The organism is Nonomuraea sp. NPDC050733 (assembly GCF_040654215.1).
GTDB lineage: Bacteria > Actinomycetota > Actinomycetes > Streptosporangiales > Streptosporangiaceae > Nonomuraea.
Genome location: NZ_JBFAHO010000007.1, coordinates 55,622 through 113,292, shown reverse-complemented (window position 1 = coordinate 113,292; position 57,671 = coordinate 55,622). Strand labels below are relative to the sequence as shown.

Annotated in this window: 47 protein-coding genes (2 of these 47 running past the window's edge); 28 read left to right on the top strand and 19 right to left on the bottom strand. The window is 72.1% G+C overall.

Translation table 11 applies throughout. The features are described 5' to 3' along the window. Together AB0H64_RS15695 and AB0H64_RS15690 are read right to left on the bottom strand one after the other, a co-directional pair. Positions 1–885, bottom strand: partial view of a Vms1/Ankzf1 family peptidyl-tRNA hydrolase gene (locus tag AB0H64_RS15695; protein ID WP_357624291.1) — the 5' portion only. Its footprint begins 129 nt before the window's first position; 885 of the gene's 1,014 nt are visible here — the first part of the coding sequence; it begins with the start codon at positions 883–885; its stop codon lies beyond the left edge, outside the window. 3 nt (positions 886–888) lie between these two features. Beyond that, positions 889–1,296 (bottom strand): DUF2795 domain-containing protein, encoded by a 408-nt coding sequence (locus AB0H64_RS15690; RefSeq protein ID WP_357624288.1) that lies wholly within the window; start codon positions 1,294–1,296, stop codon positions 889–891. An 87-nt stretch (positions 1,297–1,383) separates the two neighbouring features. On the opposite strand from AB0H64_RS15690, the gene AB0H64_RS15685 reads away from it, so the two are divergent. The 12 genes from AB0H64_RS15685 to AB0H64_RS15630 all read left to right on the top strand — a co-directional run bounded on the left by AB0H64_RS15685 (position 1,384) and on the right by AB0H64_RS15630 (position 19,792). Then, the gene (locus AB0H64_RS15685; protein WP_357624286.1) at positions 1,384–2,463 is read left to right on the top strand and encodes a GNAT family N-acetyltransferase; all 1,080 of its coding nucleotides are present in this window, start codon (positions 1,384–1,386) and stop codon (positions 2,461–2,463) included. Positions 2,464–2,525: 62 nt separating this feature from the next. Beyond that, a complete protein-coding gene (locus AB0H64_RS15680) occupies positions 2,526–3,821 on the top strand; it encodes an SAM-dependent methyltransferase (RefSeq protein WP_357624285.1) in 1,296 nt (431 codons plus the stop codon). A gap of 66 nt (positions 3,822–3,887) precedes the next feature. Then, complete coding sequence (locus AB0H64_RS15675) at positions 3,888–4,736, top strand: sirohydrochlorin chelatase (RefSeq protein WP_357624283.1); 849 nt, start codon at positions 3,888–3,890, stop codon at positions 4,734–4,736. Between the two features lie 35 nt (positions 4,737–4,771). Further along, positions 4,772–5,842: a nicotinate-nucleotide--dimethylbenzimidazole phosphoribosyltransferase gene (cobT, locus tag AB0H64_RS15670; protein WP_357624280.1), complete on the top strand. Its 1,071-nt coding sequence runs from the start codon at positions 4,772–4,774 to the stop codon at positions 5,840–5,842. A 104-nt stretch (positions 5,843–5,946) separates the two neighbouring features. Continuing rightward, the gene (gene cobA / locus AB0H64_RS15665) at positions 5,947–7,179 is read left to right on the top strand and encodes a uroporphyrinogen-III C-methyltransferase (protein WP_357624278.1); all 1,233 of its coding nucleotides are present in this window, start codon (positions 5,947–5,949) and stop codon (positions 7,177–7,179) included. Next, positions 7,176–9,401: a dynamin family protein gene (locus AB0H64_RS15660; protein WP_357624275.1), complete on the top strand. Its 2,226-nt coding sequence runs from the start codon at positions 7,176–7,178 to the stop codon at positions 9,399–9,401. Before cobA ends, AB0H64_RS15660 begins: the two co-directional genes overlap by 4 nt. Next, on the top strand, positions 9,398–11,020 hold the full coding sequence (locus AB0H64_RS15655) for a GTP-binding protein (protein ID WP_357624272.1): 1,623 nt from the start codon (positions 9,398–9,400) through the stop codon (positions 11,018–11,020). Before AB0H64_RS15660 ends, AB0H64_RS15655 begins: the two co-directional genes overlap by 4 nt. 331 nt (positions 11,021–11,351) lie before the next feature. Beyond that, the gene (locus AB0H64_RS15650; protein WP_357624270.1) at positions 11,352–12,320 is read left to right on the top strand and encodes a single-stranded DNA-binding protein; all 969 of its coding nucleotides are present in this window, start codon (positions 11,352–11,354) and stop codon (positions 12,318–12,320) included. Positions 12,321–13,361: 1,041 nt separating this feature from the next. After that, a complete protein-coding gene (locus AB0H64_RS15645; RefSeq protein ID WP_357624267.1) occupies positions 13,362–15,629 on the top strand; it encodes a diguanylate cyclase in 2,268 nt (755 codons plus the stop codon). Positions 15,630–15,923: 294 nt separating this feature from the next. After that, the gene (gene ettA / locus AB0H64_RS15640) at positions 15,924–17,588 is read left to right on the top strand and encodes an energy-dependent translational throttle protein EttA (protein ID WP_357624265.1); all 1,665 of its coding nucleotides are present in this window, start codon (positions 15,924–15,926) and stop codon (positions 17,586–17,588) included. A 472-nt stretch (positions 17,589–18,060) separates the two neighbouring features. Then, the gene (locus tag AB0H64_RS15635) at positions 18,061–18,585 is read left to right on the top strand and encodes a thioesterase family protein (RefSeq protein WP_357624262.1); all 525 of its coding nucleotides are present in this window, start codon (positions 18,061–18,063) and stop codon (positions 18,583–18,585) included. A gap of 40 nt (positions 18,586–18,625) precedes the next feature. Beyond that, the gene (locus AB0H64_RS15630; protein ID WP_357624259.1) at positions 18,626–19,792 is read left to right on the top strand and encodes an MFS transporter; all 1,167 of its coding nucleotides are present in this window, start codon (positions 18,626–18,628) and stop codon (positions 19,790–19,792) included. Between the two features lie 145 nt (positions 19,793–19,937). Here the strand turns inward: AB0H64_RS15630 and AB0H64_RS15625 are convergent, their stop codons facing one another. Further along, positions 19,938–21,125, bottom strand: coding sequence for an MFS transporter (locus AB0H64_RS15625; protein WP_357624257.1), 1,188 nt, complete (start codon positions 21,123–21,125; stop codon positions 19,938–19,940). A gap of 86 nt (positions 21,126–21,211) precedes the next feature. Here AB0H64_RS15625 and AB0H64_RS15620 point away from each other — a divergent pair, with 86 nt between their 5' ends. Continuing rightward, entirely contained in the window at positions 21,212–21,691 is a 480-nt protein-coding gene (locus AB0H64_RS15620; protein WP_357624254.1) for an Rrf2 family transcriptional regulator, read from the top strand. Positions 21,692–21,769: 78 nt separating this feature from the next. Here the strand turns inward: AB0H64_RS15620 and AB0H64_RS15615 are convergent, their stop codons facing one another. The 4 genes from AB0H64_RS15615 to AB0H64_RS15600 all read right to left on the bottom strand — a co-directional run bounded on the left by AB0H64_RS15615 (position 21,770) and on the right by AB0H64_RS15600 (position 25,384). Then, entirely contained in the window at positions 21,770–23,293 is a 1,524-nt protein-coding gene (locus AB0H64_RS15615; RefSeq protein ID WP_357624252.1) for a glycoside hydrolase family 13 protein, read from the bottom strand. 16 nt (positions 23,294–23,309) lie between these two features. Further along, positions 23,310–23,690, bottom strand: coding sequence for a globin (locus tag AB0H64_RS15610; RefSeq protein ID WP_357624250.1), 381 nt, complete (start codon positions 23,688–23,690; stop codon positions 23,310–23,312). A 9-nt stretch (positions 23,691–23,699) separates the two neighbouring features. After that, complete coding sequence (locus AB0H64_RS15605; protein WP_357624247.1) at positions 23,700–24,629, bottom strand: mechanosensitive ion channel family protein; 930 nt, start codon at positions 24,627–24,629, stop codon at positions 23,700–23,702. 470 nt (positions 24,630–25,099) lie between these two features. Next, on the bottom strand, positions 25,100–25,384 hold the full coding sequence (locus AB0H64_RS15600; protein ID WP_310712224.1) for a hypothetical protein: 285 nt from the start codon (positions 25,382–25,384) through the stop codon (positions 25,100–25,102). Between the two features lie 273 nt (positions 25,385–25,657). On the opposite strand from AB0H64_RS15600, the gene AB0H64_RS15595 reads away from it, so the two are divergent. The 6 genes from AB0H64_RS15595 to AB0H64_RS15570 all read left to right on the top strand — a co-directional run bounded on the left by AB0H64_RS15595 (position 25,658) and on the right by AB0H64_RS15570 (position 32,876). Further along, positions 25,658–27,217, top strand: a complete 1,560-nt coding sequence (locus AB0H64_RS15595) for an XRE family transcriptional regulator (protein ID WP_357624244.1) — start codon at positions 25,658–25,660, stop codon at positions 27,215–27,217. After that, the gene (locus AB0H64_RS15590; protein ID WP_310712227.1) at positions 27,214–27,702 is read left to right on the top strand and encodes a GNAT family N-acetyltransferase; all 489 of its coding nucleotides are present in this window, start codon (positions 27,214–27,216) and stop codon (positions 27,700–27,702) included. The genes AB0H64_RS15595 and AB0H64_RS15590 overlap by 4 nt, the downstream gene beginning before the upstream one ends. 191 nt (positions 27,703–27,893) lie before the next feature. Further along, positions 27,894–29,210, top strand: coding sequence for an EamA family transporter (locus AB0H64_RS15585; protein WP_357624242.1), 1,317 nt, complete (start codon positions 27,894–27,896; stop codon positions 29,208–29,210). A gap of 276 nt (positions 29,211–29,486) precedes the next feature. After that, entirely contained in the window at positions 29,487–31,115 is a 1,629-nt protein-coding gene (locus AB0H64_RS15580) for a tetratricopeptide repeat protein (protein ID WP_357624240.1), read from the top strand. Positions 31,116–31,210: 95 nt separating this feature from the next. Beyond that, the gene (locus AB0H64_RS15575; protein ID WP_357624237.1) at positions 31,211–31,984 is read left to right on the top strand and encodes a hypothetical protein; all 774 of its coding nucleotides are present in this window, start codon (positions 31,211–31,213) and stop codon (positions 31,982–31,984) included. Between the two features lie 151 nt (positions 31,985–32,135). Continuing rightward, positions 32,136–32,876 (top strand): MBL fold metallo-hydrolase, encoded by a 741-nt coding sequence (locus AB0H64_RS15570; protein ID WP_357624235.1) that lies wholly within the window; start codon positions 32,136–32,138, stop codon positions 32,874–32,876. Positions 32,877–32,943: 67 nt separating this feature from the next. On the opposite strand, the gene AB0H64_RS15565 is transcribed toward AB0H64_RS15570, so the two are convergent. The 3 genes from AB0H64_RS15565 to AB0H64_RS15555 form a co-directional block, all read right to left on the bottom strand. Further along, positions 32,944–33,576 (bottom strand): DUF47 family protein, encoded by a 633-nt coding sequence (locus AB0H64_RS15565; protein WP_357624232.1) that lies wholly within the window; start codon positions 33,574–33,576, stop codon positions 32,944–32,946. A gap of 69 nt (positions 33,577–33,645) precedes the next feature. Beyond that, positions 33,646–34,578: an inorganic phosphate transporter gene (locus AB0H64_RS15560; RefSeq protein ID WP_357624231.1), complete on the bottom strand. Its 933-nt coding sequence runs from the start codon at positions 34,576–34,578 to the stop codon at positions 33,646–33,648. Between the two features lie 183 nt (positions 34,579–34,761). Continuing rightward, on the bottom strand, positions 34,762–35,760 hold the full coding sequence (locus AB0H64_RS15555) for a winged helix-turn-helix domain-containing protein (protein WP_357624229.1): 999 nt from the start codon (positions 35,758–35,760) through the stop codon (positions 34,762–34,764). A 59-nt stretch (positions 35,761–35,819) separates the two neighbouring features. On the opposite strand from AB0H64_RS15555, the gene AB0H64_RS15550 reads away from it, so the two are divergent. The 3 genes from AB0H64_RS15550 to AB0H64_RS15540 all read left to right on the top strand — a co-directional run bounded on the left by AB0H64_RS15550 (position 35,820) and on the right by AB0H64_RS15540 (position 39,582). Next, positions 35,820–37,028: an MFS transporter gene (locus tag AB0H64_RS15550; protein WP_357624227.1), complete on the top strand. Its 1,209-nt coding sequence runs from the start codon at positions 35,820–35,822 to the stop codon at positions 37,026–37,028. Positions 37,029–37,370: 342 nt separating this feature from the next. Continuing rightward, positions 37,371–38,222 (top strand): formyltetrahydrofolate deformylase, encoded by an 852-nt coding sequence (gene purU / locus AB0H64_RS15545; RefSeq protein ID WP_357624225.1) that lies wholly within the window; start codon positions 37,371–37,373, stop codon positions 38,220–38,222. A gap of 139 nt (positions 38,223–38,361) precedes the next feature. Then, positions 38,362–39,582, top strand: coding sequence for an MFS transporter (locus AB0H64_RS15540; protein ID WP_357624222.1), 1,221 nt, complete (start codon positions 38,362–38,364; stop codon positions 39,580–39,582). Positions 39,583–39,890: 308 nt separating this feature from the next. On the opposite strand, the gene AB0H64_RS15535 is transcribed toward AB0H64_RS15540, so the two are convergent. Next, positions 39,891–41,273, bottom strand: coding sequence for an alpha/beta fold hydrolase (locus AB0H64_RS15535; RefSeq protein WP_357624220.1), 1,383 nt, complete (start codon positions 41,271–41,273; stop codon positions 39,891–39,893). A 280-nt stretch (positions 41,274–41,553) separates the two neighbouring features. Then, the gene (locus AB0H64_RS15530; RefSeq protein ID WP_357624217.1) at positions 41,554–43,608 is read right to left on the bottom strand and encodes a prolyl oligopeptidase family serine peptidase; all 2,055 of its coding nucleotides are present in this window, start codon (positions 43,606–43,608) and stop codon (positions 41,554–41,556) included. A gap of 281 nt (positions 43,609–43,889) precedes the next feature. On the opposite strand from AB0H64_RS15530, the gene AB0H64_RS15525 reads away from it, so the two are divergent. The 3 genes from AB0H64_RS15525 to AB0H64_RS15515 all read left to right on the top strand — a co-directional run bounded on the left by AB0H64_RS15525 (position 43,890) and on the right by AB0H64_RS15515 (position 45,544). After that, on the top strand, positions 43,890–44,396 hold the full coding sequence (locus AB0H64_RS15525) for an HNH endonuclease (protein ID WP_310712302.1): 507 nt from the start codon (positions 43,890–43,892) through the stop codon (positions 44,394–44,396). 100 nt (positions 44,397–44,496) lie between these two features. Further along, entirely contained in the window at positions 44,497–45,303 is an 807-nt protein-coding gene (locus tag AB0H64_RS15520) for a GNAT family N-acetyltransferase (protein ID WP_357624214.1), read from the top strand. Positions 45,304–45,325: 22 nt separating this feature from the next. After that, positions 45,326–45,544, top strand: a complete 219-nt coding sequence (locus tag AB0H64_RS15515; RefSeq protein ID WP_357624212.1) for a zinc ribbon domain-containing protein — start codon at positions 45,326–45,328, stop codon at positions 45,542–45,544. A 32-nt stretch (positions 45,545–45,576) separates the two neighbouring features. Here the strand turns inward: AB0H64_RS15515 and AB0H64_RS15510 are convergent, their stop codons facing one another. The 4 genes from AB0H64_RS15510 to ilvD form a co-directional block, all read right to left on the bottom strand. Further along, positions 45,577–47,166, bottom strand: coding sequence for a hydantoinase B/oxoprolinase family protein (locus AB0H64_RS15510; RefSeq protein ID WP_357624209.1), 1,590 nt, complete (start codon positions 47,164–47,166; stop codon positions 45,577–45,579). Further along, positions 47,163–49,187, bottom strand: a complete 2,025-nt coding sequence (locus AB0H64_RS15505) for a hydantoinase/oxoprolinase family protein (RefSeq protein ID WP_357624206.1) — start codon at positions 49,185–49,187, stop codon at positions 47,163–47,165. Before AB0H64_RS15505 ends, AB0H64_RS15510 begins: the two co-directional genes overlap by 4 nt. Positions 49,188–49,284: 97 nt before the next feature. Then, a complete protein-coding gene (locus tag AB0H64_RS15500) occupies positions 49,285–49,779 on the bottom strand; it encodes a WYL domain-containing protein (protein WP_357624204.1) in 495 nt (164 codons plus the stop codon). Positions 49,780–49,903: 124 nt separating this feature from the next. Beyond that, entirely contained in the window at positions 49,904–51,742 is a 1,839-nt protein-coding gene (gene ilvD, locus AB0H64_RS15495) for a dihydroxy-acid dehydratase (protein WP_357624201.1), read from the bottom strand. Positions 51,743–51,934: 192 nt separating this feature from the next. Here ilvD and AB0H64_RS15490 point away from each other — a divergent pair, with 192 nt between their 5' ends. The 3 genes from AB0H64_RS15490 to AB0H64_RS15480 are packed head-to-tail and all read left to right on the top strand — an operon-like array spanning position 51,935 to position 55,127. Then, positions 51,935–52,498, top strand: a complete 564-nt coding sequence (locus AB0H64_RS15490) for an ATP-binding cassette domain-containing protein (protein WP_357624199.1) — start codon at positions 51,935–51,937, stop codon at positions 52,496–52,498. 8 nt (positions 52,499–52,506) lie between these two features. Continuing rightward, on the top strand, positions 52,507–54,564 hold the full coding sequence (locus AB0H64_RS15485; protein WP_357624197.1) for a YhgE/Pip domain-containing protein: 2,058 nt from the start codon (positions 52,507–52,509) through the stop codon (positions 54,562–54,564). Continuing rightward, positions 54,561–55,127 carry a TetR/AcrR family transcriptional regulator gene (locus tag AB0H64_RS15480; protein WP_357624195.1) on the top strand — a complete coding sequence of 189 codons (567 nt, stop codon included), beginning with the start codon at positions 54,561–54,563 and terminating at the stop codon, positions 55,125–55,127. Before AB0H64_RS15485 ends, AB0H64_RS15480 begins: the two co-directional genes overlap by 4 nt. Positions 55,128–55,151: 24 nt before the next feature. Here the strand turns inward: AB0H64_RS15480 and AB0H64_RS15475 are convergent, their stop codons facing one another. From AB0H64_RS15475 to AB0H64_RS15465, 3 genes are all read right to left on the bottom strand, one after another. Beyond that, positions 55,152–56,009 carry a nuclease-related domain-containing protein gene (locus AB0H64_RS15475; RefSeq protein ID WP_357624193.1) on the bottom strand — a complete coding sequence of 286 codons (858 nt, stop codon included), beginning with the start codon at positions 56,007–56,009 and terminating at the stop codon, positions 55,152–55,154. A 174-nt stretch (positions 56,010–56,183) separates the two neighbouring features. Then, positions 56,184–57,149 (bottom strand): hypothetical protein, encoded by a 966-nt coding sequence (locus AB0H64_RS15470; protein WP_357624190.1) that lies wholly within the window; start codon positions 57,147–57,149, stop codon positions 56,184–56,186. Between the two features lie 125 nt (positions 57,150–57,274). Continuing rightward, a protein-coding gene (locus AB0H64_RS15465) for a serine/threonine-protein kinase (protein ID WP_357624187.1) crosses the window boundary here: on the bottom strand, positions 57,275–57,671 show its final stretch. 893 nt of this gene lie beyond the right edge of the window; 397 of the gene's 1,290 nt are visible here — the last part of the coding sequence; its start codon lies off the right edge, out of view; it ends in the stop codon at positions 57,275–57,277.

Below are 57,671 nucleotides of genomic sequence, written 5' to 3'. Positions count from 1 at the left end.
CCGAAGCTCCCCCTCGTCGGTGGAGACCTGCGTGCCGCCCTCGCCGACCCACACCTCGCGAGGCAGCTCACCGGGCGACAGCAGGGCGTGCACACGCCCCTCGCGCAGCGCCTGGAAGACCTGGGCCAGCCCCGTCGGGCCGGACGCCTCGCGATGCCGGTCGAGCAGCTCGGCGCGCCTGCCCTCCAGCCACGCGTCGAGCGCCTCCTCCACGTCCCGCTCGAACGCCCCGTGGCCGGAGCGGCTGCCGTGCTCCACCATCACGATCCGGTCCGACGCCTTCGTACCGAGGTGGTCGGTGAGCATGGCCCGCGACTTCGGGTCGCCGGCCACCAGGACGAGCTCGGCGCCGATCCGCCGCACCTGCTCGTCCACCTCCCGCGCCACCGCCGCGGCGTTCCTCTCCCAGGTCTCCTCCACCGCGTTCTCGTAGCGCCGCTGCGCCCAGCCGCCCTGGGCGGTCTTCTGCAACGGCCAGTCCTCCGCCTCCACGGTGGACGTACGCGGCGACCCGCCCCCGAAGACCGTCACCTCGGCGCCCGCGTGGTCCACGATGACCCGCAGGTGCGGCACGTTCTCGCCCCTTGCCAGGAGCAGCGGCGTGACGTGCGGCAGCGGCGACCAGAGCGCCAGCTCGCTCGGCGGCGGCTCGGCCAGCGGCTCGGCGAGGACGACGTCGCCGTGGGTGGCGAACAGCGCCTGTCCCGGCCCCGGCCGTAGGGCCTCGCTCTCCACGACCTTCAGCGTGTCGGGGTCCGCCCCGTCGAGCCGGTCCCGGACGGCGTGCCAGCGGGACTCACGGTCCCCCTCGGTGAACGCCCCCGTGTAGACCGACGCGTACGGCCCGCGGCGCTCGTACAGCGGCCGGATGAAGTCGAGCCGCACGGGTCACCACCTCCGCCTCTCCATTCCGAGTCCCAGGGCCTCGGCCACCTGGGCGACGTTCTCGAAGCTCCGGTCCGGCAGCCCCCGCACCAGGCCGACGATGTGGTCCGGCGCGTGCCCGTCCTGCGCCTGCCGCACCAGCTCGTCCTTGGAGGACGGGAAATGGCTGTCGTTGAGCCACCTGGCCAGGTCGCTGCGGGCCTCGACACCCTCCTGGGTGATGCCCTCAGGGGTGCCGGGCTCGTGGCCGGGCGGGTACTTGCCGTGACTCTCCTCGCCGGTGGCGGGCATGGGCTCGGGCTCCTTCCACTCCTCCGCGTGGGTCGGGCCGCCGCCGCGTACCAGCCCCTCGCTCTCGTGCTTCTGCTGCTCGTCGACGCGCGGGGTGTGCTTGGCGCTTCCTCGATCCATGGTTCTCACTCCTCTCCTGGGCGCCCCTACCCCGGCTTTCATGGGCAAACATCGCAAAGAACATCACGGCTGTGTACGCTGCCGGTCGTGTTCGATGCCGACGTGAAGGTCGTCACCCCCCGGCTCACGCTCCGCCCCTTCGGTCCGGCCGACGCCGCGCGGATCAGGTCGATCGTGGAGTCCGGCGCCCGGTTCCTGCCGCCGGGAGCGCCCGCGCACGTCGCCGGCGTCCCCCAGTGGCTGGAGACCGGCGTGCACGAGCTGCGGGAGTCCGGCCAGGGCATGCACCTGGCGATGACCGACGCCGAGGGCCGCATCGTCGGCGCCATCAGCCTGTTCAAGACGTCATGGGGCGCCGGCACGACCGAGGTCGGTTACGGCGTCCACCCGCTCCACCGCGGCCGCGGCTTCGCCACCGAGGCCGTGCGCGGGCTGACCGAGTGGGTGTTCGCCACCACCGACCTGCGCCGCGTCGACCTGACGGCCGACCTCGACAACCTCGCCTCGCTCCGCGTCGCCCAGAAGTCGGGCTTCACCTGGGAGGGCGTGCTGCGCGCGGCCAGCCTGGAGGACGACGGGCCGCACGACCTCGTCGTCTTCGGCCTGCTCCGCCAGGACGACCGCGCCCCCGCCGAGACCCTGCCCGCCACCGAGCTGCGCACCGAACGCCTGCTGCTGCGCCCCCTGTCGGAGCAGGACGTGCCCGGGCTGACCGCCACCGGCGCCGACGCCCTCACCCAGGCCAGGACCGGCGTGCCGCGCGGGTACACCGAGGCCGACGCCCGGGCCTTCGTCGCCGTCCTGGAGCAGAGGCGGATCAGGGGCGAGGGCGTCGCCTGGGCCGCCGTCGAGCTTGACGACGGCCGGTTCGCCGTGAGCGTGGACCTACGGGACCTCGACTGGCGCAACGGCTCGGCCGAGGTCGGCTACATGACCGCGCCGTGGGCGCGCGGCAACGGGTACGCGGGGGAGGCCGTGCTCGGCGTCGCCCGGTGGCTGTTCGAGGTGCAGCGGTTCCAGCGGCTCGTGCTGCGCGCCGCCGTCTCCAACCCCGCCTCCCAGCGCGTGGCCGAGAAGGCCGGCTTCGTCCGCGAGGGCGTCGCCCGCAACGCGCTGCGCGGCGAGGACCTCGTCGTCTACAGCCTCGTCCCGTCCGACCTGCCCTAGCCCGACATCTGGTTAAACCACCACGAAACCGTCACTCTTGGTGGTGAGGACGGTGAGGCGCCATGATCACGGTGGTCGGCTGGGACGGATCGGAGCTGTCGGCCGAGGCCGTCGAGCGGCTCCACGCGGCGACGCTGGTCGTGGGCCCCGGCGCCCTGCTCGGCCGGCTCGAACTCTCGGCGCCCGCCGTGCCCGACGAAACGCTCCTGCAGACGCCCGACGGCACGCTCCCGGAGACCCACGACCGCACGCTCCTGGAGACTTCCGACGGCACGCTCCTGGAGACCCCCGACGGCACGCTTCCGGAGACCTCCGACCGCACGCTCCTGGAGACCCTCGACCGGCACGCGCAGGAGGGCGGCGGCCCGGTCGTCGTCCTCACCCAGGGCGACCCCGGCTTCTTCGGCGTCGTCCGCTCCCTGCGGGCCCACGGCCTGCGGCCCGAGGTGCTGCCCGCCACCGCGCTCGTCACCCGCGCCTTCGCCTGCGCCGGGCTGCCCTGGGAGGACGCCCTCGTCGTCGCCCCGGCCGGCCCGCACCAGCTCGGCCGGGTCGTCAACGCCTGCCGCGCCCACCCCAAGGTGGCGATCCTCGTCACCCCCGGCGTCGGCCCCGCCGAGGTCGCCCGCGAGCTGGCCCCCACCACTCCCCGCTCGCTCATCGTCTGCGAGGACCTCGGCGGCCCCGACCAGCGCGTCACCCACAGCCGCATGGGCGAGGCCACCACCCGCCCCTGGAAGGACCCGGACGTGCTGCTGGTCATCGACCCGCTGCACCGGGCCGGCCCGCCCGGATGGGTGGCGGGCGCGCAGCCCGGACCGGCCGAGTGGGCGCTGCCGCTCGGCGGCCCCCTGCCCCCGGAGGTCATGGCGTACATCCTGGCCAAGCTCGGCCCCCGGCTCGGCGACCTGGTGTGGGACGTCGGCGCGGGCTCCGGCGAGATCGCCGTCGAGTGCGCCAGGCTCGGCGCGGCCGTCATGGCCGTGGAGCGCGACGAGCATGCCTGCGCCCGGCTGCGCGCCTCCGTGCTCGCCCACGGCGTCAAGGTCGCGCTCACCCGCGGCCAGGCGCCCCCGGCGCTGGAGCCCCTGCCGGACCCGGACGCCGTGTTCGTGGGCGGAGGCGGCATCGACGTGATCGTCGCCTGCGCCGCGCGCCGCCCCCGCACGCTCGTGTGCGCCGTCAGGACCCTGGAACGCGTGCCCGCCGTGCTCGACCGGCTCCGCGAGCACGGCTATCGTGCCGAGGGCACCCAGATCCTCGCCTCCAAGCTCACCCTCCAGCCCGACGGCTCGCACGGCCTGGCCGCCTCCGACCCGGTCTTCGTCGTCCACGCGGTCCCCGCGTACACCGAGTGACCTGTCGCTCACGGGCGCGCATCGGTTATCCTCGCGTGTCTTTGTCTACCTCCGGAGAATCCCTCGATGAAGCCGCCGCTCCTGCTGATCGGGCAGGGCTCGAACGATGACGCCGACTCCGCGGAGTTCGGCAGGTTCGTCCACCGGCTCCGCTGCCGGCTCGACCAGCACGCCGCCGACGTCTCCGGCGGCTACCTGGAGCGCGCCACGCCGCGGTTGAGCGAGTCCGTCGCCTCCCTGGTGGCCCGCGGCCACCACCGCCTGGTCGCGCTGCCGCTGAGCCTCAGCCGCGTCGGCGAGGAGTGGCCGCAGGCGCTGGAGGCGGAGACGCGACGCCACCCCACGCTGATGTACGACTACGGCCGCCCCCTCGGTCCCGACCCCCGCGTGCTCGCGCTGCTGGCCGAGCGGCTCAAGGACGCCGCCACCGAGATGCCGCGCCTGCGGCCCCTGGAGGTCGTCGGCGGCAGGTTCCGCCAGTTGCGTGCCGTCGACACTCCGGCCGCAGACCTGCAGCCCGGCCACGTCGAGCCGGGTGACACCGCCGTCGTGCTGGTCGGCGAGGGCTCCACGGACCCGGCCGCCAACGCCGAGATCCACCGCGTGTCCCGGCTGTTCTGGGAGACCCACGCCTACGACTTCATGACCGTCGAGACGGCGTTCGTCTCCGTCACTCCGCCCGGCGTGCCCGGCGGGCTCGAACGCTGCCGCCGCCTCGGCGCCAAGCGCGTCATCGTGGTGCCCTACCTGCTGTTCGCCGGCGGGGTGCTGGAGCGGGTGTGGGCGCAGGCGCTCGCCTACGGTGCGGGCCATCCCGACCTCGACATCCGCTGCGCCGAGGTGATCGGCGACTGCGACACCCTGGCCGACGTCGTCATCGACCGTTACGAGGAAGCACTCCAACTCGTCCCCTGATCCCCACGGACCCTGATCCCCACGGAGGATTCGCCGTGCTCGCAGAGACGCTCGCCGCGATCCGTCCTGCCGACCCCCGGGCGCTCGCCGAGGCCCGCGCCCACCAGGACCGCCTCACCAAGCCGCGGGGCTCGCTGGGCGTACTGGAGGAGGTCGCCGTACGGCTCGCCGGTGCGGCCGGCGTCAGCCCGCCGCCCATGCCCGAGCCCGCGACGCTGGCCATCTTCGCGGCCGACCACGGCGTCCACGCCAGCGGCGTCACGCCCTGGCCGCAGGAGGTGACCGTCCAGATGGTCGCCAACTTCCTCGCCGGCGGCGGCGTGGCCAACGCCTTCGCGGCCCAGGCGGGCGTCTCGGTGACCGTGGTGGACGTCGGCGTCGCGGCCGACCTGCCCGACGCGCCGTCGCTGGTCAAGCGGAAGATCGGGTACGGCACCGCCGACCTGTCCAAGGGGCCGGCCATGACCGTCGACCAGGCGGCGCGGGCCATCGAGGCGGGCATCGCGGTCGCCCGCGACCTGGTCGCCGGCGGGGCCCGCTGCCTGATCACCGGAGACATGGGCATCGCCAACACCACGGCCTCCGCCGCGCTCGTCGCCGCCTTCACCGGGGCCGACCCGGCCGACGTGACCGGGCGCGGCACCGGCGTGGACGACGCCACGTACGAGCGGAAGGTCGGCATCGTCCGCGAGGCCCTGCGCGTCAACGGCGTCACCCGCGCGGGCACCGAGGCCAGCGACGCGCTGCGTGTGCTCGCCGCCGTGGGCGGATTCGAGCACGCGGCCATCGCCGGTTACATCCTCGGCGGCGCCGCCGCGCGCGTGCCGGTGATCCTCGACGGCGTCATCGCCGGAGCCGCCGCCCTGGCCGCCGCGGCCCTCGACCCCGCCAGCGTCGACCACTGCGTCGCCGGGCACCTCTCGGCCGAGCCCGGCCACACCGCCGCCCTGGCCGCCCTGGGGCTGCGCCCCCTCGTCGACCTGGAGCTCAGGCTGGGCGAGGGCACCGGCGCCCTGCTCGCCCATCCCCTCGTCTGCGCGGCCGTCCGCACCATGCACGAGGTCGCCACGTTCGACTCGGCAGGGGTGACCGAGAAGCCGGTGTGACGCCTGATGACACGGGTTGACGCGGGCGAAACACCGGGCGCTCCCGGACCCGGTAGGTTTACCTCCTGACACAGCCGAACCCTCGCGAACGGGAGAATCCCACCATGGGCCCCTACCTCCTCGGCCTGCGGCTCTCCGGTCGCCGGGTCCTCGTCGTGGGCGGCGGCCACGTCGCCCAGCGCCGGGTTCCCGCGCTGCTGGAGGCGGGCGCGGTGGTCACCCTGGTGTCGCCCGGTGTCACCCCCGCCCTCGACGACCTCATCGCCGCTGGCCGTGTCACCTGGCACGCCCGGCCGTACGAGGTGGGCGACTGCGACGGCGCCTGGCTCGTCCAGGCCTGCACCGACCAGCGGTCCGTCAACACGGCGGTCGCCGCCGAGGCCGAGGCCAAGCACATCTGGTGCGTACGCGCCGACGACAAGGACGCCACCGCCGCCTGGACCCCCGCCTCCGGGCGCGTGGACGAGATCACCGTGGCCGTCACCGCGGGCGGCGACCCGCGCAGGGCCGCCGGCATCAGGGACGCCGTGGTGGGCGCCCTGCGCGACGGCACCGTGGACGCCCGGCGCAGCCGCACCAAGCCCGTCGGCGTGGCGCTCGTCGGCGGCGGGCCCGGCGACCCCGGGCTCATCACCGTGCGTGGCCGGCAGCTCCTGGCCCAGGCGGACGTCGTGGTCGCCGACCGCCTCGCGCCCCGCGCCCTGCTCGACGAGCTCGCGCCGGACGTCGAGCTGATCGACGCCGCCAAGGTCCCGTACGGCAGGTCGCTGCCCCAGGAGAAGATCAACGAGCTGCTCGTGGACCGCGCCCGGCAGGGCAAGTTCGTGGTGCGGCTCAAGGGCGGAGACCCGTTCGTGTTCGGTCGCGGCGGTGAGGAGATGCTCGCCTGCGCCCGCGCCGGGATTCCCGTGGTGGTCGTGCCCGGCATCACCAGCGCCGTCGCCGTGCCCGCCTCGGCCGGGGTCCCCGTGACCCATCGGGGCGTCAGCCAGGAGTTCCACGTCGTGTCCGTGCACGTGGCGCCCGACGATCCCGCTTCGACCGTCGACTGGCCCGCCATGGCCCGCTCGCAGGGCACATTGGTCCTGCTGATGGCCGTGGAGCGGCTCGCCAAGGTGGCCGAGGCCCTCCTGCGAGACGGACGCTCACCGGAGACTCCCGTAATGGTGGTGCAGGACGGTACCCTTCCGACCCAGCGGGCGGTTATCGCTCCACTTTCCACCGTGGCCGACCGCGTGTCCGCGGCCGGGATACGGCCGCCGGCGATCGTCGTCGTCGGCGATGTCGTGAGCGTCGGCCAGGAGGTCGAGATGGTTCGAGCGGAGCGCTTGCCGTGAACACGGCCATGGATGACGGGCGCCAGGAGTCGCCAGGGGAGCAGACGTTGAGCTTCCGCGCCATCACGGACGAGGACGCCGTCGACCCCGGCGCCGCCTCACCGGCCACGCAGCCGGAGGAGGACCCCTCACCAGAGGCGGAAACGGAACCCGTACCGGAACCGGACCCCCAGCTCGCAACGGAATCCGAGCCCGAGCCGGAAGCCGTGTTCGCAACGGAACCGGAGCCCGACTCCGAAGAGCCGCCCTCCCGGCCCTCGCTCTTCCAACCCGCTGCCTTCCGCCCCCCGGCCTCCCGGGCCTCGGCCGCGCAGGCAGCCCCCGAGGCCGACACTGAGCCAGCGCCCTCGACGGAGCCTGAGTCCTCGACCGAGTTCGACGCCGAGCCTGAGCCCCAGACCGACGCCGAGGCCGACACGCAGCCGGGGCCCGAGCCCGAGACCGCTCAGACGGAGCCCGAGACCGAGAGCCCTCGGCAGCCGGCGACAGACCCGGACCTGGACGCGGACCCGGAGACAAAGCCAGAGACCGAGCCGGAGGCTGAGCCGGAGCCTCTGGCCAAGGCTGGGACGGGGGCGCAGGCCCTTCCCCCGGAGACCGTCGCCGCGCTCACCTCCGCCCTCGACACCCTCCGCGTCAGTGTCGCCGACCTGCGCTTCGGTCTCGACCTGCCGGGCGCCGACGAGGCCAGGCAGGCCCGCGCCGACCTCCTGGCCCAGCTCCAGGACTACGTGCTGCCCAGGGTGCGCACCAACACCGCGCCCGCCCTCATCGTGGTCGCCGGCTCGACCGGCGCAGGCAAGTCCACGCTGGTCAACTCCCTGGCCGAGAAGAACGTCTCCCGCACCGGCGTCCGCCGCCCCACCACCGGCGTACCCGTGCTGGCCTGCCACCCGGAGGACCAGAGGTGGTTCGCCGAGGGAGAGCTGCTCGGCGGCCTGCGGCGCATCGACAAGCCCACGGCCGAGTCCGGCCCCGACAGCCTCGTCGTCGTCCCCACCGAGAAGCTGCCTCAGGGCGTGGCGCTGCTCGACACCCCCGACATCGACTCGGTCGTCGAGAAGCACCACGAGATCGCGCAGCGCATGCTCGACGCCGCCGACCTGTGGGTCTTCGTCACCACCGCCGCCCGCTACGCCGATGCCCCCGCCTGGAACCTCCTGCGCATGGCCAAGGAGCGCGGCGCCCGCCTGGCCATCGTCCTGTCGCGGGTCCAGCCGAAGGCGCGCGAGGTGGTGCTCAAGCACTTCGCCCGCATGCTGACCGAGTACGGCCTGGGGGAGATCGACCGGTTCGTCATCGGTGAGTCCAAGGTGGTCGACGGCCGGCTGCCCGACAGCGAGGTCACCGACCTGCGTCTGTGGCTGGCCGAGCTGTCGGTCGACGAGGAGCGCCGGGCGCAGGCCGTGCGGGAGACCCTGGACGGCGTGCTCAACAGCTTCCGCACCCGCGTACCCGCGCTGGCCAAGCACATGGAGACGCAGGTGGCGTTCCGGGGCGAGCTGCGCTCCGACGTGGACGCCGCGTACCGCAACGCCCTGTCCGACATCGACCGGGCCTTCCGCGGCGGCTCGCTCATCCACGGCGAGGTGCTCGCGCGGTGGCAGGACTTCGCGGGCTCGGGCGACCTCATGCGCACGCTGCAACTGCGCAGGCGCGGCCGCACGGCCCGGCAGGCCCCCGAGCGGGTGCTGGCGTTCAGGGCGGCGCTGCGCGCCGGCCTGGAGTCGGTGATCGTCGCCGCCGCCACCCGCGCCGCCGACGAGGTGGCGGCCCGATGGCGCCAGCGCTCGCCGCTCGGCGCGAAGCTCGCCGCCGATCTCGACCGGCCCTCCGACAATCTCGTACGGCACGCGGCCCGCGCCATCGCCGCCTGGCAGGAGCACGTCACCGAGCTCGTGCGCACCGACGGAGTGGCCAAGCGCTCGGTGTCGAAGGTGGTGTCGTTCGACGCCGACTCGCTGTCGTTGATCTTCATGGTGGCGATGTTCAGCGGCGCGACCACGGGTGTGCCGCACCGGCTGGTCAACGCCCTGCTGGGCGCCGAGTCGCTGCGCGGCATCGGGGCGAAGGCGCTCAGCGACCTGCGCGCCAGGATCGGCATGCTGTTCGACGAGGAGTCCATGCGTTACGTGCAGGCGCTCGACTCGGCCGGGATCCCGGACGAGTCCATCGCGACACGGCTCTACCAGGCCACGTACAACCTTGAGGTCGCGCGATGACCACCATGACCACCAGGCCCGGCCTGGCGCCGCGGCTCACTGCGCTCACCAAGCTCGTGGAGCTCGGGCCGGGACGGCTGGAGCCCAAGCTGCTGGCCGAGGCGAGCACGCTGCTCAAGCGGGCCGGCGAGCGGCTCAAGCTGTCGTCGGAGCACACTGTCGTCGCGCTGGCCGGAGGCACGGGCAGCGGCAAGTCGTCGCTGTTCAACGCCATCTCGGGGCTGGAGCTGTCACCCACGGGCGTGCGGCGGCCCACCACGGCGCGCACCCACGCCTGCGTGTGGGGGCTGGAGGGCGCCGCGCCGCTGCTCGACTGGCTGCAGATCCAGGAACGGCACCGGTTCGCCCGCGCCAGCGCCCTCGACCGGGGCGAGACTCAGCTCCACGGGCTGATCCTGCTCGACCTGCCCGACCATGACTCGATCAGGGCCCTCACCGACAACGAGGCGGACCGGCTCATCGGCCGGGCCGATCTGGTGGTGTGGGTGCTGGACCCGCAGAAGTACGCCGACGCCTCCACGCACCGCCGCTACGTGACCGAGCTGGCGGGGCACGAGGCGGTGACCGTGTTCGCGCTCAACCAGGCCGACAAGCTGAGCGCCGCCGAGCTCGCCGAGCTCGTCATCGACCTCAACGACCTGCTGCGCCGCGAAGGCGTCGAGCACCCGACCGTCGTCCCCACCTCGGCGACCACCGGACGTGGCGTGGACAGTCTCAAGACCGTCGTCGCGGGAGCCGTCTCCCGGCGCCGGGCCGCGATCCAGAAGCTGGAAGCCGACCTCCATCGGCTCGAACAGCGGATCAGCACCTCCATGCCGGTGGGAGAGTCCCTGTCCGCCCCGTCGGCCGTGGACGACGCCCGCAGGCTCGGCCTCACCGACGCGCTGTGCGACGCCGTGGGCGTCCCGGCGGTGGGCGAGGCCATGGAGAACGTCTACGCCGAACGCTCCATGAGCTGGGTCGGCTGGCCGTACCCGCGCTGGATCTCCAAGCTGCGGCCCGACCCGGTCAAGGCGCTGCGGTTGCAGGACGTCGGGGACGAGATCCGCGGCATCACCACCGGCACGGTCAGCGCCCAGACCGCGGAGGTGGTGAACGCGGTGCAGGCCCTCGCCGACGGGTTGTCCGGCGACATGCAGCCGGTGTGGCGGTCGTCCCTGCACCACGCCGCCCGCTCGCGCCTCAAGCAGCTCCCGCAGGCCCTCACGGAGGAGCTCTCGGAGGTGGCGCCCCGGCTCGACCATGTGCCGGGCTGGTGGTGGCTGCTGAAGATCTGGCAGTACCTGCTGGTGGCAGGGTTCGTGCTCGGACTGGGCTGGCTGGTGACGGGGCTGTTCCTGCCTGGCCAGTCGCCGCTCGGCTTCCAGCTGCTGGGTGACACGGCCGCGCTGCCATGGGTGGGGCTGATGATGGCCTCGGTCCTGGGCCTCGGGGCACTGTCGGGCATCGCCGCACGCAACTTCGTCGAGCTGGGAGCGTCGAAGGAACGCGAACGGCTGGAACGGGAGATGCGGCGACGGGTCGCGGCGGTGGCGGAGACCATGGTGGTGGAGCCGGTCGAACGCGAACTCGGCCGCCACCACACCTTCTACACGGCCATGCGCACCCTCGCCGGCTAACCCGCACACTCGCATTCGCCCGTTCGCGCCGACCCAACGGCCCTGTCGCGGTCCGGTACGGCGTCGCGGTTTCGTACGGACCTCTGCTGGCAGGGAGTCACCTGGGGCGACAGGCGATGAGCGCGCAACAACAACCCAAGGCGACGGTCGAATGCGACGGGCGCCAATGAGTGCGCAGCAACCGGCGAGCGCCACGACGTTTTCCACAACCGCCCCGCCCCTCCACCCCCAAATCCACAGAACACCATTCGGCCCCCCGGCCCCTCCACCCCTTCCGGCACCGTGATCCCAGGTCGCGGGCACCCCGCCCGCTGACATGGGAGGCAATGGGATGAACGACATCTACATCACGCTCACCGGAAACGTCGCAGCAGAGCCCCGTCAGTACACCTTCGAGGACGGGGCGAAGGTCACCTCACTCCGGGTCCTGACGTCGCACCGCTACTTCGACAGGAAGACCGGCCAGTGGACCGACGGCGAGAGGGTCTGCTTCGCGGTGCGCTGCTGGCGGTCCCTCGGCGACAACGTGGCGCAGTCCATCAAGATCGGGCAGCCCGTGGTGGTGTCCGGCAAGCTCCGCATCCGCGAGTTCGGCCCGGAGGGCGACCGCCGCTTCATGCCCGAGATCGAGGCGAGCGCGGTGGGCCATGACCTGCGCTGGGGCACCGGCGCCTTCGTCAAGCCGGAGCGTGGCGGCGGCGCTGCCACAGTGAGCAAGGAGATGCGCGACCGCCTGGACGCGGAAACCCAGGACTGGGCCATGGGCATGAGCGCGGGCACGGGCATGAGCGCTGGCAGGAGCGCGGGCACGGGCATGGACATGGACGCGGGCAGGAGCGTGGGGACAGGCATGGCGGGCAGGACCGATCACGCCCACCCGTCTCTTCCGGAACCTCCCGCCCTCACCCCGCTTCCCCCTGCCCCGGCGGACGACGCAGGCGAGCCCGCCTACGCCTCCATCCAAGGGGACCTCGCTCCCGCCACCCGCGCCGGCGAGCCCCCTCACGCCACCGACCCGGCAGCGTCCCATCACCCTGACCCCATGGGAAAGGCATCCGGCACCGGAGACGGGGCGGACACTCCACATGCCGACGACACCGCCGCCTCCAATGTCCAGCGCCCCAAAACCTCGCCAGGCCCGGCCTCTCCGTCCTCCGGCAAGGCGCCCTCCAAGCCATCCCGCTCAAAGGGACGCCCGGCCCGTACCGACGGCACCGTGATCCGCATCCTCGGTGAGGACGACAACGAGCACGAGTCGGAAGACGCCGAGTGGCCCACCAAGGAGCCCATCGCGGCCTGACACCGCCGCACTCCCACGCACAACCGGCCCGACACCCACTCCCACGGGCCTCGGGCCGGTACGTCAGGCAAGGGCCCCGCGCAAGAAAGCCCTGAACACCCAGAACCACTCGACACACCCCGGCCGACCTCACGACGGGGCGGCACCCGAACAGGGACAAGAAGTTCGAACAGGGAGAAGAAAGCCGAAGGCAGACACGAGAAGAAGCAGAACGAGAAGCCCGAAGGGGGCCAACGCGCAATCTGAAGGGAAACGACGCGAGGCCTGGAGCACGACGCGAGGCATGGAAAGGGCACAGCCAAAGCCCGGCGGAAGAACGCCGGCCCCGGGGGAGAACACAGGCCAGGAGGGGCGAAAAACGCGGGCCCAGAGCGGTGGCAACGCGATACCCGAGGGCGAACACGCTGACCCTGAGTGGTAACAACCCAATACCTGGAGGGGGAGCAACGCGGACGCGGAGGGGTGGCACCGCGATGCCCAGAGGGGGAGCAACGCCGGCCCAGGGAGAATGCAATCGGGCTCGGAGGGGGCAAGGGCGAGTCGTCGGCCACGAAAAGCCAACCGCAGAAAAGCCAAGGCAGAAGGCCAAACCAGGAAGGCAGACCAAGAGGGAGTGGAGGGGGAGGGGCTACCGAGCGGAGTGAAGACTGTGAGGACGAGGAAGTCCGTGAGGACGGTGAGCTCCGTGAAGTCCCCGGGGCGGGCAAATCATCCGGGTGATCCGGGATGGAGTGGGAGACCCCGGGCCGGACGTCGCATCAAGACCAGGTCACACCTCGCGCCATGGCTGCTCCTTTCCATCGTCTCCCGGCTCGTGGAGTGAGCCGGAATCTCCCTTACAGACCACGATGACCTAGGTGGTCCCGCCGCCCAACGTATCGGTTCCGATCGCACAACGCACACTCCGCAACTATTGTGTTACATATCGTTAGTCAGGGAGGAGACGTGATGGCGGCCCCTCGTCACACCCCGATCACGCCTCGCGACGGAGTGTCCACCCTGGTCGGCCGCTGGCCGCTGCTAGGGCAGCGGCGTCCCCTCGTGGTCTATCTCGTCGGGATCGTGGCTCTCGACTTCGTCGCGATCGTCCTGCTGGCGGCGTCCACCCCGATTCGGTGGTCGGACGTCATGGCATTCGTCGCGCTCATGGCGTGCGGCGCGGCGTGCATCGAGGCGACCAGACGTCTCGGCATGCCCGCCGGCGTCTCCCGCGACCTGCTGTCGGCCTGGTGGTTGCCGGTGGCGCTGCTGCTGCCGTCCCTCTATGCCCTGCTCGCGCCCATCGTGTTGCAGATTCTCCTGCAATGGCGGGTCCGGGCCACGGTGCTGCATCGTCGCGTGTTCAGCTCGGCCGCCATCGGATTGGCGGGGTGCGCCGCCTCGATGGCGTTTCACCGGCTGGTGCCCGATCCGGCGGCGCTGACGCGGGGCGCCATCGAGCCGATCGGCTTGGCGGTGGCCGCGGCCGTCGTGTTCGCCCTGCTCAACACGGCCCTCATCGCCCTGGCCGCACACATGGCCGACCCCGAGGTGCCGTGGCGCGAGGTCCTGTGGGACAAGGAGAGCGCCCTGCTCGACGTCGTGGAGCTGTGCCTCGGCGTCAGCGTGGCCATCTCGGCCGGTCTCAATCTCGGCCTGCTCATTCTCGCGCTGCCACCGGTCGTACTGCTGCAACGCAGCCTCCTGCACGCCCAGCTCCAGGCGGCCGCTCGCACCGACCCCAAAACCGGCCTGCTCAACGCGGCGGCGTGGCAGCGCGAGGCCGACACCGAGATCGTCCGCGCCCGGCGCACCGGCGAGACGCTGGCACTGCTCATCGTCGACATCGACCATTTCAAACGGGTCAACGACCGGCACGGTCACCTCGTCGGCGACCAGGTCCTGGCGGCGGTCGCGGCCACGCTGCGGAGCCAGTTGCGCGAGTACGACGTGGTGGGCCGCTTCGGCGGTGAGGAGTTCGTGGTCCTGCTGCCCGGTGCCGACGTCCACGAGGCGCGCCAGGTGGCCGAACGCCTCCGCAACCGCATCAGCCACATGGCGGTCGCCGCTGACGATGCCATGATCACCGTGACGATCTCGGTGGGGGTGGCCATCATGACCCTGCACGGTGACGACCTCATAGAGCTCCTGGCCGCCGCCGACCTGGCCCTCTACCGCGCCAAGGAGCTCGGCCGGGACCGCATCTGCCTTCCGGTCATCCAGCCCACTCACCTGCACGACGCCTCATCGGCACCAACGCCGACCGGTTCCCCCCTTGAGGCGTCCATCGACTCCACTCTCGAAGACCCTTCCCGCGCCCCGAGCCCTTTCGCCGCCTCAGAAGCGCCGCCGATTCCCAGCCCTTCACCGCTCACAGCAGCTTCAGCGATCTCAGAGGCTTCAACGGCGAACGCTTCACCGATACCACCGGCTCCACCGATTGCCGATGCTGCACCGGACCCTGGCGGCGCTGCGCCCGGACGGGCCCCGAATCCGTCACTCCCTTTGAAGGGGATCGAAGACCCTTCAGAGGTCCCGAATCCCACAGCGATCTCCCAACCGGCAGCGATCTCCCATCCGGCAGGGCTTCCCGATCCCACAGGGATTTCTGATCCCGCAGCGATCCCAGATCCCCCAGAGATCCCCCGATCGCCATGGATTCCCCATTCCACACAGACCCCCGACCCCAGCGCGATTCCCAATCGCACCGCGATTCCGGATCCCAACGCGATACTGAGTCCCGTGGTGATCCCAGATCCCTCGATGACCCAGGATCGTTCTCTGGCCTCCCAGGACCGCTCTCTGGCCCAGGACGGTCCATCGGCCCAGGACGGTCCATCGGCCCAGGACGGTCCATCGGCCCAGGACGGTCCATCGGCCCAGGACCGTCCATCGGCCCAGGACCGTCCATCGGCCCAGGACGGTCCATTGATCCCGAATCGTTCACTGGTCCAGAATCCGTCACTGTTCCCGAATCCCTCGACTCCCGATTCCAGACTGAACCAGGGACCCTCGCTGCGCCTGGATCCTCGTCAGACGCCTGAGCCACCACCCCCATTCCTCCCAAAGGTGTCACCGATCCGGGAGCCATCACCAAACGCAGAGCCCCCGCCATCGGTAGAACCTCCACAGGTTCACGCCCCTCCTCCTGCAGCGACCCAGGCCCCGCCGCCTCCCTCCGAACAGCCCCCAACCCCCGAACCCTCCCAGCCCGTCGATCCGGGCAAAGCGCCGGAACAGCCGTTGGATCAGTCAGGGGCTACGCATTCACCTGCGGACGTGGAGTCATCAGCGTCTCCGGCACCTCCGTCGCTCAGCGACATCCCTTGAGCTGGGACGAGACCGCCGCGTGAAAGCGTGAGCGGATCGTGCCGCCTTCGTGTTCACGCGCGGGTGCGTGGCACCGTTCGTTGCTCACGGCCTGCCGCAGACATTGCGTCGCCCGGCGGCCATCCTGGCGCGTGCGCACGACTCAGGCTCCGTCCCCAGCGGGGCGCTGAGGGCACGCATCGCAGGGGCGCCCGGCGGGCGCCGACGCCACAACCCCGTACCCCTGCCGCTCTTCGGGCCGCCTTCGGTCCCCGACCGGCGGAAGCCCGGTCGAGAGCCCCTAAGCTAGATGTCATGCCGGAGTACATCTACACGCTGCAGCGCGTGCGCAAGGCGCACGGCGACAAGGTTGTCCTTGACGACGTCACGCTGTCGTTCCTGCCCGGAGCCAAGATCGGTGTCCTGGGCCCGAACGGCACCGGTAAGTCGACGCTGCTCCGGATGATGGCCGGCCTGGAGCAGCCGTCCAACGGTGACGCGCGGCTCATGCCGGGCTTCACGGTCGGCATGCTCCAGCAGGAGCCCCCGCTGAACGAGGAGAAGACCGTCCTCGGCAACGTTCAGGAGGGCGTCGCCGAGACGATGGCCATGCTCGACCGCTACAACGCGATCGCCGAGCAGATGGCCACCGACTACAGCGACGAGCTGCTGGACGAGATGGGCAAGCTGCAGGAGCAGCTGGAGCACCGCAACGCGTGGGACCTCGACAGCCAGCTCGAGCAGGCGATGGACGCGCTGCGCTGCCCGCCGCCCGACGCCGACGTGACCACGCTGTCCGGTGGTGAGCGCCGTCGTGTCGCGCTGTGCAAGCTGCTGCTGGAGGCCCCCGACTTGCTGCTGCTCGACGAGCCCACCAACCACCTCGACGCCGAGAGTGTGCAGTGGCTGGAGCAGCACCTGGAGAAGTACGCCGGCACCGTGCTGTCCGTCACCCACGACCGCTACTTCCTCGACAACGTGGCCGGCTGGATCCTCGAGCTCGACCGTGGCCGCGCCTACGCCTACGAGGGCAACTACTCCACCTACCTGGAGGCCAAGGCGCAGCGGCTCAAAGTCGAGGGTCAGAAGGACGTCAAGCGCAAGAAGCGCCTTGAGGACGAGCTGGAGTGGGTCCGCTCCAACCCCAAGGCCCGCCAGACCAAGTCCAAGGCCCGTCTCCAGCGCTACGAGGAGATGGCGGCCGAGGCCGACAAGCACCGCAAGCTCGACTTCGACGAGATCCAGATCCCGCCGGGCCCGCGCCTGGGCACCACCGTGATCAGGGCCGAGGACCTCACCAAGGGCTTCGAGGACCGGCTGCTCATGGAGAAGCTCTCGTTCGACCTGCCGCGCAACGGCATCGTCGGCGTCATCGGCCCCAACGGCGTCGGAAAGACCACGCTGTTCCGCATGATCACCGGTAGCGAGACGCCCGACAACGGCTCGATCGTCGTGGGTGACACGGTCAAGATCTCCTACGCCGACCAGAGCCGGGGCGGCATCGACCCCAACAAGAACGTCTGGGAGGTCGTCTCCGACGGGCTCGACCACATCAAGGTCGGCAACGTCGAGATGCCGTCGCGCGCCTACATCGCCGCGTTCGGGTTCAAGGGCCCCGACCAGCAGAAGAAGGCCGGCGTCCTGTCGGGCGGCGAGCGCAACCGGCTCAACCTGGCGCTCACCCTCAAGCAGGGCGGCAACGTCCTGCTCCTCGACGAGCCCACCAACGACCTCGACACCGAGACCCTGTCGTCGCTGGAGAACGCGCTGCTCGAATTCCCGGGCTGCGCGGTCATCACCTCGCACGACCGGTGGTTCCTCGACCGCATCGCCACGCACATCCTGGCGTGGGAAGAGGGCTCCAACTGGTTCTGGTTCGAGGGCAACTTCGCCGACTACGAGAAGAACAAGATCGAGCGGCTGGGCGCCGACGCGGCCCGCCCGCACCGGGTGACCTACCGCAAGCTCCACCGCGACTGATCCCGACATCCACGGCTCGGGCTCACTGCCCGGGCCGTGAGCCCGAGCCTCATGTCTCACGACTCGTCGCTCAGAGCTCGTCGGTCACGGCCCAGGATCCAGGGCCAACCGCTCGCGGCCTCACGGCTCAGGGCTCGCGGCCTCAGGCTCAGGGCTCGTGCCTCACGGCTCGTCGCACCAGGGCTCGCGGCACATCCCAGGCCGTGCATGTCGTACACCCGCTGCACGACATGCACGGTCCTGCCGTGTTTGCCTGAGGCTCAAATCCCAGCCGGGTAAGACGAGGCCGTGGCGGGTGAAAGCCGTCTCCCCAGCCGCCCGCGGACTGTCCAGAGCTCGGTGCTCGACCCCGCGCCCGTGTACCCGTGTACCCGTGTTCGCTGCACCGTCGCCGGCAGAGTCATCACCCGGCGCTGTCCCAGCTCATCCGCTTCGACCAGAGCAACCTCCAGCCGTTCGACCCTGGACACCAATGGCTGCCGGCCTCCCGGCCGTGCCCCCGGTCGTGCCGCCGGTCGGGCCGGGTGAGAAGGGCCGCGTGGGGGCGGGTACGGTGGCGGGCGTGGTGCACGAATCGCTCGAAACCCTGACCCGGCGGCACGTCTTCCCCCGCATGGTGCGGTTCGCGGACATCGACTCGCTCGGGCACGTGAACAACGTCCGGTTCTTCGACTACCTGGAGGACGCCCGGCTCGCCATGTTCCACATCGACCCGTACCGGGCAGGCGATGCGCCGTTCAAGGGGCTGGTCATCGCCCGGCACGAGATCGACTACCGGCGGCCGTTGTCGTTCAGGGCCGAGCCGGTGCGGGTGGAGACGTGGGTGACGGAGATCAAGCCGGTGCGGTTCACGCTGGCGTACGAGATCCGTGACGACGACGAGCTGTTCGTGACCGCGTCCTCGGTGGTCGTGGGTTACGACGTCGAGGCCGGCGCGCCCCGCAGGCTGACGCCGCAGGAGGTCGCCTACCTCGAACGCTTCAAGATCCCCTCCTAGCGGCGTGTCCCCTCCGAGGCGGGACCTGAGGCGCTGGGTGATGCTCGCCCTCGGTGTCAACGCGCATGCCAGCGTCACCCTGGGCCTGTTCGGGCTCCCCCTCGTCATGCCGGATCTGCAACGCTTCTTCGAGCTGCCCCTGCCGCTGGCCGGCATCGTGGCGAACGCGCCGGGCATCGGCGTGCTGTTCGCCCTCGTCCCATGGGGTGTGCTGGCCGACCGGCACGGCGAGCGGCTCGTGCTCGGCCTGGGCGTGGGACTGGCGGCGGTGTTCTTCGCGGCCGTCACGCTCGTCACCGGACTCTGGGCGGTCGTCGGCCTGCTGGCGCTGGCGGGCGCCGCCGGGTCGGCCGCGATGGTGGGCGGCGGCCGGATCGTGCTGCGCTGGTTCCGCCCGCCGGAGCGCGGCGTCGCCATGGGCCTGCGGCAGGTGTCCTACACGCTCGGCATGGCCGTCGCGGCCTTCGTGCTGCCGCCCGTGTCGCGCGCGCACGGCATCCCGGGCGTGCTGGCGGTGTGCGCCGCCGTGAGCCTGCTGGCCGCCGTGCTGGCCGCCCTGTTCCTGGCCGAGCCGCCGCGCGACGGCCCCGGCTCGGGTCCCGCGCCGGCCGGCTCGCCGTACCGGCAGCCCGCCCTCTGGCGGGTCCACGCGACAAGCGCGCTGCAGGCGGTGCCGCAGATCGTGGTCAGCACGTACGGCGTGGCGTGCCTCGTCCACGTGTACGGCTGGGACGGCGTGCAGGCGGGGCGGCTGTTCGGCGTGGCCGCGATCGGCGGCGCGGCGGTGCGCATCGCGGTGGGCCGCTGGTCCGATCGGACGGGCCTGCGGATGGCGCCGCTGCGCCTGCTGACGTTCGGCAGCCTGGCCGTGCTCGTCCTGCTGCTCGCGGGCACCTTCACCGGGTCCTGGCCCGGCCCGGTGATGCTGGCGCTGGCCGCGGTGATCACGGTGGCGGGCAACGGGCTGGCGTACCTCGCGGCCGGTGAGCTCGCCGGGCCCGGCGCGGCCGGGCGGGTGCTGGGCACCCACAACACCATCCAGAACGTCGTCGCGCTGGCCGTGACCCCGCTGGCCGGCCTGCTCATCACAGGGGCGGGCTACTGGGCGGGGTTCGCGGCGGGGCTGGTGTGCGCGCTGCTCTCGGTGCCGGTCATCCCGGTCCGAGGGGAACGCGGCGCGCACGCCCCGCCCGCCGAGGTCACGTAAGGACCGAAGTCACGTAAGGGCCGGGGTCACGTGAGGGCCGAAGTCACGTCGGGGGACGGAGCACGTACGAGAGAAAGGGGCATCGAGTCGCTCGGGGGTCTCCGATCAGCGCGGGCTGCCATAGCGGCGGCAGGGTCGAGCCCCGTCATGAATGCGCCGCCTTCCGCAGCCGCATGGTAGGCACGATGGTCAGTGCGGCCGTCGCGGCCAGGAGGACGAAGGCGAGGCGGAAATCGGCCATGGCGTCGCGCAGGATGCCCACGAGCATGGGAGCCAGTGCCGCGCAGCCGTACCCGACGAAAAACGCCATCGCGCTGATCCTGCCCGCCTCGGCGGAGTCGCGGCTGACCGCTACCGGCACCGTCAGGACCAGGGTGAACAGGCCGCCGTGCCCGACGCCCAGGGCGAGGATCCACAGCCAGGTCACCGTAGCGGGCGCGAGGGCCAGGCCGGTGAAGCCGAGCGCGGTCAGCGCGGCCGTCAGCGCGAGCCCCACGCGCAGGTCGCGCCGTTCGCCGAGCAATGCCGGTACGGCCAGCATCGCCACCACCTGGATGCAGATCATCACGGTGAGCAGCGCCCCGGCCCCGGTGCCGAGCCCGTTCTCCTGGAGCAGGGGTACGACCCAGGCCAGCTCGCAGTAGTACAGGGCGGAGTTGGCCGCCGACAGCGCGGTCACCCGCCAGGCCACAGCGCTACGCCAGGGCAGCCCTGTGGTGAGCGGGCCCGCGGGGGCGGCCGTCCGGTCCAGGGCCAGGGAGCGCCGGGACGCCGTCCACGCCACCACCCCGGCCAATGCGAGCACCGACCACGAGGCCAGCGCCCCGGGCCAGGAGTCGAGGAAGCCGGCCAGCGGGGCGCTGACTCCGGCCGCGACGGCGCCACCCGTGCCGAGCCCCGCGGTGTAGACGCCGGTGGCCAGGCCCGCCCGGTCGGCGAAGCGGCTCTTGACGACGGCGGGCAGCAGCGTCTGGGCGATGGCGATCCCGGCCCCGACGACCGCCGCGCAGCTCAGTTGCAGCCAGGTGGATCCGCCGACGAGGCGGGCGGCGGTGGCCACGGTGATGACGATCAGGCCAAGCAGCACCCCGCGATGGAGCCCCAACCGGCGGCCCGCCATGGCGGCCAGCGGCGCGCACAACCCCATGGCCAACGTGGGAACGGTCGTCAGCAGGGCCACCCCGGTCGCGGTCAGATCCAGGTCGGCGCGGATGCGGTCCACCAGCGGCGAGACCGCGGCGATCGCCGGCCGCAGGTTGGCCGCCGCCACGAACATCGCCAGTCCTGCCATCCCGAGCGTCTGCCTGTCAGGTGGCGAACCGATCAACGTCATGAACACTCCAATGATCTAAGACAGTTTCTATCTGGGTTCTATCACAACTCCGACAAAAGATGTCCGAGTTGGATAGGATGGCCATCATGAAGCTGTCCAACGGGGTGGAGTGGGCGCTGCACAGCTGCGTCACCCTCAGCCAGAGCCGCGAACCCGTCCCCGCGGCCCGGCTCGCCGAACTGCACGGCACCCCTCCCGCCTACCTGGCCAAGCACCTGCAGGCGCTCTCGCGCGCCGGCATCGTGCACTCCACGGCCGGTCAGGTAGGCGGATACGAGCTGACTCGGCCCGCCGCCCAGATTTCGGTGCTGGAGGTGGTGCGGGCGATCGACGGCGGCGAGCCCGCCTACCGGTGCACCGAGATCCGGCAGCGAGGCCCCCTCGCCCTCCCGGCCGAGCGATGCGAGCGACCGTGCGCGATCGCCCGCGCCATGGCCGCGGCCGAGGACGCCTGGGCGGACGCCCTGCGCCAGGTCACGATCGCCGACCTCGCCGCCCGCATCGACGCCGACAGCGAGGGGACGGCGATGGCCGCCGTCAGCCGATGGCTGACCGCCGCACGCTAGACCGACCGGCCTCGCCCATCCGATCCAGGAGTGTGGCGAAGATCGCGGACTTGGCCTGCCCCCACGTAGGAGCCGGGGTCAGGTGACGGGTGTGCTCAGCAGCCAGGCCGCCGTGTCCGGAGGAAGGGCGTCGCCCGCCAGGGAGCCGCTGGACAGCAGGACGCGCTCGTGCGGCGGCAGCCGTACGGCCTCCGTGCCGCAGTTGAGCACGCACACCAGCGGCCCCCGGCCGAAGAACAGCGCGTCCTCCGGGGAGTCCAGCCACTGGATAGTGTGCGGCATCTCCTCCACCAGCTCCCGGCGGCAGACCAGCGCGGCCCGGTAGAACTCCAGGGTCGAGGCCGGGTCGCCGGCCTGCGCCTCCACGCTCAGCGCCCCGAACTCCGCCGGTTGCGGCAGCCACGGCCGCGTCTCGCCCGGAGAGAACCCGTGGGACGGTTCCGTCACCGTCCACGGCAGCGGCACCCGGCAGCCGTCGCGCCCGGGAAGCTTCCCCTCCGACTGGAAGAAGACCGGGTCCTGCCGCGCCTCCGGGGGAAGATCCTTCACCTCGGGGAGTCCAAGTTCCTCCCCCTGGTAGAGATATGCCGACCCGGGAAGCGCCAGCATGGCAAGCAATGCCGCTTTCGCCCTGGGGAGTCCGGTTCCGGGGTCGGCGGTCTCGTAGCGGGTGCGGTGCCGTACGACATCGTGGTTGGACAGCACCCAGGTGGCGAACGGCACGGTCGCCAGCGTGTCGTCGATCACCTTCCGGAACGCCGTCGCCGACCACGGAGCCTGGAGCCACGCGAAGTTGAAGCTCTGGTGCAGCTCGTCCGGCCGGACATAGCGCGCCAGATCCTCCGGGTCGTCCGTCCACACCTCGCCCACGGCCATGCGCTCGCCCGGGTAGCCGTCGAGCAGCTTGCGCCACGACCGGTACACGCCGTGCACCTCCGGCTGCCCCCACACCGGCGAGCGCGACGTGAACGACTGGTCATCCACGCCCGGCAGGTCCGGCAGTCCCTCCGCCTTGTACAGCCCCATCGCCACGTCGATGCGGAACCCGTCGACGCCCCGGTCCAGCCAGAACCGCAGGATGTCCAGGAACTCCTCGTGGACCTCCGGCTCGCGCCAGTTGAAGTCGGGCTGCTCCGGGGCGAACAGATGGAGATACCACTGCCCGTCGGCCACCCGGGTCCACGCCGGCCCGCCGAAGGTGGACTGCCAGTTGTTCGGCCGGTCACGGAAGACGTAGCGGTCGCGCCGCTCGCCGCGCAGCGCCGCCTGGAACCACGGGTGCCGCGAGGAGCTGTGGTTGGGCACGATGTCGACGAGCACCCGCAACCCGTGCTCGTGCGCGTCGGTCACCAGCGCCTCGAAGTCCGCCAGTGACCCGAACAGGGGATCGACGCCCCGGTAGTCGGCCACGTCGTAGCCGCCGTCGGCCATGGGGGAGGGGTAGAAAGGCGTCAGCCAGATGGCGTCGACGCCCAGGCGCCGGAGGTACGGCAGACGCTCCCGGATGCCGGCGAGGTCGCCGACGCCGTCACCCGAGGCGTCGGCGAAGCTGCGTACATAGATCTCGTAGACGACCGCGTCACGCCACCAAGGGATAGTCATGGGGCGGTCATGCCCGTTATGTGGGCGAGTTCACCAAGCTGTGCGCCGCGTAAACCAGGTAGTCCCAGAGGCGCTTCTCCTGCTCCTCCGGAAGCTCCAGCGAGTCGACGCCGTCGCGCATGTGCTTGAGCCAGGCGTCGCGCTCGGCCTCGCCGATCACGAACGGCACGTGCCGCATGCGCAGGCGCGGATGACCGCGCTCCTGGCTGTAGGTGTTGGGGCCGCCCCAGTACTGGATCAGGAACCCCCGCAACCGCTCCTCCGCACCCGTCAGATCCTCTTCGGGGTAGAGGGGACGGAGCAGCGGGTCCTGGGCCACCCCCTCGTAGAAGCGATGCACCAGCCGTCGGAAGGTCTCCTCGCCCCCGACGGCGTCGTAGAAGGAGGTCTCAGTCACGGTGCAAGCCTACGCGGCGGGCACCAGTGCGATGCCGGCGGTGTCCAACGCGTTCTTGACCTTGAGCCGCATCTCGCGGGCGACCTGCGCCTGCCTGGAGGGCAGCGTCTTGGCCGAGATGCGGAAGACGAGCGTGCTGTCGGACAGCTGCTCCACGCCGAACACGTCCGGCCGCTCCACGATCACCGTCTCGCGGAACTCGGGGTCGTCCCACATCTCCTTGGCGATCCGCTCCAGCACGTCGCGCACCGCCGCCACGTCGCTGTCGTAGCCCACCGGGACGTCCACGTAGGACCGCGACCAGCCCTGCGACTCGTTGCCGACCCGGGTGATCGTGCCGTTGCGCACGTACCAGACCCGGCCGTCGGCGTCGCGCAGCCGCGTGATGCGCAGCGTGACCGCCTCGACCGTGCCGACCGCGGCGCCCGCGTCGATCACGTCACCCACGCCGTACTGGTCCTCCAGCAGCATGAACATGCCGGCGATGAAGTCCTTGACCAGCTCCTGCGCGCCGAAGCCGATCGCCACGCCGAGGATGCCGACGCTGGTCAGCAGCGGCGCGATCGGGATGGTCAGCCGGTCGAGCACGGTGAGGACGGCCGTGCCGAGGATGACGATCGAGGCGACGTGCTTCAGCACCGAGCCCATGGTCTCGGCCCGCTGCTTGCGCCGCTCGTGGAGCAGGACGTCGATGCTCTCCGAGCCGACGCCGTTCCGGCGGAACTTGGTCATGAGCGAGCCGCCGGTCGCCGCCCGGGTGACCACGCGGGTGATGAGACGGTGCGCGACGTTGCGGATGACGAACGCCAGGATGAGGATCAGCACGATCGTGATCGCGCTGGCCACCAGCGGCGCCCACACAGCTCCCTTGAACAGCCCGGCCAGCGTGGAGCAGATGACCGTGTCACCCTTGCAGACCGAGGCGACCTGCTGGCTCATGTCACTGAAGCTGGGGATCACCGACTCCGGTGAGGGAGAGGGCGATGGCGCTGGGGTCGCCAGGAACACTGGGAGGATCCCCTTTCGAGAAGCGGTTCGGCCGGCGGATTGGACCGATTTCGATCCACAAGATACCGCCGACCGAACCGGCCGCCGTCACATCACGCCGGGGAAGACGGGGTCGTCGGGCCCGGGGCCGCGGAGGGCGAGGCCTGACGCTCCGGTGACGGACGGCCCGGCAGGGACGAGCACCCGGAAGCAGGTCCCGTGCCGTTTCTCCGGAAGGCGGACCTTCCGGACACCCTCCGGTGTGACCCGGAGGGAGTCGGTGTGTAAACAGTGGAACCGGCGGGACGGCCAAGGCTCCCGCGAACGGGAGACCTCCGCACCGGCCGCCCCGCCGGCTCCGTGAAGCCGCGATGGATGCGGTGAACCGCGGCGGCTGCGCTCCACGCGGGTCACCGCCTGTGTCATTCGCCCACCGCGGCGAGCACCCGAGCGACCTTCGTCGCGGCACCAGCCGGGTCGTCCGCCGCGTGCATCCGCTCTCCCCAGGACCAGCAGTACCACCAGTCCGGCAACTCGGAGACCGCCGTCGGCCGACAGGTGACGTTCTCGGACAGGCTGGTCGCGTTCGGGTTGATCACCCGGACGAACAGCCGGCCGGTCTGGGTGCGGACCACTCGTGCGAGCAAACCGCGAGCGCCGAGCTCCGCTACCAGACGCTCAAGGTGCTCGAAATCGTCGTCCCCCACCTTTCGTCCCTCCCTCGCTTTGTTGCTGGTGGGCCAAAGATGACTCAAGTCGGCGCGTTACGCAACGAGCACATCCCGATCACAGGGAGTCGCTATTCCCTCGTGGGTTGTAAGAAACAGTCCGCCGGAGGACGATCCTTAACCGTAAGCTTCAAGAGGACGTTTTCTTCCCGTCCACAATGGTTCATAGTCTTCGGTAGGCGGAGTGCAACACAGAGACTACGCTGAGTCGTCGGTCGTGGATCGTTCGGGACGTGTGTGAGAGGGGCCGGGATGTCCGGCAGGCAGCACAGGGAAACGGAGATAGCGCGGCGGACCAGAGCCAGGGGTCTCGCCGCCGGCCGCACACCTGCCCAGATCGCCGAGGAGATCCATGAAGCCTGCGAGCCGTTGTTCGGCACGACGAAGATCAAGAGCCATCGTCTGTCGCACGGTATCGCCCTCGCCGACGTCATCGAGCAGGTGCGCGCCCTGTTCGAGTGCGACGCCAAGCCGCCGCCGGGCATCGGCGAGACCCTCCTGTCGGCGTACGAGAGCGGCCTGAAACGCCCCGGCCCCGAGTACCTCCACTACCTGTGCACCGTCTACCGCGTCGAGCCCTCGGCCCTCGGCTACGACGGCCCCTGCATCTGCGGCCACGGCCACCGGGCGCCCGGTGGGCCCGCCTTCGACGTCTCGGAGCGCGTCCCGGCCTCGGTGGAGGCGCGTGAACAGCGGCCCGGTCCGTCCGGTGAGGAGGAGCCGCCGCATGACGGCCAGGAGGACGAGAACATCCTCCGCCGCGCCCTGCTCCACCTGCTCGGCGACAAGCCCTCCATGAAGCCCGAGGGGCCGGTGCTCGGCGCCATCGACGGCATCAGGCGCCGCATGGACGAGACGCTCGTCTGCGCCACGGTCTCGCCGGCCATGCTCGACCAGTGGGAAGAGGTCACGCAGGCCTTCGGCCGGCAGTACACCACCACCGCCCCGCTGCGCCTGCTGTGCGACGTGGTGCTGGAGCTGGGCGCGGTCCGCAACGCCATGAACCATCGCCAGCCGATCGACCTTCAGGAGCGCCTGTGCCGCATGGTCGCGCAACTGGCCGGGCTGAGCGGCATGATCATGATCAACCTGGGTGACCACCGCCTGGCGCGCTCGTTCTTCCGCACCGGCCGCATCGCCGCCGACGAGACCGGCGACCGCGCGCTGCGCGCCTGGGTGACGGCCCGCGAGTCGCTCGTCCCGCTCTACTACGGCGACGCCCGCGAGGCGCTCAACCTGGCCAAGAAGAGCCGTGACCTGGCCGGTGCCACGCCGTGCGCCGCGCAGGCCATGGCCCCGGTCGTGGAGGCCCGCGCGCTGGCCATGCTGTCGGGCACCGACAGCAAGAAGGAGATCGTCGACCAGGCCAAGCGCGCGCTGGCGCGGGCCCGCAACGCCTTCAGCCTCATCAAGGGCGACGAACGCGAGGACATGGCGTTCGGCTACACCGAGCGTCAGCTCTACTTCTACCAGGGCGACGTCCTCACCAAGCTCGGCCAGACGCTGGAGGCCGAGGTGGTGCTGGAGCAGGCCCTCGACAAGTACCAGGACCACATCCTCGACCAGACGCTGATCAGGCTCGACCGGGCGCAGTGCCGCCTGATCGAGGGCGACGTCACCGAGGCGCTGGAGGTCGGCACCGAGGCCCTGCGCCTGCTCGGCCCGGAGTACCGCACCGACTTCATCATGCGCCCGGCGCTCGCCTTCGAGCAGGCGGTCATGCTGCGCGACCGCGACCATCCGGGTCTGGCCGCCTACCGCGAACAGTTGCGCCCCGAGCCGGTCGCGGGCGAAGGAAAGGCCGGTGCATGAACCTGAAGATCCGTCGTTACCGCTGGTCCGACCTGGACACGATCCTCGCACTGCACCAGATCTGCCTGGCCCAGGTCGGCCTGTTCCCCGGTGACGGGGTGTACTACGACGACGACTTCCCCCGTATCCAGGAGCTCTACCTGGTGTGCGGCGGTGACTTCCTGGTGGGCGAGACGGGCGGCCGGGTCGTCGCCATGGGCGGGCTGCGGCCCATCGACTCCGGCAAGGCCGAGATCTGCCGGCTGCGCGTCCACCCGGAGCTCCAGCGACGCGGCTACGGTGCCGCGATGCTCACCGCCCTGGAGAAGCGGGCGGTCGAGCTGGGCTTCCACAGCGTCCGAGGCGACACCACGCTGCGGCAGGAGGCCGCCCTCGCGCTGTACGCGCGGCACGGGTGGCGCGAGATCTCCCGCTCCCGCGTCGGCGACCTCATCGTGGTGTACGGCGAGAAGCGGCTCGTGCCCGCCGCCGTCCTCGACGCCTGATCCCCGCCTCGCACCGTCCCCCTGGGAGTCCTGTGGGCAAGGCGTGACGGGAGAAAAGGATGATTCGATCACTCCTGCGGATATGGATGTACGAACCCCCGGGTGAGCCTCTTCACTCCCGGTGGTAGAGGAGTATCCCCGGCTGCTGCGAGTACATCCGCGGCTGCGTTTCGTAGTGAGATGCTTCCGCCATGACAGGCGTGGCCGCTCCCCGACCCCTCCTGGGAGCCGTGCTTCTGTTGTTCGTCAGCGCCGCATGGGGGTCGGCGTTCCCGCTGATGAAGGATCTCATTCTCCGGATGCCGGTAGAGGATCTGCTGGCCGAGCGTTACACGATCGCAGCACTGACGCTCCTGGCCCTGCGCCCGGGCGCGCTGCGGGGGCTGTCGTGGCGCACCTGGGGAAACGGGCTCGTCCTGGGCGTCATGTTCGGGGTGGGCCAGGTGGGGCAGGCGTTCGCGCTCGACAGCCTGCCCTCGGCCGTGTCGGGGTTCGCCGTCGGGTGCAGCGTGGTCCTCACGCCCATCCTGGCGCTGCTGCTGTTCAGGACGAGGATGCCGGGGCGGGTGTGGGCGGGGGTCGCGCTGGCGCTGGCGGGCATGACGGTGTTCACGCTGCTGCGCGGCGTCGGCGACCAGCCGATCTCGCTGCCGGCGCTCAGCGTGACGCTCACCGCCGCGGCCCTGTACGCGGGGCACACGCTCCTCCTGGCGCACTTCTCGCGCACCCGCGAGGGCTTCAACGCCTACGCCCTGACCGTCATCCAGTTGGGCACCATCGGGCTCATGGCAGGCGCCTACGCCGTGCGTGACGGACTGAGCCTCCCGGTGAGCCTTCCTGACTGGGGGGTGCTCGCCCATCTGGCGGTGGTGTCGTGCGCTCTGGGGTTCCTCGCCCGCTCGTACGGCCAGGCGCACGTGGCGGCCGTGCCCAGCGCGGTCCTCATGTCGTCGCAGCCGCTGTGGGTGGCGGCCATCGCGGTGATCTGGTTCCACGAGCCGGTGGACTGGAGCATGATCCTCGGTGGTGGGCTCATGGGCGCGGCGATGCTCCTGGCCGTACCGTCGCGCACGACAGCGTCCCCGCGTGCTGGGGCGTCCCCTCCCATGACGCCCCTTCCTGCGGCGCCACCGCCGGTGGACGAGCCGGCGGACGGCGCGCCGCCGCGCGTACAGCTGCTCGCCGTGTCCCGCCGGGCCTCGAAGAGGCTGGCCGACCTCAAGGTCAAACGGGAGGAGCCGGGTCAGCCGGGGGAGGCGTCCGTGCCGCAGGGGCCGCCCGTCGCGGGGGCGGCGTGCCGGCTGCAGGTCCACCAGATCAAGGGCAGCGGCCAGCCGAGCCTCGATCGGCTGATCCAGCGGGCGACGGTCATCGTCCGCGCCCGCAACCTGCCCGGCCCCGGCTGCTGTCAGTCCGTCACGCTGGCGGGACGTTGCCTGTGCGCATTGATCGAGGAGGCCGAGCAGAACGGAAAGGTGACAAAGGCATGCTGGTTTCGGCCCGGCTGACCATCTGTCAATCATCGAATAAACACGCTAATTAGCTATTACTAGCTAACTTATGCGTCCTAAAACTTGATATTCGGCGCTGTGTCCGAATAATGGGGTGTTAGTCCCAATGGAGGGGTAAGACACCATGAAGCGCATCATCGTCCACAAACCGGGCTCCGCGCGGCTCACGGGAACATCGAGCGTCATCCACAAGGGGTGACCGGGGGAGTTTCCCATCAGCGGGTACCGAGTGATCCGCCTGTCGAGCCGGGGGCCGCACGGCTGTTGATGCCGATGATCGACGGACACCGCCGGCACCACGGTCCGTACACCGTCGCCTCCGCTCTGCTCCACCACCTCGTACCGGGGGTGGTGGAACGTTCCCCGGAGCTGGTCGCCGCCCACGACATCGAGATCAGGGCGGTGGCCCCGGGCCTGCGTGACGTGGTCCCGGCCGGACGCGCGACGATCGACGCGAGCCTGCCCGACGACGAGCGCATCCTCGTGCCCGCGCCCCGCCGCACGCTGCGGCTGGCCAACGGGCTCACGGAGTTCGTCCGCGACGCCGTGCCCCCGGGGCGCACGCTGATGGTGTGCAACGGCGCCGAGACCGACCCGACGGACGCCGAGCTGCTCGACGTCATGACGCGCCGCATCCCGCCCGACGTTCTCGCCATTGTCGTGTACGAAGGCGGCCCCGAACCCGCCGGCGCCCCGCGCGACCCCGGTGCGCTGTGGGACCTGGTGGACCGGTGCGTGCACGAGGGGTTCCTGCATGCCGTGGTCGAGGCCGGCCGGCGCGGGCTGGAGACGGCCGAGCCGGGCATCGACCTGTGGTGGCGCTTCGCGCAGCGCACCGCGACCGCGCTGGGTGGGCTCGGCCGCACCGATGAGGCGCGCGAGGTGTGGGCGTGGGCGCGCAGGTGCAGCCAGGATCCGGCGGTCCACGCCGCCTGCGCGTACGGGCTGGCGATGCTCGACGCCCGCGACCCCGACCCGCAGCGGCGCGACCTCGCCCGGGCCCGGGAGTGGGTCAACCAGGCCATCGCCATCTCCACGCTGCTGCCCGACCCGTTCGAGCGGGCCTTCAAGCTCGGCTTCGACCGCAACGGGCTGGCGCTCGTGGAGCTGCGGGAGGGACGGCCCGAGGCGGCGCTCGCACTGGTGGAGTCGGCCATGGAGCTGGCCGGCGAGCTGGGGGAGCGGCACCCGCTGCACCGCATGGTGCTGCACGCCAACCGGGGCCGCCTGCTCGCGACGCTCGGCCGTACCAAGGAGGCGCTGGACGACTACACCGCCGCCGTCGCCCTCGACCCGGGCTTCCCCGACCACTACCTGGACCGGGGCAACCTGCTGGCCAGACTCGGCTTCCCGGACGAGGCGATGGCCGACTACGAGAGCGCCATCCGGGCCGGGCCGCCGATGCCCGAGGCGTACTACAACCGCGCCGAGCTGCGGATCGCCCGCGACGACACGGACGGCGCCCTGGCCGACCTGGGTCACGTGCTGGAGCTCGACCCCGGCTACCTGGACGCGTACATCAACCGGGCGGGGCTGCTGGCCGCCCTCGAACGCGACGAGGAGGCGTGGGCGGACGTACACGCCGGGCTGGCAATGGCCCCCGGCGACGTGCACCTGCTGGTGGTGCGCGGGCAACTGGAGACGGCCGCGGGGCTGCTGGGGGAGGCGCGCGCGACGCTGGACGCCGCCGTCGCCGCGGCGCCGGGGCTCGCGGCGGCGTGGGGGAACCGGGGGGTGCTGCGGTTCGCGGAGGGGGACGTCGAGGGGGCGGTGGACGACCTGTCTCGGGCGATCACCCTCGACCCCCAACCGGACCTGTACGCCAATCGGGCGGTGGCGCTGCGCTCGCTCGGCCGTACGGCGGAGGCCAGGACGGACGAGCAACGCGCGTCGGCCCCGTGACCGTGGGGACCAGCTGTGGGTAGACGGCCGTCTGGGGGCGCGGCTCGGCCTCTGACCCGCTCAGGACCATGCCGGATAGGACTACGGTGGGACGCGTGGGCTTCGACGAGCTGCTCCGTGAACTCCAGCCGGGCGCCGGCGCGCAGGCCGCCGGCATCAGACGCGGCTACGGCGGGCCGCCTCCCCGCTCCGTGGCCCTCACCGCGGGCCCGGACCGGCTGCGCTGCGCGTCCCTGCTGAAACCGCTGTACGCGTGGGCGGCGGCCGGGCTGGTCGGCGACCACGAGCGCTGGCGCCGCCACGCCGAGCCGGCCGTGGTCGTCTCCTCCAACTCCGACACCCTCGCCCTGTGGCTGTCCGTCGGCCCGCGCGCCGTCCTGGACGCGATCCACCGCCGCACCGGTGTCCGCTGGGCGCCGCCGAACGGGGATCCGTCGCGGTTCGGGTCCGTGGAGGTGTCGGCCGCCGAGGTCGCCGCCGCGTACGCGGAGCTGGCCCAGGCCGCCCTGGCGGGCGAGCCGGTCGCGGGCGCGATCCTGGAGTGGATGCGCCTGGTGGGCGGCGAGCAGACGTTCGGCGCCCGGGAGGCGCTCGCGGCGCCGGAGGCGGCGGTCAAGTGCGGCTGGTACGGCGGGCTGGAGGAGACGTGCCTGCGCACCCACGCCGCGGCCGTCCTGACCCCGGGCGGCAACCGGGTGGTGGTCGTGGTCGGCATGACCGCGCAGCCGTACACCGACGAGCTGGAACGCGACATCTACCAGGCCCGGGTGGCGGAAGGGCTGCCGGTGGAGGCGGAGCACGAGAAGGCGGGCGGCGCGCTGCTGCGCGGCCTGCTGCACACGACCCTCACCGAGCTGGGCGAAACCTGACCCCTCCCGTCACGGGCGACCTCGCGCGGGCGGCTTCTCACGAAATGGCCGGATGCCTGAGCAATCGAGTGGCCCAGCCGGTCGGAGGTACGCGAGGATAAGCCCGTAAGAGGCTGATTCGGCCCGGTTGGTGGCCGTTCGGGGGGCGTGTGTGAGGCTTACCGTGCTGGGCGGATGTGGGGCGTGGCCGGCGGCGGGCCAGGCGTGCAGCGGCTACCTGGTGGAGCATGACGGCTTCAGGGTGCTGATCGACCCAGGTTACGCGACCCTGCCCAGACTGCTGGTGTCGGTGGCGGCCGAGGACGTCGACGCGGTGCTGGTCAGCCACGGTCATCCCGACCACTGCTCCGACCTCAACCCGCTGCTGCGGGCCCGCGCCCTGGGCGACGCCCCACCGGCCGCGCTTCCCGTCCACGCGCCGCCCGGCGCGCTCGACGCCGTGCTCGCCCTGGACAACCCGCGCATGCTGGCCTCCAGCCACGTGCTGTACGAGCTGGCGCCGGGGACGGCGGTGGAGCTCGGGCCCTTCCGGGTGGACACCTGGTCGCTGCCCCACCACCTCCCCAACGCCGGGCTGCGACTCACCGCGGGCGGCCGGACGCTGGCCTACACCGGCGACACGGGTCCCGCCGCCGAGCTGACCGAGCTGGCGCGGGACGCCGACCTGCTGCTGGCCGAAGCCACCTATCCGGAACGGGTGCCGGACGAGGACGCCCCGTACCTGTCGAGCGCCCTGGACGCGGGCCGTACGGCGTCGCGGGCGGGGGCGGGCCGGCTGGTGCTCACCCACCTGTGGCCGGGCACCCGGCCGGAGCCGGCGCTGGAGGCGGCGGCCAAGGAGTACACCGGCGATCTCATGGTGGCCTCCGGCGGCCTCACCGTGTCCTTCTGAACCCGTACGGGTCACCGGGGCGGGCCCGCCCCGGCCGGCGCCCTCACGGACCGGGCACCTTCAGCTGTCAGCGCTTCATGGCGCCGTCCGCGATGGCGTCGGCGGCGTCGCCGATGGCCATGCCGACGATCTCCAGGCGTCGCACGAGCTCCCGTTGCTTCATGGACTCCGCGGTGAGCTCGCCCGAGAAGATGCGGGAGATCTCGTACTGGTACATCCGCCGGATCTGTCCGCCCGTCTTCTTGGCCTCCAGAGCGTCGTGCACCACGGCCGAGGGGCGGGAGGCGAGGTCGCGCACCGCGTTCTCCAGGGCGTCGATCCCGGCGATCACCTGGTCGAGCAGGGGGCTGAAGCGGATCTGGTCCGGCACGCGGTACAGGTGCGACTCCCGTACGAAGTCGCGCAGCGAGTCGAGCACGTCGTCGATGGAGCGCGAGAGCCGGAACAGGTCCTCCCGGTCGATCGGGGTGACCAGGGCGCTCCTCAGCTCCTCGACGAGGCGGCGGCGCTCCTCGTCGCCGAGGTGCTCGATCGTCCGCATCTGCTCGTGCGCACCGGTCCGGCCCACCTCGCCGCCGATCATGGCCATGGCCAGCCAGGCACCCTGCTTGGTCGCTTCGAGCTGGCCGAGCAGTGCCTCGGTCAACGCGCTGTCCATCCGGCCGGTCATGAGATCGCGGATGCGCCGAAGTCGCCTCATCACGCTCCTTCCACGGCTCACGCCGCATCAAAGCTCGTCAGGGTTATGCCCCTCAGGGGTTCACCGGGGTCATGTCGAGGACAGGATGTAGGCCACGACGCCCGCCAGGAGGGCGCTCGCCGGAAGAGTCAGCAGCCAGGCCACGACGATCTTGACGGCGGCGTACCAGCGGACGCGCCCTCCGCCCTGGGCCACACCGGCGCCGATCAGGCCGCCGGCCACGGTCTGGGTCATGCTCACGGGCATGCCGAGCACCGCGCAGCAGATCACCGCCGTGCCCGAGGCCAGCTCCGCCGCCACCCCGTGCAGCGGGCGGGAGGCGATGATCTCCTGGCCGAGCGTGCGGCCCGCCTTGGGCAGGCCGTACAGGGCGCCGAGCCCGAACAGGAACGCGACCAGCGTCGTGTACGGCAGCGGGGCGCCCGAGAAGCCCAGCGCGATCATGAAGACGGCGAGCATCTTCTGACCGTCGTTGGCGGCGTAGGCGACGGTCTGCAGGAGGAACCCCGCCCAGTGCCAGCGCCACAGCCCGCGCGCGGTGGTCCACCGGACCAGCAGCAGCGTCACCCCGCACGCCACGAACCCGCCGACGAACGGCGCCGCGATGCCGAAGGCCAGCACCATCGCGACCGCACTGCCGGAGACCGGCAGTCCCCAGCCGATCCCGGCCCCGGTCAGGCCGCCGACGATGGCCAGGGTGAGGCTCGTCGGACGCCCTCTCGCGCTCAGCACGGTGACGACGGTGAGGGCGGAGAGCACGGCGACCGTCATCGCGGTCCGCCCGCCCGGCCCGTCGAACGTGGCCAGCCGGTGCACGAACGTCTGCGCCACCGCGTAGGTCACCAAGGGCACCAACGCCACCATGACCACGAGGGTGAGGATGCCGGTGGCGGGCCGTACGGTCGGCAGCTTGAGGCCGGTCGCGAGGAGCGCACCCCCGTCGTTCATGCCGGTCACGAGCGCGAACAGGCAGGCGACCGCGACCAGTACGACGTAGTCCAAGGGTGACCGCGCCTCCGTCCCGCCGGCCCGCCGCATGGCATCGCCGGATAGATACCCAAGATCGGCTTGGTGCTGGATGACATCCTATTTTGCTGGAAAGCGCGGGTCAGTGGGGCCTTTCGGTGGCGCCCTGCCGCCACGAGGTGTCAGTCCCGGGCGGCCAGGTGGGCCGCCCGGTGGCGTTCAGCTGTTCGCCAGGGCCGCGCCCAGCGGTGTGTGCTCGTAGCGGACGGCCCGGCCGGCGCGGGTGCGGGTGACCAGGCCGGCGTCGCGCAGCACCGCCAGATGGCCGCCGACGGCGCCCAGGCTCAGGCCGAGCTGGGCGACCAGCTGCGTCGTCGTCGCGGGCACGTCCAGCGCGCGCAGCACGTCAGCGCGGCGCGGGCCGACCAGCCGGCTCAGGGCCTCACCGCCCGGTGCACGCGCCGCAGGGCCGAGCAGGTCCGCGATGCCCCGGGCGGGATAGACCAGTGCGTAGGGCCACGGCGGCTCGACGTAGCTGATCAGAGTGCCGAACACCGTCGGCATCAGCAGCAGGCCCTTGCCGGCCGGCCGGTGCCGGTCCCACTCGGTACGCGAGCCCGTGCGCACCTCGATCGTCCCGGCCTGCCCCTCGGAGCGCCAGCCCACTCGCGGGTCGAGATCGGACAGCGCCGCCGCCCAGCCGTACATCGCCAGGTGCCCGGCGCGGCGGACCAGGTCACGCTCCAGCACCGCCCGCAGCCGCGGCCAGTCCGGCTCGACCAGCGCCTGCCAGCTCGCCTCCAGCGCATCGGCGAGCCGGGTGACCACGTCCGGCGCGTCGAGGAGGCGCTGCACGTAGCGTGGCGGCGTCCGCAGTCCCGCCAGGTTGCGGGCCAGCTCCAGGCGTGCGCGGCGCAGCGGCGTGGCACGCACGACGGCCAGCTCGGCGGCGAAGTCGCCACCGGAGCCCGACGGCGGTGGATGGATGAAGTCGGCGTTGTAGCCGCCGCGGCGGAACAGCGCCGTCAGCGCCCCGACCGCGGGCACCTGCCGGCGCAGCCGCTCGTACCGGGGCGCGATGCGCTCGGCCCACGGCCGGAGCGGGCCGGCGGCCTGCACGCCGGCTGCGACGCGCAGCGCCTGCATCGCCTCGCCCAGCGGCGAGATCGCGTAGCGGGTACGCGCCACGTCGACGGGTCCCACCTCGATGGCCAGCATGTTTCGCCTCCACGCGAAAGCATAGTCACCGTGGCCGGGCCGCCGTGATGCTGTCGGCCATGACCACCGCGCCCGTCGCGCCACGCCCGGCCACCTACCGCGAGGTGTTCGCTGTGGGCCAGTTCCGCGTGCTGTTCGGCAGCTACACGCTCTTCCTGGCCGGCGAGACGGTGCGGATGCTCGCACTGTCCGTGACCGTCTACGCGGCAACCGGGTCGCCGCTGATGTCGGCGCTGGCGTATGCGGCCGGCTTCCTGCCCTATGCCCTGGGCGGCACGCTGCTGGCTCTCGCCGACCGCTGGCCCCCGCGCACCGTCATGATCGGCTACGACGTGCTGCGCGCCGCGGTCAGCGCCGTGCTCGCCGCCGGTCTCCTGCCGGTACCGGCCATGCTGGCGCTCGTGTTCGTCACCGGCTTGCCCAGCGCCGTCGCCTCCGCTTCGCGCACCGCCCTTCTGCCCGACCTGATGGACGGCGACCGCTACGTGCTCGGCCGTGCCGTGCTCTCCATGGCGGCCGGCGGCACGCAGGTGCTCGGCTTCGCCTCCGGCGGCGTGTTGATCGCCGCTGTCGGCGCGCCGGGCGCGCTCTGGATCACCGCGGCGACCTGCCTGGCCTCGGCAGGCCTGCTGCGACTGCGCCTGGCCGACCACCCGCGCCGCCGCACCGGCGGTTCGGCCGGCATCAGCGAGACCTGGCGGGTGAACCGGGCGCTGCTGCGCCGGCCCGCGGTCCGGGCGCTGCTGCTGGCGCAATGGCTGGCACCGGCGCTGATGGTCGGCGCCGAGGGCGTGCTGGTCCCGTACGCCGAGCAGGCCGGCGCGCCTGACGCGGCCGGTCCGCTGTTCGCGGCGGTCGCCGCCGGGATGTTCGCCGGCAACCTGATCGTCGGCCGCCTGGTGCGCCCCGCGGGCCGGGAGCGGCTGGCCGGCCCCCTCGCGCTCGCGCTCGGACTGCCGCTGCTGGGGTTCGCGCTGCGACCCGCGCCGGGATACGCCGCCATCCTCATGACAGTGTCCGGTTTCGGCGTCGCCTACCAGCTGGCACTGGCCCGCAGGTTTCTCGACGCGGTCCCCGGGACACAGCGCGGTCAGGCGTTCGGCCTGCTGCTGACCGGAACGATGACGCTGCAGGGCCTGTCCGCCGCAGCCGCAGGCGCGGTGGGCGAAGTCGTGGCTCCGGGGCTGGTCGCCACCATGGCCGGGGCGGCCTCGGCCATCGCCGCCCTGGTGTCCTGGCGCACGCTGTCGCCCACACGGCGACCCTGACCGCGGCCCGCGTGCCGAACGCGCCGGCACGCCGAAGCATCCGCACAGGGCCGGCAGCAGGCAGGTGCCGTACGTGCACGCACCGCTCCAGACCATGGGGTGGCCTACCGGGTTCGGGTCCGGGACGGACCGGTGGACGGCCGGGGCTCCGGGACAGGGCGGAAGGCCGGGGTCAGGGCGGCGGGTACGCTCGGGAGACGTGCGCGGCGAGCCCCGGGTCCCGAAGGCACGTGTCCCGGAAGCACGTGTGCCGAAGGGCCGGGTGGATCCGGCCGGTGGGTTGTAACCTGCCCGGGTCGGCAGCGACCGCGCCTACCATTCCACGTCCGCGAAAGTAATGACATGAGCCCAGCCGAGTACGTCCTGACCCTGTCGTGCCCCGACCGGCCAGGGGTGGTGGCCGCCGTCTCCGGGCTGCTCGTCGGGCAGGGCTGCAACATCACCGAGAGCCAGCAGTTCGGCGACCAGGCCGCGCGCCGCTTCTTCATGCGCGTCCAGTTCACCTCGCCGCTGGTCGAGGACGAGCTCCGCGCCGCCTTCGCCACGTTGACGCCCGAGTTCGGCATGGAGTTCGAGCTGCGCGACATGGCCAGGAAGCCGCGGGTGCTCATCATGGTGAGCAAGTTCGACCATTGCCTGAACGACCTGCTCTACCGGGTTCGCAAGAAGACCCTGGACATCGAGGTCGTCGCCGTCGTCTCCAACCACCCCGACCTGCGCCCGCTCACCCAGTCGTACGGCATCGACTACCACCACCTGCCGATCACGCCGGAGACCAAGCCCCGGCAGGAGGCCGAGGTGCTGGCCCTGGTCGAGCACTACCAGGTGGACCTCGTGGTGCTGGCCCGCTACATGCAGGTGCTGTCGGAGGACCTCTGCGCCAAGCTGGCGGGCAAGGCCATCAACATCCACCACTCGTTCCTGCCGTCGTTCAAGGGCGCCAAGCCGTACCACCAGGCGCACGCCCGGGGCGTGAAGCTGATCGGCGCGACCGCGCACTACGTCACCTCGCACCTGGACGAGGGGCCGATCATCGAGCAGGAGGTGGCCCGCGTCAACCACAGCCACTCACCCGACGACCTCGCCGCCATCGGGCGCGACGTGGAGTGCGTGGCGCTGGCCAGGGCCGTCCGCTGGCACGCCGAGCAGCGTGTCCTCCTCGACGGCCACAAGACCATCGTCTTCCCGCGCTGAGCCACCGAGCCGGGCCCCGCCGTCATGGTGTGCGCCTGCCTCCACAGCGAAGGTGTGGAGGGCCTAGGTCCATGGATGCAGAGGATCGGGGACTCCTGGCCGATCCGCTCAGGCCGTCGCCCCGACGAGACTCCTTGCCATGTCCGTCACCTCCACCACCCGCGTCTCAGGCGCCCGTCCGTTCCTCGTCGGGATGTTCGTCGACGCACTGGGCAACGGCCTCTACGTCCCGCTCACGCTGCTGTTCATCCGTCAGGTAACCGGGTTGCCGCTGACAACGGTCGGCATGGGCGTGACCGTCGCCGCTCTGGTGGGAATGGCGGCGAACCCGGTGGCCGGCGTGTTGATCGACCGGTTCGACGCGCGGCGCGTGCTCATGGCCACGTACGTGCTGCGCGCGGCGGGCTTCGCGGCGTACCCGCTCGTGGACGGGTTCGCCGCCCTGGTGGCCGTCGCCGCTGTGGTCGCGGTCGGTGACCGCGCCTACTATCCCGCCTCGGGCAGCTACATCTCGGTCCTCGCGCAAGGCGGGGACCGGGACAGGCTCTACGCCTTGATGGCCACGACCAGGAACGTCGCGTTCGGCATGGGCGGGCTGCTCTCAGCGGGGGCGGTGTCGCTCGCCGGTGGCGGCGGATTCGTCCTGATCGCGGCCGTCAACGCCGCCAGCTTCGTCGTGGCGACCGGCTTCCTCATCGTCTCCGGACGGCACACGCCCACGCAGACGGCCCCGACACAGCGTCAAGGCTATCGGCAGGTGTTCGCCGACCGGCCGTTCCTCGGCCTGGTGGCGGCCGAGCAGGCTTTCACGCTGACCCACATGATCCTTCCTGTGGCACTTCCGGTGTACGCGGTCACGGTGCTCGGCGCTCCTGCCTGGCTGCTGGGCCTGCTGTACACGCTCAACACGGTCCTGGTGGCCGTCGGCCAGCTGGCGGTGCGCCGGTGGCAGCGCAACGCCCGCCGTACCCACGCCATGGCGCTGGGCGGGGTGGTCCTGATCATCGCGTGTGTCCTGTACGGCGCGACGGCGTTCCTGCCGTCGGGTCCGCCGCGGGTGTGCGGCCTGGTGGTGGCCACGCTGGCCTTCACGCTGGGCGAGCTCATGCACACCACGCCTTCGTGGGCGCTCACGGCGGCGACGGCTCCTCCGGCTTTGCGCGGGCGGTATCTGGCGATCTATCAGCAGACGTGGGCGGTGGGGGCTGTCGTCGCTCCGGGTGGCTTTTCCGTGGTGCTCGACATGGCGCCGTCGCTGCTGTGGGTCACGCTTTCCGTTCTGCTCGCGCTCGCCTGTCTCGCGACGCTCCATCTGGCGCGCCGCCTTCCCGCTCAGGCCGTCGCCGCCCCAAGGACGTGAGGACCGTCTCACCGCAGGAACCAATCCCATCCCGCTCAGCTCGTGCGGTGGCCGGGTCTGTCAGGTCACCGGAGACGACAACGGAGCTCCGGCTGGAACGATGGCGGCCAAGACACTGCTTGGCAGAAGCTCCGTTGGTTGTCCGGTCTGACATCTGTCGTGGTGTTGTGGTGGCCGCGAGAGCGATCGTGCCCGGGGCATCTGGGTGAGCTGACCTGGCTCATCACGTTCGAGGTGGTAGATGAGGCACTGGCGCAGATCAGCGCGACGCAGGTGCCAGTGCGGGATCTGTCTTCACGGGGGGCGGGTCAGCACGTCGTGTTCTTGGGTGGGAGGACCTTGTCGGTGAAGTAGCGGTTGATGTGGTCGCGAGCGCAGGGGTTGGCGCCGTAGAGGGTGTGGCCGGGACCGTCATGGGTGATCGTGACACTGCCGGCGACCTGTCCGATCGCTCTGGCGACCGCGTCCGATTCGCCCCAGGCGCCCGCGCCGAGCAGAGGGGGAAGGGTCTTGGGGAGCGGGGCGGGTGGATTGGTGACGGGAGTCGGCCAGCCGATGCACTGCAGCACGCCGGTCGCTATGGTGCCGGCCGAACCCGCGTTGGGGGCGGCCTTCCGGAGACGGGTGATCGTCGCGGCGAGCTCCTTGCGGTCGGCGGCGCGAGGCCAGTCGGTGCACTCTGTCACGCCGGTGGCCTGGTCGGGGTAGCGGGCGCCTCTGGCGGGGAGGAAGGCGGAGGCGTCGCCGGCGTGAGCCTTGCGGATGGCCTTCGCCAGGCCCGGCCAGGCGGTCTGGCCCTGTCTGGCCGATGCGATGGCGAAGGCTTGCAGGTCAAGGCCCGTGTAGGCGACGTTCTTGGCGGCGGGGACGGGATTGCGGTCGGCTCTGGCCACGAGCGCTCGCCAGATGGCGGGGACGTCCTCGCAGGAGTTGGCGGCACACCAGTCGAAGAAGCGGGTCAGGAACCGCTCGTTGCCCTTCGCCATCTCCTCCAGCTCCCGGCTCCAGTCGGAAGCGCTGTGGTTCCAGGTGCCGTCGAGGACCATCGTGCGCACCTGGTCCGGGAAGAGGCGGGCGTAGGCCTGGCCGTAGAAGCCGGCGTAGGAGGCGCCGTAGTAGTTGAGCTTGGCGCCGCCGAGGGCCTTCCTGATGGCCTCCATGTCGCGGGCGTGGTCGGCGGAGCTCATGTTGGCGAAGAGCGTGGGATCCGCCTGGCGGCAGACCTCGGCCTGACCGCGGTTGGTGTCGGACAGCCGGCCGAAGTCGGCGTCGTTGCGTGGGAGAGCGGGGATCGGGATGCGGGTCCACAGGCAGGGGAGGCCGGTGCTCAGGCCGCGGAACTGCGCGCCGTAGCCGCGGGTGTCCCAGGTGACGATGTCCATGCGCTTACGCAGGTCGGTCCACCAGCCGGACTGCGCCTGGGTGATGGCGACGCCGGGCCCGCCGGGGCCGCCGTAGGCGATCAGGGCGACACCCTCCGAGGTGCCGGTGGCGGCCAGGCGGCCCAGCTTGAGGGTGATCTTGCGGCCGCCGGGGTCCTGCCAGTCGACGGGGACCTGGAGGTCGGCGCACCGCATGCCGACCTTGTCGTCGGGGCACGGGCTCCACTCGAGAGCGTCCGCGGCGTGCTGGGCGCGCATCCCGCTGCCGGCGGTCAGCAGGACCAGTGTCATCGCGATTGACTTCAGCATGCGGAAAACGATGCTGGAAGGGACGGGCGTGGCGCGTCGGACCACGGTCTGATATCTGGGGGCGTGAATCAGACCTGGGTTTGTCATCCCCAGCGGCTTCAGTGTTCCTGCCGTCTGTGGCCGGGGTCAGCGGCGGGGGCGGGTCGCCCCTGCCCCGCCCGCCGTGCCCCTCGTCCCCGCTGTGCCCGCTGTGCTCGAAAAGGCCGGCGGGCACGGCGGGGCAGGGCGGCGATGCGGGTCCACAGGTGGCGGGGCGCCGTAACCGTGGGGCTGGCCGCCCCTACAGCCCCGTGTGGTGGGCCAGGAAGGTGAGGGTGTCCGCCGACAGGTCCACCGTGCGGCTGATCGAGCGGGCCCCGTGCCCCACCTCCGTCTCGGTGCGCACCAGGATGGGCCGGTCCGACGACGTCGCGTGCTGGAGCGCCGCGCACATCTTCCACGCGTGCAGCGGGTGGACCCGCGTGTCCGACTGGAACACGGTGAACAGCACCGCCGGGTACGCCACGCCCTCGCGCACGTGGTGGTACGGCGAATACGACCACAGCCACCGGAACTGCTCGGGGTCCTCGGCGGAGCCGTACTCGACGTTCCAGGTGGCCCCCAGCCCGAACAGCTCGTAGCGGACCATGTCCAGGAGCGGCGCCGAGCAGGCCACGGCGGCGTACAGGTCGGGCCGCTGCGTCAGGGCGGCGCCGACGAGCAGGCCGCCGTTGGAACCGCCGGAGATGGCGAGCTGCTGCCGCGTGGTGACGCCGGTGGCGATGAGGTGCTCGGCCGCCGCGTGGAAGTCGTCGAACACGTTCTGCTTGTCGGCGAGCATGCCCGTGCGGTGCCAGTCCTCGCCCTCCTCGCCGCCGCCCCGCAGGTTGGCGATGGCGTACACGCCGCCCGCCTCCACCCAGGCCAGGATCGACGCGGAGTAACCGGGCGTCATCGACAGACCGAAGCCGCCGTAGCCGTACAGGATGGTGGGGCGGGGTCCTTCGGCGTCGACCGGCGCGATGACGAGCATCCGCACCTCGGTGCCGTCCTTGGACCGGTAGACCTCCTGGGAGGTGCGCACCGGCGGCACCTGGACCGCGCCGGGCGAGGCGGCCCACAGCGTGGTCTCGCCGGTGCGGGCGTCGTAGCGCTGGATGGTCGGCGGGGTGGTGTTGTCGGTGTAACCGAACCACGCCTCGAAGCCGCCCTCGGGCCGCTCCGACAGGCCGCCGATCGAGCCGAGGCCGGGAGTCGGCACCTCGCTGAGCCGCTCGCCCGTGGCCAGGTCGTGCACCGAGATCTCGCTGATGGCGTGACGCGTCCAGCCCACCAGCATGACCGGGCGTTCCAGGTCGTCGAGGATGGCGAAGTCGGACAGGACCGCCTCGGGGTCCTCGGGGATGAGGTCGCGCCACCCGTCGGCGCCCGGCGTCGAGGGGTCGGTGACGCAGACGCGGGCGCGCGGCGCGTCGCGGTCGGTGTGGACGTACAGCTTGCCGTCGCGGCCGAACGTGAGCCCCGTCTGCGCGTCCACGCCTTCCTGTACGGCCACGAGCTTCGGCCGGTCCGGCGTCGAGGCGGTCAGGTCGGCCACCCACAGGTCGTTGCGCGGAGCCGTGCCCTCGTGCGCGGAGACCTGCAGCCAGTGCCCGTCACGGGAGACGGAGACGCCGTAGTAGTTGGTCATCTTCAGGCCCTGACCGAAGATCATGACGTCGTCCTCGGTGGACGTGCCGATCGTGTGCAGGTAGACGCGGCGGTGGAACTGCGACTCGTTCTCCGGCACCTCGGTGCTCGGCAGGCGGCGCACGTAGTAGAACGCCTCGCCGCCCGGCAGCCAGGCCACGGGGGAGTAGCGGCAGCGGTCGATCGGTCCCTCGACGCGGGAGCCGGTCGCGACGTCGATGATGTAGAGGACCGACTCCTCGTCGCCACCCACCGAGATCTGGTACGCGAGCAGGCGTCCTTCCTTGTCGGGCTGGACGGCGTCGAGCGTGGTGAGCCCGGACGGGTCGATGGCCATGGGGTCGACCAGCGCGCGCTCGGTGCCGTCGGGCTCGGCGACGTAGTAGACCGCGTGCTCCTGGTCGGGCGTGCGGCGGCTGAAGAAGCAGCGCCCGCCGCGCCAGGCCGGCGTGCCCACGGAGCCCGACCTGAGCAGCTCACCGATGCGCTCCCGGAAGCGCTGCGGCCCGATCTCCCGCTTGAACAGATCGGCCTGAGCGAGCAGCCAGCCCTGCGTCTCGGGACTGTCCGGGTCCTCCAGCCAGCGGTAGGGGTCGGGCACGGGCGTCTCGTGCAGGACGTCGACGGTGTCCTCACGGCGCGCGGTGGGATACGGCTCTCGCGTCATGCCCGAACCTTACTGCGAAGGAACGCGCGTAAAGCCCGGGTGATACGGGCATAAAACGTACCGTGCGTCCCTCCGGTCATTCCGGGCTGGGGGTTATGGGTGGCGGGGACCACGCGGGAAACGCCAAACTGGGTGACAGGACGGTGCCGTGGTGTTCATCCGCTGGACCGTCCGGCGGAGGTCCACGTGACGGAAGCATCGATGCCCCAGGAGGGGCCGACAGCCGGGACATGCCACGGCATGTCCCCTTTGATACGCGCGCGGCGGGATGAGGCCCGATGATGCGCCAGGTCCTGCTGCTGAATGCCACTTACGAACCACTCACGACTCTTTCCCTGCACCGTGCCATCGTGCTGGTGCTGCGGGAGAAGGCCGACGTCGTGCACCGCGACGGGCGGGGCGCGGTCCTGCGCTCGGCCAGCCGCACGCTCGACGTGCCCTCCGTGATCCGGCTCCGAAGATATGTCCGCATCCCCTACCGGTCACGCATCCCCCTCACCCGGGCCGCGCTCATGCGCCGTGACGACTACCGCTGTGCCTACTGCGGCCAGCGGGCCGAGACCATCGACCACGTGATCCCCCGCTCGCGCGGCGGGGCCCACACGTGGGAGAACTGCGTGGCCTCGTGCACGACGTGCAACCATCGCAAGGCCGACAAGTACCTGGAGGAGCTGGGGTGGTCGCTGCGCGTCACCCCGGCGGTGCCACGGGGCGCCCACTGGAGGCTGATCGGCGCCTCGCTGGTCGGTGACCCCCAATGGGCGCCCTACCTCGAAGAGGCCGCCTAGCGCCGGACGACGGGCCCGCACCGAAGAGGTGCGGGCCCGTCGTTCGCCCACCGGCGAAACTGCTTTGTGCCGTTTCGCGGGCGGGTGGCAGGATCCCGGCATGTGGACCTTCACGGCGGACGTCGCCGAGTACGCCGCGGCCGCCGAGCCGTTCCTGCTGGCCGATCCGGTGCGCAACACGGTCCCCCTGACCGTGCTGGCCGACATCCGTGTGGGGATGCCGGCGCGGGGCGCGGTGTTCGGCTGGTGGACGTCCGGGGGCGAGGTGCGCGGCGCCGCGTTCCGCACGCCGCCCCGGGCGCTGGTGCTCGCCGACATGCCGGTCGAGGCGGTGGTCTCCCTGATGCGGGAGGAGATCGGCGACGTTCCCGCCATCGTGGGGCCGCGCCGGCTCGCCGAGGCGGCCTGCGAGGCGCTCGGCCGGGCCGGTGAGGCGCGCGCCGAGCGCCTCTACCGGCTCGGCGGGCTCACGGTCCCCGGGACGCCGGGGCGGGGCCGGACGGCCACGGCCGCGGACCTCCCGCTGACGGTGGCATGGCTGGACGCGTTCGGCGCCGAGGTGGGCATGGACACCGGCGATTCGGTCGAGGCGGCCACGCGGCGGCTGGCCCGCGGGGATCTCGTGGTGTGGGAGGAGGACGGCGTGCCCGTCTCGATGGCGGGGGTGTCGCCCGGAGTGGGCCGGATGTGCCGCATCGGGCCCGTCTACACGCCTCCGGCCTGCCGGGGCCGCGGCTACGGCTCGGCCGTCACCGCCTTCGCCAGCCGCCGGGCGCTGGACGAGCGGTGCGACGAGGTGGTCCTGTTCACCGACCTGGCCAATCCGACGAGCAACGCCATCTACCAGGCCATCGGCTACGAGCCGGTCGCGGACTACGCGCACGTGAGGTTCGGCGGCTCCGACTGATCCGTCGTCGTACCCTGTGCTCATGCCACGTTACGACTTCCGCTGCCGCGCGTGCGGCTCCACGTTCGAGGTGTCCCGTCCCATGTCCGCCTCCGGCGACCCGGCGCCCTGCCCCGAGGGCCACGACGACACGGTCAAGCTGCTGTCGATGGTGGCCATGACCGGCGGCGCCGCCGCTCCCCGCCCGGCCGCCGGCGGAGGTGGCGGGGGCGGCTGCTGCGGAGGCGGCTGCTGCTCCTGATCCATGTGCTGGTGCGGTCGGGGTGGCGCGCACTACCCGATCGCGGTCGCGGTGGGCGGGCCGTACCCGCCGCCGCCCCCCGACTCGCAGCGCAGCACGTCACCCACGCCGACCGGCAGGGCGTTGACCTTGAGCATCCGACGCTCGCCCGCGGTGCCCGGGTTGAGCGTGACGCGCGGCGGGGCGCCCGCCTCTCCGCCCGCCAGCCCCCACGCCGGGGTGACCGACCGCTCGAACCACAGGGACAGCGAGGTGTCGGAGCAGAACTCGTACTCGCGGACCACACCGTCGCCGCCCCGCCACCGGCCCGCGCCGCCGCTGCCCGGCCGTACCTCGTAGCGGGTGACGCGGACCGGGAACAGCGTCTCCAGCACCTCGATCGGCATGTCGCGCAGTGAGCCGTTGACGTTGTTGATCAGGCACGTCTCGCCGTCGCCGCCCTCCCAGGCGCCCCAGCCGCCGACCGTGGCCTCCTGCGAGACGTAGAGCTTGCCGGTGCGCGGGTCGGTGCCGGTGAACTGCACGATCATGGAGTCGCCGTAGGACGCCGCCGCGACCCGTTCCGGCAGGGCCGGCGCCAGGGCCTTGACCACCAGGTCGATGAGCAGCCCGAGGTGCGAGTAGTAGTACTGGCACGCGGCGGGGGAGCGGGCGGCCAGCATGGAGCCGGGCCGGGTCTCCACCGACAGCGGCCGGAACGAGCCGCCGTTGAGCGGCACGTCGCCCGACACGAGCAGCTTGTAGCCCACGCGCACCGCCGCGACGGCCTGCGCGGCGCCGCAGTTGACCGGGCCGAGCGCCTGGTCGGCGCAGTCGGTCAGGTCCACGCCCATCGACTCGCCCGACACCGTGACGGTGACGTTCACCGGCAGGGGGGTCGCGAGGTCGATGCCGTCGTTGTCGAGGTACCCGCCCGCCCGGTACACCCCGTCGGGGATGGCGGCGATCGCGGCCCGCTCCAGCCGCTCGGTCTGGGCGAAGATCTCGTCCCGGGCGGCCATGACCGTGTCGGCGCCCCACCGGGAGACGATCTCGGCCAGCCGTCGCCGGCCCATCATGACGCAGCTCACCTGGGCGCGCAGGTCGCCGAGCGTGGCGTGCGGGAAGCGGACGTTGGCACCGATGACCTCGTGCAGGTCGGCGCACGGCCGGCCGTCCTCGTACACCTTGACCGGGCCGAGCCGCAGCCCCTCCTGGAAGATCGAGGTGGAGTCCATGGAGCCGCCCGGGTCCTTGGAGCCGACGTCCAGCCAGTGGGCCCGCGACGCCGCGAACCCCACCAGCTCCCCCTCCACGAAGATCGGCCCGTACACGGTCACGTCGTTGAGGTGCGTGCCGCCTATGTAGGAGTCGTTGAGCGCCCACACGTCGCCCTCGCGCCAGACCTGCGGCCCGTGGCGGCGCTCGGTCTCGCGGGTGCACACCTCCAGGTTGCCCAGGAAGATCGGCAGGCCCGACGACTGGCCGAGCACGTTGTGGTCGCGGTCGAGCAGCGCGACCGCGCAGTCCTTGGCCTCGTAGATGACGGGCGTGTAGGAGCTGCGGATGAGCGTGGTGTTCATGTCCTCCGCCGCCTGGACGAGCGCGCAGCGGATGATCTCCGTGGTCACGGGGTCGATCACTGGTCCACCTTCACGATGAGGAAGCCGTTGTCGTCGACCGTGGCCAGGCACCCGGGCGGGACGACCGTGGTCGCGGTCTCCTCCACCACGATGGCCGGCCCGGCCAGCTCTCCGTCGAGGTGCGCGCGGCGCAGCACCGGCGTGGTGTGCACGGCGCCGTCGAACACCACGTCCCGTACGGCCGGCGCCGCCTCCCCGGGGACGTCGGGGGCGCCGGCGGCGACGCGGGGGAAGGACCCGAGGCCGGTGCTGCGCACCATGACGAACTCCACCGGGGCCTCGGGGGTGGCGTGGCCGTAGCGGCCGGTGTGGGCCTCGGCGAAGCGGGCGGCGACCTCCTGGAGGAAGGCCGGCCCGGCCGGCTCGCCCGCCTCGCGCAGGGGGATCGGCACCGTGTAGTCCTGGCCCTCGTAGCGCATGTCGACGGCGTGCTCGACCCTGCGCCGCTCCGCCGGGACGCCCTGCTCGGCCAGGGCCTCCAGCGCCCGCGCCTCCAGGCCGGCGAGCAGCTCCGCCAGCTCGGCTCCGTCGAGGGCGTCCTGCGGCCGGAAGTACGGATGCGTCAGGTCGCGCCGGACCTCGGCCTCCAGCATGCCCCACGCCGAGAACGCGCCGGGGAAGCGCGGGATGACGACCTCCGAGATGCCCAGCTCGCGGGCGATGAACACGGCGTGCATCGCGCCCGCCCCGCCGAAGGCCACCAGGGAGAACTCCCGCGGCTCCACCCCGTGCTCGACGGTGAGGGTCCGGATGGCCTGGGCCATCTTCGCGTTGGCCACGGCGCACACCCCCTCGGCCAGGTCCAGCGGGTCGAGGGCGAGCTCCTCGGCGAGCGTGGCGACGGCCGCTCCGGCCGCCTCCACGTCGAGGTCCATGAGGCCGCCCGCGAACCACGCCGGGTCCACCCGGCCCAGCACCACGTTCGCGTCGGTGACGGTGGGCCGCGTGCCGCCGCGGCCGTAGCAGGCGGGGCCGGGCACCGCGCCGGCGGACTCGGGGCCCACGCGCAGCGCCCCCGCCTCCGCGTACGCGATGGAGCCGCCGCCCGCGCCGATCGTGTGCAGGTTGACGACGGGCATCAGCACCGGGTGGCCCTCGATGCGCGCCTCGGCGCTCACATCCGGGCGGCCGTCGACCACCAGCGACACGTCGAACGAGGTGCCGCCCATGTCCACGCAGATGACGTTGCCGCGGCCGAGGAGCCGGGCCGCCGCGACGCCGCCCATGGTGCCGCCCACGGGCCCCGAAAGGAGCGTCTGCAACGGCCTGCGCATGGCGTGGGCGGCGTTGACCAGGCCGCCGGAGGACTGCATGACGTGGACGGGCACAGCCGGCCCGCGCTCGGCGAAACGCCGCTCGACCTCGGCCAGGTAGCGGCGGACGACCGGGCCGGTGTACGCCTCCAGCACGGCGGAGGAGGTGCGCTCGTACTCGCGCCACTCGCGCGCCACCTCGTGCGACAGCACGACGAGGACGCCGTCGCCCAGCTCCGCCCGCAGGATCTCCCCGGCGCGCACCTCGTGGCGCGGATCGGCGTACGAGAACAGCAGGCACACCGCGACCGCGTCGAACCCCTCCTCGCGCACCCGCCGGGCCGCCCGCCGCACGCCCTCCTCGTCCAGCGGGACGAGCTCCTCGCCCCGCCAGTCGAGCCGGCCGGCCACCTCCGCCACGTCCTCGCGGGGGACCAGCGGGGCGGGCTTGCGGTAGCGCAGGTCGAACATCCGGTCACGGTTGCCGCGGGCGATGTGGTAGACGTCCCCGGCGCCGGCGCTCGCCAGCAGCAGCACCCGCGCGCCCTTGCGCTCCAGCAGGGCGTTGAGCCCCTGGGTGGTGCCGTGCACGAAGTACGAGATGTCGGCGGGGTCGTCGACGACCCGGCTGAGCGCGGCGAACACGCCCTCGGCCAGGTCGTGCGGCGTGGTGGACGCCTTCGACGCCACGACGGACCCGGTCGTCTCGTCGTAGCGGACGACGTCGGTGAAGGTGCCTCCGATGTCCATGGCGACGCGATAGCTCATGCCGTGAACGGTATGCGGTCGGCGCGGCGCGGACATGTGCGGGCCGCGCAGCGGAGCGCGGCCCGCGACGCGTCGCGCCTGACGGGTATCGCGGGCCCTACGCGGCCCTGGCGCGCTTGCGGCGCTGGAACGGCAGGAACCGGTCGGCCAGGTGGGGGCGGGACGGGGTCAGCGTCGGCTCGACCGCCAGGATGCGGTCGAAGCGGAACGCCCGGATGGCCCGGCGCATCCGGCACACCCCGACGAGGTACCAGTACTCCCGGTGGACCAGGCAGGTCACCGGCTCCACGTCACGGACGGTGACGTGCCCGGCGGCGTCGCAGTAGTGGAGCCGGATCATCATCCGGCTGGTGATGGCGTCGGCGATGAGACGGGCCCGGGAGGCGACCTCCACGGGCAGCGGGTCGGTGAGCGTCGCCAGCGTGGCGGCGATGACGTCGTCGTCGAGCTCCAGATGCTCGAGAGCGTGCTGCAGGCCGCGCCTGGCGGTGGCGGCCTGGGGGCCCGTGCCGAGGTGGGCCAGGGAGAGGGCGAGGGCGGCGATCTCGGCGGTCGTCAGCGGGCGGGTGGTGGGCTTCACGACTCTAGCCATACCCCTACGATACGGAGCGCCACCGACAATTTTCGAAAGCGTGTGCGCAAGCAAGGGAACACTGACCCCCGCGGACAGCGCCGCCCGGCACCCCTCGGCGGGGGGCCGGGCGGTGAGCCGGGTGTCAGCGGGAGAGCTGGGTGAGGTCGCGCGAGGCGCCCGTCGAGGCGGACGTGGTCATCGCCGCGTACGCCTGGAGCGCCACGCTGACGGGCCGCTCGCGGTCGCGCGGGCGGTAGCCGCCGAGGTCGGCCAGCAGCCGCTCGCGCCGCGCCGCCAGCTCGGCCTCCGGCACCCGCAGCTCCAGCGAGCGCGACGGGATGTCGATGTCGATGATGTCGCCGTCCTCGACCAAGGCGATCGCGCCGCCCTCCGCGGCCTCCGGCGAGGCGTGGCCGATCGACAGCCCGGACGTGCCGCCGGAGAAGCGCCCGTCGGTCACCAGCGCGCACGCCTTGCCCAGGCCCCTGCCCTTGAGGAACGAGGTCGGGTAGAGCATCTCCTGCATGCCCGGACCGCCCTTCGGGCCCTCGTAGCGGATGACCACCACGTCGCCCTCCTTGACCCGCCCGCCGAGGATGCCCTCGACGGCCTGCTCCTGCGACTCGAACACGACCGCCGGCCCGCTGAACTTCCAGATCGACTCGTCGACGCCGGCGGTCTTGACCACCGCCCCGTCGCGGGCGATGTTGCCGTAGAGCACGGCCAGGCCGCCGTCGGCGGAGTAGGCGTGGTCGAGGTCGCGCACGCAGCCCTCGGCGCGGTCGAGGTCGAGGTCGTCCCAGCGGTTGTCCTGGGAGTACGGCTTGACCGTGCGGACGTTGCCGGGCGCGGCGTGCCACAGCTCGACGGCCTCCGGCAGCACCCCGGGCGAGTACGGGTCCCACTGGGCCAGCATCGAGCCGAGGGTGCCGCCGTTGACCGTCGGCACGTCGCGGTGGAGCAGCCCGGCGCGGTCGAGCTCGCCCAGGATGGCGGGGATGCCGCCGGCGCGGTGGACGTCCTCGACGTGGTACTTGTTCGTCGCGGGCGCCACCTTGCACAGGCAGGGAACGCGCAGCGAGATCTCGTTGATCTCCTTGAGGCCGAAGTCGACGCCCGCCTCGCGGGCCGCGGCCAGGATGTGCAGGATCGTGTTGGTCGAGCCGCCCATGGCCACGTCGAGCGTCATCGCGTTCTCGAACGCGTCGCGCGTGCCGATCGAACGCGGCAGGACCGACTCGTCGTCGTCCTCGTAGTAGCGGCGGGCGATCTCGACCACCCGCCGGCCGGCGTCCTCGAACAGCTTCTTGCGCGCCCGGTGGGTGGCCAGGATCGTGCCGTTGCCGGGCAGCCCCAGGCCCATGGCCTCGACCAGGCAGTTCATCGAGTTGGCGGTGAACATGCCGGAGCAGGACCCGCAGGTCGGGCAGGCCGCCTCCTCCATCTCCAGCAGCGTGGCGTCGGAGACGGAGTCGTCGGCGGCGGCGACCATGGGGTCGACCAGGTCGAGCTTGCGGCCGGGCGTCTTGCCCGCCTCCATGGGCCCGCCCGAGACGAAGACCGTCGGGATGTTCAGCCGGAACGCGGCCAGCAGCATGCCAGGCGTGATCTTGTCGCAGTTGGAGACGCAGATCAGCGCGTCGGCGCAGTGGGCGTTGACCATGTACTCGACGGCGTCGGCGATCAGCTCCCGCGAGGGCAGGGAGTAGAGCATGCCGCCGTGGCCCATGGCGATGCCGTCGTCGACGGCGATCGTGTTGAACTCGCGCGGGATCGCCCCTGCCTCGCGGACCGCGGCGGAGACCACGTCGCCGACCTCGCGCAGATGCACGTGCCCCGGCACGAACTGGGTGAAGCTGTTGGCCACGGCGACGATGGGCTTGCCGAAGTCGCTGCCCGCTACACCGGTGGCGCGGAGCAGGGCGCGCGCGCCGACCATGTTCCTGCCGTGGGTGACCGTACGAGACCTGAGGGCGGGCATTGTGCTTCTCCCATCGCTTTCCAGTCCTCACATGGTACGACCAGCCGCCCGGTAGCTGAGACAGGGCGTCCACCACTCGGACGGTTCGCTCCCGTTCCGTGGGACGCGGGTATCGAATCCCCCAAAGGCGTCAAAAATCGGCGTAAGCTATCTTTTATACTGACTGGTCAGTTCAAAGAGGAGGAAGCCGCCGTGATCGTCGCCAAGGGCCTGTCCGTGGAGGAGGCCTACGCCGGGGTCTCCCTGGAGGCCGGACCCGGCACGCTCACCGTCGTCGCCGGTCCCGCCGGGAGCGGCCGCACCAGCCTCCTCCTCACGCTGGCCGGGCGGATGAAGCCCACGGCGGGCACGCTTGCCGTGGCGGGCCACGTCAAACCTCGCGCCATCCGCAGGGTCGCCGCGCTGGCCCTCGTGGACGGGGTGACCGACCTCGACCGGGCGCTGACCGTCGGGGAGCACCTGCGCGAGCGCGGGCGCGGGCCGTACCCGAAGGTGCTGGGGCAAGCCGGGCTGCGGCTCGGCGACGCCGGCGAGCGGACGCTCGTGCGTGAGCTGGACCGCGAGGCCCAGGTGCGGCTCGGCGTCGCACTGGCGCTGCTCGACGACCCGAAGGTGATCGTCGCCGACAACGTCGACGCCGGCCTGCCGCCCGACCGGCAGGAGGCGCTCTGGACCCTGCTCGACGGCCTGGACCGCACCGTGGTCGCCTCGTGCGTCCACCCGCCCACCCGCTACGACCACCTCGTGGAGCTGTGATGAGAGGCATGCTGCGGTCGAGACTGCCCAGGCTGGCGCTGGCGGCGGTCGTCGTGCTCCCCCTGCTGTACGCGGGGCTGTACCTGTGGTCGTTCTGGGACCCGCAGGGCAACCTGGACCGCGTGCCCGTCGCGCTGGTCATGGAGGACCGGCCCACGACGGTCGGCGGCAAGACCCTGCACGCCGGCCGGGACCTCGCCGACGAGCTGCGGGAGCGCCACGTCTTCAACTGGCACGAGGCGACCCCCCGGCAGGCCGCCGACGGCGTCAGGGACGGCAGCTACTACCTGTCGCTGACCGTCCCCGCCGACTTCAGCTCCCGGCTGGCCTCGCCCGCCGACGACGCGGGCACGCCCGAGCCCGCCCAGCTCGGCGTCCGCGTCGACACGGGGCGCAGCTACATCATCGGCAGCATCTCCGACGCCGTGTTCAACGAGGTGCGGGCCGCCGCCGAGCGCACCGCCGCGCACGACTACTTCGACCGGGTCTTCATCTCCATCGGCGACATCCACGACAAGACCACCGAGGCCGCCGACGGCGCCGGCCGGCTCCACGACGGCACGGTCAAGGCCGGCGACGGCGTCTCCAAACTCAACGACGGCCTCGGCACCGCCGAGAGCGGCGCCCGGCAGCTCTCCTCCGGCCTCGACGCCGCGGGCAGCGCCACCGCCCGCCTGCGTGACGGCTCCACGCAGGTCACCGACGGCATCACCCAGGCCCAGCGCGGCATCGGGCAGCTGCGCGGCGGCCTGACCGAACTGCGCAGCCAGGGCACCGCTCCGCTGCGGCAGGGCGCGCGCGAGGCGTCCGCCAAGGTCCGCGCCCAGACCCGCACCGTCGACCAGATCGCCGACAAGTACGTCCCCCTCCTCAACGCATGGGGCCCGCAGGTGGCCAGTGCCGCCGAGCGGGTCGCCGACCAGGCCGACCGGCTCCAGGACCCCGAGGCCGCCGAGCTGGCCGCCGGCGCCCGGGAGCTGGCGGCCACCGCCCGCAGGATCGCGCAGGTGGCCCCGCAGCTCGGCCCGCGCGTGAACCAGGTCAGGCGGCAGGTCGACCAGCTCGACGCCGGCCTGGCCAAGCTCGCCGCCGGCGCAGCCAAGATCGACAGCGGCGTCGGCAAGGCGGGCCGGGGCGCCGACGAGCTCTACCGGGGCGCCACCAAGCTGCGCGCCGGATCCGCCCAGGTCACCGGCGGCCTCACCCAGCTCAACGGCGGCCTGACCCGGCTCGGCGACGGCGCCGACCAGCTCTCCACGGGCGTGGACCGGCTGCACGACGGCGCCGGCCAGGTCGACAAGGGCCTGTCGCGGCTCGCCAAGGGCTCCAAGGACCTGGCCGACGGCCTCGGCGACGGCGCCAAGCAGATCCCCGACTACGACGCCCGGGAGCGCGACGCCCGCGCCGACATGATGAGCGACCCCGTACGCCTGGACAAGGACGTGGACAACGAGGTGCCCAACTACGGCACCGGCTTCGCCCCGTTCTTCCTGCCCCTGGCCCTCTGGGTCGGTGCGATGATCGCGTACATGGTGCTCAAGCCCCTCAACCAGCGGCGCCTGGCCGGCACGTCGGGCGCGCTGCGGATCGCGCTGTCCGGGTGGTTCCCGGCGCTCGCGCTCGGCGCCGCGCAGGTCGGCGTGCTCGCGGCCGTGCTGCGGTTCGGCCTCGGCCTGGAGGCCGCGAACTGGGCCGGCGTGGTCGGCCTGCTCCTGCTGGCCGCCGCGGCCTTCCTCGCGGTCGTGCAGGCGGTCAACGCGCTGCTCGGCCCGCCCGGCCGGGTCGTGGCCCTGGCGCTGCTGATGCTCCAGCTCACCTCGGCGGCCGGCACGTACCCGATCGAGACGTCGCCCGGCTTCTTCCAGACCATCTCGCCGTGGCTGCCGATGAGCTGGGTCGTCGCGGCGCTGCGCCGGCTGATCAGCGGCGGCGACCCGACCGTGGTCTGGCAGACCTGCGGCGTGCTGACCGCCTTCCTCGTGCTGGGCATCGCGCTCACCACGCTCGCCGTGCAGCGCGGCCGCACATGGACGGTCAAGCGGCTGCACCCGGAGCTGTCGCTGTGAGCCGGCAGGACACCCGGTCGAAGGTGTTCGCGGCCGCCATCGAGCTGATGGCCGAGCAGGGCTACACCGCCACGACCGTCGAGGCCATCGCCGAGCGGGCCGGGGTGGCCAAGGGCACCGTGTTCTACAACTTCGGCAGCAAGGAGGGGCTGTTCGGCGCGCTGCTGGAGCACTCGATCGGCCGGCTGGCCGAGGCCCTGGCGGCGGCCGACACCGGCGCGACCGCGCTGGAGGCGCTCGACTCCGTCGTCCTCGGCCAGCTGCGCTTCTTCGAGGAGCACGGCCCGCTCGCGCGGGTGCTGCTGGCCGAGATGTGGCGGACCGCCTGGCAGGAGGCGGTGGCGCAGCTGCGCGAGCAGGCGCTCGGCGTGTACGCGGGCGTGCTGCGCCGGGCCGCCGCCGGCGGCGAGGTCAGGGCCGACCTCGACGTGGAGACCGCCGCCACCGCCGTCTTCGGCATGGTGCTGACGGTCTCCATCGAACGGCGGGCGCTCTACCCGGACCGGCCCGTGGAGCGGACCCACGCCACGCTGGCCGAGCTGCTGCACGGCCGGATCAGGTGACGGCCCGCCGCGGCCCTGGGCGGGTCAGCCCTCGCCGTAGCGGGCGGGCAGCACCTCGGCCGCGATCTCGTACAGGCGCTCGATCTCGGCGTCGGTCAGCGCGCGCTCACGCTTGGTGATCCACTTGCGGGCCCGGCCGCCCTCGTAGACGTCCACCCCGCGGATCGTCATGATCTTCCAGGGCACCGCCGGGCCGTAGATCGCCAGGGACGGCACGACCTGCACCTCGCGGCCGTACACCTTGCTGATCAGCTCGCTGGCCGCCGACGCCTCCATCTTCGCCTCGGCGATACGGGCCTTCTTGTCGAACGGGCCGTGGTAGAGCTTCTTGCCCATCTGCACGCGGACCGGCAGCTGCTTGTCCCACTTCTCCGAGTCGACGGCGTACACGCCGGTCGGCCCGACGACGAGGTGGTCGATCTGCGCCTCGGTGCCGGGGATCGCCCTCGCGTGCAGGGTGCGGTAGCCGTTGCGCTCCAGCTTGCGCAGCTGGGCCTCGGTGCGCCGCTCCGCGACGGAGGCGCGCCGCCACGCCGGCACGGTCGAGTTCGACCGGGCACGGTAGACCGCGTCGGCGATCGCCGCGATGACGCCCGCCGTCACGCCCAGCCGCCAGTCGGCGAGCAGGAAGCCCGCGACCAGCGCCACGGCGACCGCCAGCAGCGCGCGGTTGCGGAGCGAGCGGTAGCGGGGCTGCTGGATGAGGCTGCGCAGGGAGGCGCGCACCACGGGCACGGAAGCGGGCACGGACGCGGCCGCCGATCGCTCGGCGCCGCTCTGCCCGGCGGCGGCCGGGTCGGCGTCGGTCTCGGTCTCTGGTCGGTCGCTCACCCAGATGGGCGAGGCACTGTGACCGTCTTCTCGCTGGTGGTCGGAGTCCACGCGATTCACCGTAGCCCGTGGAGATCGTCGATTCCTAGTGTTGCTCCGTCCATAGTTTTATGGCTCAGGTCACCGTGTCCCGCGCCGGATTTCCGGGTATCTACTACGTTCCTCGCCAGAGATCCCTAGTGGGCGTAACGTGCGGCCAGGATGTGGCCGAGGCCAGGACGAGCGTCAGACGGCGTCGTCGGGCAGGCGGTCGAGCAGGGTGACGACGTGCTCGCTCACCCCGGCCAGCAGCGTCGAGGGCATGATCGCCGCGTCCGCGATCGCCGCGAACAGCGACGGCAGCCCCGGCAGCGGGAACCCGTCGTCCTTCGTGGCGGCCGCGCCGATCGCGTTCTTGTCCAGGGCGGCGCGGCTGCGCTCCCACGCCTCCAGCACCTCCTCGGGCGACGGCACGCCGAACCCGTGGCCGACCGGTGCCGCGTGGCGCAGGCGTACCAGCGGGGTCTCGGCGAAGGCCAGCGCGGTGCGGGCCCGCACGCCGAGGTCGGCGCGCGGCTCCGGCGGGATCCAGTGCATCGCCGTGCACGGGTTGCGGCAGGTGGAGACGCACACCGCCAGCGCGCCGGCCACCTGGCTGTGCTGCCGGTCGAAGTAGGCGCGCCAGCCCTCGGCGGGCTCGACCGCGACCCGGAGCGTCCGGTTGGTGGCCGACTGCTCGGACTTGGTGTGGTCGCAGTCGCGGTCGCCGATCACGCCGAAGCGGCTGCCCGGGGCGCTCAGGCCGTCCGGCCAGCGCACCGGGTCGCCCGCGTGACCGAGCTGCGGCTCGAACGCCAGCAGCGGCAGGTACTCGCTGGCGATGTGCACGGCGGCGATCATCGGGCTCAGCTCGCGGCGCCGCCAGCGGATCTCGATGACCTCCAGCAGCAGCCCGTACGCGGGCCGCAGCGACTCCAGGGCGCCCCTCGGCTGCTCGCGGGGCGTCTGCGGCATGTGGCAGGCCCGGGCCTGCCGCTTCAGCTCCGCGGGCACGGCCTTCGCCTCGGCCGCGAAGTCCTCGGCGTCGAGGGAGAGCAGCCGCTGCCCGAACTCGCACACGTCCGCCACCTCAGCCGACGGGGCGAGCGCCCCGAGGTCGGCGAACGCGTGGCGGCGGGCGAGGGTGACGAGCAGGTCGCGCGTGGACTTCACGTGCTCACTCTCTCACGGGGCCGACCCGTCCCCCGGCAAAGCGGGCGCCTCGCCCGTTTCGCGTCAAGCAGATCATCGCCGGCCTTTTCCGCCGCTGCCCGCGGACCCCGGTCCCTTCAGGCACGTCAGGGGCAGGGGGCACGGACGCACTGGATGTCGCCGGGCTCCTTGGTGGCCGACGGCTCGGGCGTCGGCTCCTGAGGGTCGGCCGTCGTCGGCTCCTGGGTGGGCTCGGGCTCGCGCGTGGTGGGCGGCGGCGTCGTCGTGGGCGGGGTCGTGGTGGGGGTCGCCGTGGGCGTGGGCGCCGTCGGCGTGACCGTGGGGGTGACGGGCGTGGGCGTGCCGCTCGGCCGCACGCTGACGCTGGTCTTGGGCGGGGGCGCGGAGGGGTGGCGCGTCACGGACGGGTCGGCCGCGGTCGTCGTCCGGCTCGTCGTGGCGGCCGGCGTCGGGCTCGTGATCGGGTCGGCGGCGCTCTGGTCGCGCGTCCAGACGGACCCGGCGACGGCCACGCTGACCGTG

Coding starts and splice junctions, on each gene's coding strand:
- purU (WP_357624225.1), top strand. CDS start 37,371: ATGAGCCCAGCCGAGTACGTCCTGACCCTGTCGTGCCCCGACCGGCCA.
- AB0H64_RS15565 (WP_357624232.1), bottom strand. CDS start 33,576: ATGAGGCGACTTCGGCGCATCCGCGATCTCATGACCGGCCGGATGGAC.
- AB0H64_RS15635 (WP_357624262.1), top strand. CDS start 18,061: ATGGCTGCCGGCCTCCCGGCCGTGCCCCCGGTCGTGCCGCCGGTCGGG.
- AB0H64_RS15485 (WP_357624197.1), top strand. CDS start 52,507: ATGCTGCGGTCGAGACTGCCCAGGCTGGCGCTGGCGGCGGTCGTCGTG.
- AB0H64_RS15550 (WP_357624227.1), top strand. CDS start 35,820: ATGACCACCGCGCCCGTCGCGCCACGCCCGGCCACCTACCGCGAGGTG.
- AB0H64_RS15535 (WP_357624220.1), bottom strand. CDS start 41,273: ATGCTGAAGTCAATCGCGATGACACTGGTCCTGCTGACCGCCGGCAGC.
- AB0H64_RS15500 (WP_357624204.1), bottom strand. CDS start 49,779: ATGGCTAGAGTCGTGAAGCCCACCACCCGCCCGCTGACGACCGCCGAG.
- ilvD (WP_357624201.1), bottom strand. CDS start 51,742: ATGCCCGCCCTCAGGTCTCGTACGGTCACCCACGGCAGGAACATGGTC.
- AB0H64_RS15525 (WP_310712302.1), top strand. CDS start 43,890: ATGCGCCAGGTCCTGCTGCTGAATGCCACTTACGAACCACTCACGACT.
- cobA (WP_357624278.1), top strand. CDS start 5,947: ATGGGCCCCTACCTCCTCGGCCTGCGGCTCTCCGGTCGCCGGGTCCTC.
- AB0H64_RS15680 (WP_357624285.1), top strand. CDS start 2,526: ATGATCACGGTGGTCGGCTGGGACGGATCGGAGCTGTCGGCCGAGGCC.
- AB0H64_RS15590 (WP_310712227.1), top strand. CDS start 27,214: ATGAACCTGAAGATCCGTCGTTACCGCTGGTCCGACCTGGACACGATC.
- AB0H64_RS15540 (WP_357624222.1), top strand. CDS start 38,362: ATGTCCGTCACCTCCACCACCCGCGTCTCAGGCGCCCGTCCGTTCCTC.
- AB0H64_RS15530 (WP_357624217.1), bottom strand. CDS start 43,608: ATGACGCGAGAGCCGTATCCCACCGCGCGCCGTGAGGACACCGTCGAC.
- AB0H64_RS15625 (WP_357624257.1), bottom strand. CDS start 21,125: ATGACGTTGATCGGTTCGCCACCTGACAGGCAGACGCTCGGGATGGCA.
- AB0H64_RS15585 (WP_357624242.1), top strand. CDS start 27,894: ATGACAGGCGTGGCCGCTCCCCGACCCCTCCTGGGAGCCGTGCTTCTG.
- AB0H64_RS15655 (WP_357624272.1), top strand. CDS start 9,398: ATGACCACCATGACCACCAGGCCCGGCCTGGCGCCGCGGCTCACTGCG.
- AB0H64_RS15630 (WP_357624259.1), top strand. CDS start 18,626: ATGCTCGCCCTCGGTGTCAACGCGCATGCCAGCGTCACCCTGGGCCTG.
- AB0H64_RS15690 (WP_357624288.1), bottom strand. CDS start 1,296: ATGGATCGAGGAAGCGCCAAGCACACCCCGCGCGTCGACGAGCAGCAG.
- AB0H64_RS15555 (WP_357624229.1), bottom strand. CDS start 35,760: ATGCTGGCCATCGAGGTGGGACCCGTCGACGTGGCGCGTACCCGCTAC.
- AB0H64_RS15520 (WP_357624214.1), top strand. CDS start 44,497: ATGTGGACCTTCACGGCGGACGTCGCCGAGTACGCCGCGGCCGCCGAG.
- AB0H64_RS15595 (WP_357624244.1), top strand. CDS start 25,658: ATGTCCGGCAGGCAGCACAGGGAAACGGAGATAGCGCGGCGGACCAGA.
- AB0H64_RS15620 (WP_357624254.1), top strand. CDS start 21,212: ATGAAGCTGTCCAACGGGGTGGAGTGGGCGCTGCACAGCTGCGTCACC.
- AB0H64_RS15650 (WP_357624270.1), top strand. CDS start 11,352: ATGAACGACATCTACATCACGCTCACCGGAAACGTCGCAGCAGAGCCC.
- ettA (WP_357624265.1), top strand. CDS start 15,924: ATGCCGGAGTACATCTACACGCTGCAGCGCGTGCGCAAGGCGCACGGC.
- AB0H64_RS15515 (WP_357624212.1), top strand. CDS start 45,326: ATGCCACGTTACGACTTCCGCTGCCGCGCGTGCGGCTCCACGTTCGAG.
- AB0H64_RS15615 (WP_357624252.1), bottom strand. CDS start 23,293: ATGACTATCCCTTGGTGGCGTGACGCGGTCGTCTACGAGATCTATGTA.
- AB0H64_RS15580 (WP_357624240.1), top strand. CDS start 29,487: ATGATCGACGGACACCGCCGGCACCACGGTCCGTACACCGTCGCCTCC.
- AB0H64_RS15605 (WP_357624247.1), bottom strand. CDS start 24,629: ATGAGCCAGCAGGTCGCCTCGGTCTGCAAGGGTGACACGGTCATCTGC.
- AB0H64_RS15675 (WP_357624283.1), top strand. CDS start 3,888: ATGAAGCCGCCGCTCCTGCTGATCGGGCAGGGCTCGAACGATGACGCC.
- AB0H64_RS15505 (WP_357624206.1), bottom strand. CDS start 49,187: ATGAGCTATCGCGTCGCCATGGACATCGGAGGCACCTTCACCGACGTC.